The organism is Paraglaciecola sp., assembly GCF_039943935.1.
Taxonomy (GTDB): Bacteria; Pseudomonadota; Gammaproteobacteria; order Enterobacterales; family Alteromonadaceae; genus Paraglaciecola.
The window spans coordinates 173,015-230,685 of record NZ_JBDUZQ010000010.1 but is presented as its reverse complement, the minus strand read 5'-3'; the positions used below and the strand labels follow the sequence as shown (position 1 = coordinate 230,685).

Annotated in this window: 43 protein-coding genes and 1 pseudogene (2 of these 44 running past the window's edge); 21 read left to right on the top strand and 23 right to left on the bottom strand. The window is 39.2% G+C overall.

Annotation, left to right across the window (positions count from 1 at the left end):
- A protein-coding gene (locus ABJD71_RS06810) for a TonB-dependent receptor (RefSeq protein WP_348166487.1) crosses the window boundary here: on the bottom strand, nucleotides 1-2,128 show its 5' portion. Its footprint begins 674 nt before the window's first position; only the first 2,128 of its 2,802 coding nucleotides appear in the window; its start codon is at nucleotides 2,126-2,128; the stop codon falls past the left edge of the window.
- A 429-nt stretch (nucleotides 2,129-2,557) separates the two neighbouring features.
- On the opposite strand from ABJD71_RS06810, the gene pulA reads away from it, so the two are divergent.
- The 4 genes from pulA to ABJD71_RS06790 all read left to right on the top strand — a co-directional run bounded on the left by pulA (nucleotide 2,558) and on the right by ABJD71_RS06790 (nucleotide 10,912).
- The gene (gene pulA / locus ABJD71_RS06805) at nucleotides 2,558-5,320 is read left to right on the top strand and encodes a pullulanase-type alpha-1,6-glucosidase (RefSeq protein WP_348166484.1); all 2,763 of its coding nucleotides are present in this window, start codon (nucleotides 2,558-2,560) and stop codon (nucleotides 5,318-5,320) included.
- Nucleotides 5,317-7,197 (top strand): glycoside hydrolase family 13 protein, encoded by a 1,881-nt coding sequence (locus ABJD71_RS06800; protein ID WP_348166481.1) that lies wholly within the window; start codon nucleotides 5,317-5,319, stop codon nucleotides 7,195-7,197. Before pulA ends, ABJD71_RS06800 begins: the two co-directional genes overlap by 4 nt.
- 127 nt (nucleotides 7,198-7,324) lie before the next feature.
- Nucleotides 7,325-9,340 carry a glycoside hydrolase family 97 protein gene (locus ABJD71_RS06795; RefSeq protein ID WP_348166568.1) on the top strand — a complete coding sequence of 672 codons (2,016 nt, stop codon included), beginning with the start codon at nucleotides 7,325-7,327 and terminating at the stop codon, nucleotides 9,338-9,340.
- Nucleotides 9,341-9,385: 45 nt separating this feature from the next.
- Nucleotides 9,386-10,912, top strand: a complete 1,527-nt coding sequence (locus tag ABJD71_RS06790; RefSeq protein ID WP_348166478.1) for an MFS transporter — start codon at nucleotides 9,386-9,388, stop codon at nucleotides 10,910-10,912.
- An 11-nt stretch (nucleotides 10,913-10,923) separates the two neighbouring features.
- Here ABJD71_RS06790 and ABJD71_RS06785 read toward each other — a convergent pair whose 3' ends face one another.
- The 5 genes from ABJD71_RS06785 to ABJD71_RS06765 all read right to left on the bottom strand — a co-directional run bounded on the left by ABJD71_RS06785 (nucleotide 10,924) and on the right by ABJD71_RS06765 (nucleotide 17,062).
- Nucleotides 10,924-11,946, bottom strand: a complete 1,023-nt coding sequence (locus ABJD71_RS06785) for a LacI family DNA-binding transcriptional regulator (RefSeq protein ID WP_348110549.1) — start codon at nucleotides 11,944-11,946, stop codon at nucleotides 10,924-10,926.
- A gap of 117 nt (nucleotides 11,947-12,063) precedes the next feature.
- Nucleotides 12,064-12,447, bottom strand: a complete 384-nt coding sequence (locus ABJD71_RS06780; protein WP_348166475.1) for a hypothetical protein — start codon at nucleotides 12,445-12,447, stop codon at nucleotides 12,064-12,066.
- A 4-nt stretch (nucleotides 12,448-12,451) separates the two neighbouring features.
- The gene (locus tag ABJD71_RS06775; protein ID WP_348166472.1) at nucleotides 12,452-14,065 is read right to left on the bottom strand and encodes a S41 family peptidase; all 1,614 of its coding nucleotides are present in this window, start codon (nucleotides 14,063-14,065) and stop codon (nucleotides 12,452-12,454) included.
- A 37-nt stretch (nucleotides 14,066-14,102) separates the two neighbouring features.
- Complete coding sequence (locus tag ABJD71_RS06770; protein WP_348166469.1) at nucleotides 14,103-14,708, bottom strand: paraquat-inducible protein A; 606 nt, start codon at nucleotides 14,706-14,708, stop codon at nucleotides 14,103-14,105.
- A 209-nt stretch (nucleotides 14,709-14,917) separates the two neighbouring features.
- On the bottom strand, nucleotides 14,918-17,062 hold the full coding sequence (locus tag ABJD71_RS06765) for a M3 family metallopeptidase (RefSeq protein ID WP_348166466.1): 2,145 nt from the start codon (nucleotides 17,060-17,062) through the stop codon (nucleotides 14,918-14,920).
- 245 nt (nucleotides 17,063-17,307) lie between these two features.
- On the opposite strand from ABJD71_RS06765, the gene ABJD71_RS06760 reads away from it, so the two are divergent.
- Nucleotides 17,308-17,877, top strand: a complete 570-nt coding sequence (locus tag ABJD71_RS06760; protein ID WP_348166464.1) for a hypothetical protein — start codon at nucleotides 17,308-17,310, stop codon at nucleotides 17,875-17,877.
- 17 nt (nucleotides 17,878-17,894) lie between these two features.
- Here the strand turns inward: ABJD71_RS06760 and ABJD71_RS06755 are convergent, their stop codons facing one another.
- Both ABJD71_RS06755 and purU read right to left on the bottom strand, forming a co-directional pair.
- The gene (locus ABJD71_RS06755) at nucleotides 17,895-18,497 is read right to left on the bottom strand and encodes a histidine phosphatase family protein (protein ID WP_348166461.1); all 603 of its coding nucleotides are present in this window, start codon (nucleotides 18,495-18,497) and stop codon (nucleotides 17,895-17,897) included.
- 3 nt (nucleotides 18,498-18,500) lie between these two features.
- A complete protein-coding gene (purU, locus tag ABJD71_RS06750; RefSeq protein WP_348166458.1) occupies nucleotides 18,501-19,355 on the bottom strand; it encodes a formyltetrahydrofolate deformylase in 855 nt (284 codons plus the stop codon).
- Between the two features lie 174 nt (nucleotides 19,356-19,529).
- Between purU and hrpB the strand changes: the two genes are divergently transcribed.
- From hrpB to mrcB, 3 genes are all read left to right on the top strand, one after another.
- Nucleotides 19,530-21,995: an ATP-dependent helicase HrpB gene (gene hrpB / locus ABJD71_RS06745; protein ID WP_348166455.1), complete on the top strand. Its 2,466-nt coding sequence runs from the start codon at nucleotides 19,530-19,532 to the stop codon at nucleotides 21,993-21,995.
- A 74-nt stretch (nucleotides 21,996-22,069) separates the two neighbouring features.
- Entirely contained in the window at nucleotides 22,070-24,703 is a 2,634-nt protein-coding gene (locus ABJD71_RS06740) for a M12 family metallo-peptidase (RefSeq protein ID WP_348166452.1), read from the top strand.
- A gap of 159 nt (nucleotides 24,704-24,862) precedes the next feature.
- Nucleotides 24,863-27,220: a penicillin-binding protein 1B gene (gene mrcB / locus ABJD71_RS06735; RefSeq protein WP_348166449.1), complete on the top strand. Its 2,358-nt coding sequence runs from the start codon at nucleotides 24,863-24,865 to the stop codon at nucleotides 27,218-27,220.
- An 82-nt stretch (nucleotides 27,221-27,302) separates the two neighbouring features.
- On the opposite strand, the gene ABJD71_RS06730 is transcribed toward mrcB, so the two are convergent.
- Nucleotides 27,303-28,121, bottom strand: a complete 819-nt coding sequence (locus ABJD71_RS06730; RefSeq protein ID WP_348166446.1) for a hypothetical protein — start codon at nucleotides 28,119-28,121, stop codon at nucleotides 27,303-27,305.
- Between the two features lie 138 nt (nucleotides 28,122-28,259).
- Nucleotides 28,260-29,459 (bottom strand): tyrosine--tRNA ligase, encoded by a 1,200-nt coding sequence (tyrS, locus tag ABJD71_RS06725; protein WP_348166443.1) that lies wholly within the window; start codon nucleotides 29,457-29,459, stop codon nucleotides 28,260-28,262.
- Nucleotides 29,460-29,668: 209 nt separating this feature from the next.
- On the opposite strand from tyrS, the gene ABJD71_RS06720 reads away from it, so the two are divergent.
- Nucleotides 29,669-30,967 (top strand): peptidoglycan DD-metalloendopeptidase family protein, encoded by a 1,299-nt coding sequence (locus tag ABJD71_RS06720; RefSeq protein WP_348166440.1) that lies wholly within the window; start codon nucleotides 29,669-29,671, stop codon nucleotides 30,965-30,967.
- A gap of 66 nt (nucleotides 30,968-31,033) precedes the next feature.
- Here ABJD71_RS06720 and ABJD71_RS06715 read toward each other — a convergent pair whose 3' ends face one another.
- Together ABJD71_RS06715 and ABJD71_RS06710 are read right to left on the bottom strand one after the other, a co-directional pair.
- On the bottom strand, nucleotides 31,034-32,149 hold the full coding sequence (locus ABJD71_RS06715) for a succinylglutamate desuccinylase/aspartoacylase family protein (RefSeq protein ID WP_348166437.1): 1,116 nt from the start codon (nucleotides 32,147-32,149) through the stop codon (nucleotides 31,034-31,036).
- 49 nt (nucleotides 32,150-32,198) lie between these two features.
- Nucleotides 32,199-33,440 carry an EAL domain-containing protein gene (locus ABJD71_RS06710; protein WP_348166435.1) on the bottom strand — a complete coding sequence of 414 codons (1,242 nt, stop codon included), beginning with the start codon at nucleotides 33,438-33,440 and terminating at the stop codon, nucleotides 32,199-32,201.
- 397 nt (nucleotides 33,441-33,837) lie between these two features.
- Between ABJD71_RS06710 and rpoH the strand changes: the two genes are divergently transcribed.
- A complete protein-coding gene (gene rpoH / locus ABJD71_RS06705) occupies nucleotides 33,838-34,692 on the top strand; it encodes an RNA polymerase sigma factor RpoH (RefSeq protein ID WP_348166432.1) in 855 nt (284 codons plus the stop codon).
- A 66-nt stretch (nucleotides 34,693-34,758) separates the two neighbouring features.
- On the opposite strand, the gene ABJD71_RS06700 is transcribed toward rpoH, so the two are convergent.
- From ABJD71_RS06700 to pip, 3 genes are all read right to left on the bottom strand, one after another.
- Nucleotides 34,759-35,679, bottom strand: coding sequence for a bifunctional GNAT family N-acetyltransferase/hotdog fold thioesterase (locus ABJD71_RS06700; RefSeq protein ID WP_348166429.1), 921 nt, complete (start codon nucleotides 35,677-35,679; stop codon nucleotides 34,759-34,761).
- Nucleotides 35,680-35,792: 113 nt separating this feature from the next.
- The gene (gene dtd / locus ABJD71_RS06695; RefSeq protein ID WP_348166426.1) at nucleotides 35,793-36,230 is read right to left on the bottom strand and encodes a D-aminoacyl-tRNA deacylase; all 438 of its coding nucleotides are present in this window, start codon (nucleotides 36,228-36,230) and stop codon (nucleotides 35,793-35,795) included.
- A complete protein-coding gene (gene pip, locus ABJD71_RS06690) occupies nucleotides 36,227-37,192 on the bottom strand; it encodes a prolyl aminopeptidase (protein ID WP_348166423.1) in 966 nt (321 codons plus the stop codon). The genes dtd and pip overlap by 4 nt, the downstream gene beginning before the upstream one ends.
- A 92-nt stretch (nucleotides 37,193-37,284) precedes the next feature.
- On the opposite strand from pip, the gene ABJD71_RS06685 reads away from it, so the two are divergent.
- The gene (locus tag ABJD71_RS06685; protein WP_133470690.1) at nucleotides 37,285-37,512 is read left to right on the top strand and encodes a hypothetical protein; all 228 of its coding nucleotides are present in this window, start codon (nucleotides 37,285-37,287) and stop codon (nucleotides 37,510-37,512) included.
- Nucleotides 37,513-37,514: 2 nt separating this feature from the next.
- Entirely contained in the window at nucleotides 37,515-38,162 is a 648-nt protein-coding gene (locus ABJD71_RS06680) for a DUF2959 domain-containing protein (protein WP_348166420.1), read from the top strand.
- Between the two features lie 8 nt (nucleotides 38,163-38,170).
- On the opposite strand, the gene ABJD71_RS06675 is transcribed toward ABJD71_RS06680, so the two are convergent.
- Nucleotides 38,171-39,073: a virulence factor BrkB family protein gene (locus tag ABJD71_RS06675; protein ID WP_348166417.1), complete on the bottom strand. Its 903-nt coding sequence runs from the start codon at nucleotides 39,071-39,073 to the stop codon at nucleotides 38,171-38,173.
- Between the two features lie 30 nt (nucleotides 39,074-39,103).
- A pseudogene (gene metF, locus ABJD71_RS06670) lies at nucleotides 39,104-39,989 on the bottom strand (methylenetetrahydrofolate reductase).
- Between the two features lie 148 nt (nucleotides 39,990-40,137).
- Between metF and metJ the strand changes: the two are divergent.
- On the top strand, nucleotides 40,138-40,470 hold the full coding sequence (gene metJ, locus ABJD71_RS06665; RefSeq protein WP_348166414.1) for a met regulon transcriptional regulator MetJ: 333 nt from the start codon (nucleotides 40,138-40,140) through the stop codon (nucleotides 40,468-40,470).
- A 132-nt stretch (nucleotides 40,471-40,602) separates the two neighbouring features.
- On the opposite strand, the gene ABJD71_RS06660 is transcribed toward metJ, so the two are convergent.
- The 3 genes from ABJD71_RS06660 to ABJD71_RS06650 all read right to left on the bottom strand — a co-directional run bounded on the left by ABJD71_RS06660 (nucleotide 40,603) and on the right by ABJD71_RS06650 (nucleotide 42,375).
- Complete coding sequence (locus tag ABJD71_RS06660; protein ID WP_348166411.1) at nucleotides 40,603-41,283, bottom strand: glutathione S-transferase; 681 nt, start codon at nucleotides 41,281-41,283, stop codon at nucleotides 40,603-40,605.
- Nucleotides 41,284-41,416: 133 nt separating this feature from the next.
- Nucleotides 41,417-42,001 carry an HD domain-containing protein gene (locus tag ABJD71_RS06655; RefSeq protein WP_348166408.1) on the bottom strand — a complete coding sequence of 195 codons (585 nt, stop codon included), beginning with the start codon at nucleotides 41,999-42,001 and terminating at the stop codon, nucleotides 41,417-41,419.
- A 47-nt stretch (nucleotides 42,002-42,048) separates the two neighbouring features.
- Nucleotides 42,049-42,375 (bottom strand): cytochrome c, encoded by a 327-nt coding sequence (locus ABJD71_RS06650; RefSeq protein ID WP_348166405.1) that lies wholly within the window; start codon nucleotides 42,373-42,375, stop codon nucleotides 42,049-42,051.
- Between the two features lie 356 nt (nucleotides 42,376-42,731).
- Between ABJD71_RS06650 and ABJD71_RS06645 the strand changes: the two genes are divergently transcribed.
- The 7 genes from ABJD71_RS06645 to ABJD71_RS06615 all read left to right on the top strand — a co-directional run bounded on the left by ABJD71_RS06645 (nucleotide 42,732) and on the right by ABJD71_RS06615 (nucleotide 52,055).
- The gene (locus ABJD71_RS06645) at nucleotides 42,732-45,578 is read left to right on the top strand and encodes an EAL domain-containing protein (protein ID WP_348166402.1); all 2,847 of its coding nucleotides are present in this window, start codon (nucleotides 42,732-42,734) and stop codon (nucleotides 45,576-45,578) included.
- A 250-nt stretch (nucleotides 45,579-45,828) separates the two neighbouring features.
- Entirely contained in the window at nucleotides 45,829-46,452 is a 624-nt protein-coding gene (gene ribA / locus ABJD71_RS06640; RefSeq protein WP_348166399.1) for a GTP cyclohydrolase II, read from the top strand.
- Between the two features lie 133 nt (nucleotides 46,453-46,585).
- Nucleotides 46,586-47,956: a DUF3300 domain-containing protein gene (locus ABJD71_RS06635; protein WP_348166396.1), complete on the top strand. Its 1,371-nt coding sequence runs from the start codon at nucleotides 46,586-46,588 to the stop codon at nucleotides 47,954-47,956.
- 73 nt (nucleotides 47,957-48,029) lie between these two features.
- Complete coding sequence (locus ABJD71_RS06630; protein ID WP_348166394.1) at nucleotides 48,030-48,491, top strand: GNAT family N-acetyltransferase; 462 nt, start codon at nucleotides 48,030-48,032, stop codon at nucleotides 48,489-48,491.
- A 74-nt stretch (nucleotides 48,492-48,565) separates the two neighbouring features.
- The gene (locus ABJD71_RS06625; RefSeq protein WP_348166391.1) at nucleotides 48,566-49,570 is read left to right on the top strand and encodes an aspartate carbamoyltransferase; all 1,005 of its coding nucleotides are present in this window, start codon (nucleotides 48,566-48,568) and stop codon (nucleotides 49,568-49,570) included.
- Nucleotides 49,571-49,621: 51 nt separating this feature from the next.
- The gene (gene hemL / locus ABJD71_RS06620; RefSeq protein ID WP_348166388.1) at nucleotides 49,622-50,917 is read left to right on the top strand and encodes a glutamate-1-semialdehyde 2,1-aminomutase; all 1,296 of its coding nucleotides are present in this window, start codon (nucleotides 49,622-49,624) and stop codon (nucleotides 50,915-50,917) included.
- Nucleotides 50,918-50,978: 61 nt separating this feature from the next.
- Nucleotides 50,979-52,055: an adenylate/guanylate cyclase domain-containing protein gene (locus ABJD71_RS06615; RefSeq protein ID WP_348166385.1), complete on the top strand. Its 1,077-nt coding sequence runs from the start codon at nucleotides 50,979-50,981 to the stop codon at nucleotides 52,053-52,055.
- A 210-nt stretch (nucleotides 52,056-52,265) separates the two neighbouring features.
- Here ABJD71_RS06615 and ABJD71_RS06610 read toward each other — a convergent pair whose 3' ends face one another.
- Nucleotides 52,266-53,189: a Dyp-type peroxidase gene (locus ABJD71_RS06610; protein ID WP_348166382.1), complete on the bottom strand. Its 924-nt coding sequence runs from the start codon at nucleotides 53,187-53,189 to the stop codon at nucleotides 52,266-52,268.
- 342 nt (nucleotides 53,190-53,531) lie between these two features.
- Here ABJD71_RS06610 and ABJD71_RS06605 point away from each other — a divergent pair, with 342 nt between their 5' ends.
- Nucleotides 53,532-54,593 (top strand): mechanosensitive ion channel family protein, encoded by a 1,062-nt coding sequence (locus ABJD71_RS06605; RefSeq protein WP_348166565.1) that lies wholly within the window; start codon nucleotides 53,532-53,534, stop codon nucleotides 54,591-54,593.
- A 20-nt stretch (nucleotides 54,594-54,613) separates the two neighbouring features.
- On the opposite strand, the gene ggt is transcribed toward ABJD71_RS06605, so the two are convergent.
- Nucleotides 54,614-56,305, bottom strand: coding sequence for a gamma-glutamyltransferase (ggt, locus tag ABJD71_RS06600; protein WP_348166562.1), 1,692 nt, complete (start codon nucleotides 56,303-56,305; stop codon nucleotides 54,614-54,616).
- Between the two features lie 211 nt (nucleotides 56,306-56,516).
- On the bottom strand, nucleotides 56,517-57,671 hold the 3' portion of the coding sequence (locus tag ABJD71_RS06595; protein WP_348166379.1) for an ammonium transporter. Its footprint extends 87 nt past the window's final position; 1,155 of the gene's 1,242 nt are visible here — the last part of the coding sequence; its start codon lies beyond the right edge, outside the window — the gene reads right to left on this strand; its stop codon occupies nucleotides 56,517-56,519.

Below are 57,671 nucleotides of genomic sequence, written 5' to 3'. Positions count from 1 at the left end.
AATCGACGCCAATAGCTTCTTTAGGCTCAAGATTTGGGTTACCTCCACTGACGCTCCAATTGTTGCCGTTTTCATCGACAATTTGACTGTAAGAGGCATTAATGGAAGCATTCATTTCATCTAAACGCGCACGAGAAATGGTTTTGGCTGCACCAAACCTAACACTTTGTTCATCATCAATTCTAAACGAAAGGTTCAGGCTGGGTAGCAAGTGGGTATAATCATGGCTAATGTCTGTGGGTTCTGTAACCACCAAACCATCTATTGTGTTAAAGGCATTACCTTGTGAAGATTGGTCTGACTGCACATATCTTAGGCCGATATTACCTGAAATAGGTATATCACCTAATTGAGCATCAATATTTCCTTGCACAAAAGCTGAGGTGACTTGTTCTTGAACAGTCCAAGACTTAGTGGCATGGCTTGAATTGGTTAAACTTTCTGCCAAAAGATTGTAATAACCGTCCTTTATCAATGCATTAGTATCATAGGCTAGCATGTCACCCATGCCGATAAAGTCTAAACTGGCACTACCCAATCTATATTGCTCCGGTACTATCATGGTGCCTGGATTATCAGGATAAGAAAAAGAAGACAGTGTCATAAAATAGCCTTCTGATATTTTGGTTTTTTCACGGTCACGGTAAGACATACCAAAATCAACAGAAGAGATAAAATCGTTATCGACTCCCATTGAAGCAGCAAGCTTAAGGGCCATTAATTCATCATCTATATTAGGCGCATTAATAAAACCATCTTGTAGTTGGTTCTCGTACTCGGTACCTGTTACCCCATACTGATCATTAAGTGCGGAGCTCCAGCCCCAAGAAAGAGGGCCGCCTAATTGGATTAAGTTATAGTCTGAATAATCCAACTCATGGGTGAAGTGTGCTCCTGTATTTCCGCCGTCAAAGGTGTATCCTAAGGTATCAGCTTCACCTCTAGCATCACCACGCCCAGTACCTGAATAGCTTTCTATACTCCAAATATCCCGTTCAACTTTTGAATAACTGGCGTCAAACTCTATGGTTAAGGTGTCTGAGGCAAAGTATTCGGTATTAAATCCTATTGAGTTGAGTTTGGCGTCACGTGTTTCATAGTCATTACGTACAACCACTCTCTGGCCTGTAGTCACGGCACTTGTGACAAAGCCGGACTCAGAATCAATAACCGCACTATCAGCTGAGATGCTTCCTTGACCCCATGCAAAGGGTATTTCAATGCCACGCAGAATTTTTTCATCAGAAAAATCAACATATAAAGCATCAAAAGTCATATGAAGTTGATCATTTGGCTCTGCTTCTATCACTAGGAGTGCTGAGTCTCTTTCTAGTGTTGAAGAGCGTACGTAAGGTTTAGCACCTCCTAAAATGGAGCCTTGTGAACCGTCTTCATACTCAAATGTGGGGTATCCCCACGCATTCCAACGTTTTTCTTGATTCGGTGAGCTCATTGTTGAATAGGCAAACGCTACCCCTAGGGTGTGATCTGCGAATTGATCTATATAAGAAAAAGTTCCTCGAAAACCGTCATCGTTGCCATCGGGGTTGAGCTTGTCAAAACTTGTTTTTTCATATTGTCCATTGAACTGCAGGACACGCTCATCTTTACTAAGGGGATCAACAGTTTGCATATCTATGACACCCGCGATCCCTTCTGCTTCTATTCTTGCACTTGGGGTCTTATAGACAGTAACACCGCTCATTATTTCTGATGGGTACAAATCAAATTCAACACCACGATTGTCACCAATTGAAACTTGTTCTCGGCCATTAAAAGTAGTGCCACTTTCGTCCTCTCCAAAACCACGAATACTGACTCTGCTTGCTCTTCCGTCTAAGCGTTGTGCAGCTAGGCCAGGAAGGCGAGCAATGGACTCTGCGATTGAAGAGTCAGGTAATTTGCCTATATCTTCTGCTGAAATCGACTCAACAACTTCTGCTGCAAAACGTTTTGTACTAATTGATTCTATTATGCTGCCACGAAACCCCTTGACCTGAATGACTTCAACATCTTCGTCACCTTGGTCTACTTCTTCTTGGGAATAAGCTAAAAACGATGTACTCATCGTTATTATGCCTGCTGAAATTAATGCATTTGTTAATTTATTTTGTTTGAAATGTAACATCGTGCTTCTCCGTTGAGCCGGTACCACTTGTTTTTGTTATTGGCTTTGAGTTTCTATATTAAATAATAGCCGTATCATCTTTTATAACCGCCATTAGTGCCACACCCAGTGTGGATGGGCATCAATATAGAGCAGTGAGGCTAATAAAAATATGTTATGCATACGTATTCAATGATTTTTGAATCTTGATATAATTGAGTTTTTTAGTTTTTAAAAGTTAATTTTGTAAGGCTAAATAGGTCTGTTTACACAGCTGCCACGGGTGTTTTTATTATATTTTAGTGATGCAAATGTAGCATTTAAGTTAATAGGTTGTGTTTTTGGTGGGTTCTGAATACGTATGCAATACACGCTGTTTTCTTTTTATTGAGCATCACAACGCGTACATTAGTTGCACCTTAGTTTTTGCAAAATAAGAGAAGTATCTTGGTGAAAAATTTATTTGTAATTTTAGTTTTAGGATTAATAGCGTGTCAGATCCATGCTCAATCCCAGCTTGAAAATACAGCCAAAGATGGTGCAACTCTGAATGAATACTCCATACAAGGTTACGAAGCTCATTGGCTCACATCAGATGTAATAGTGATTAACAATAAATACACCGCGGGTTCACTGTTATTAACCACAAAAAATCAATATAACAAAAGTTTCCCTTTGTTCAAACGTGACATGCCAAAAATGTTGCAAGGGCAATATCCACATTTAGCTCACTTCAATGCATACAGTTTTGAAATACCTGTGCAGCAAATTAAAGCTTTATTAAAACAACCTCTTGTAGTGGTTGAGCGGGATGCAGCAAAGGGCAAAACGCTAGGTACATTTGTACAGATAGGACATATTATCGATGAGGTTTATACTTCAAAAGACCAAGACGCGGATGAGGTTAATGATCTTGGAGCAACATTATTAGACAGTAGTACTCAATTTAAACTTTGGGCTCCAACTGCACAGAATGTTAGCTTACTTTTGTTTGAACGGGATAAACAGCCAGCAAAAACACATAAGATACCTATGCTTGAAGATAATAGATCTGGTGTCTGGCAGGTTACTGTTCCAGAAGACTTATCCAATACTTATTACCGTTATCAAGTTACGGTTTATCACTCCGTTAGTGGTCAAGTTGAAACAATACAAACTACTGACCCTTATTCTCTAAGTCTCTCCATGGATAGTGAGTATTCTCAGGTCATAGACTTACAGCACCCAAATACTTTCCCCTCAGGATGGATTGATCAAAAGGATGTGCCGCTGTTGGCTCCTGAAGATAGTGTATTTTATGAAACTCATATACGGGATTTTAGCGCTCATGATCTGTCATTATCGGACCCCCTATACCGAGGAAAATACGCTGCATTTACAGACAAAAAGAGTGATGGCTTTAAATATCTCCAAGGGCTAGCAAAGGCTGGCGTAAATAGTATTCATTTATTACCAACCTTTGATATAGGGAGTGTGGGAGAGAATACAGATCAGGTGATTGATATTGATGACCCTATTGAAAAAGCTTGCAAAATTGCCAAGCACTTACCTTTTTGTACGACTTTAGCTTCTAAAAAGATGTCAATTCGAGGGTATCTCGAACAGCTATCGGCAGAGGATTCGAGCCGAGAAATACTAATTTCAGCCCTGCGCCCTTTTGATAACTATAATTGGGGATATGATCCGTTTCATTTTACTGTACCTGAAGGGAGTTACGCCCTGCAGCCAGAAGGCGAGTCTAGAATCGTAGAGTTTAGAGCTATGGTACAGCAACTACATAACATGGGCTTTAGAGTGATTATGGACGTAGTTTACAACCATAGCCATCAGGCTGGATTAGGCCCTAAATCTGTACTCGATAAAATTGTCCCTGGCTACTATCACCGACTCGACCCCATTACTGGCCTTATTACTCAATCTAGCTGTTGCGACAATACTGCGACAGAAAGAGTCATGATGGAAAAGTTAATGATCGACTCTTTAGTGGTGTGGGCGAGAGACTATAAAATCGATGGCTTTAGATTTGATTTAATGGCGCACCAACCTAAAGACGCGATGTTAAAGGCTCGAAAAGCTGTGCGTGAAGTGGACCCTGATACTTACTTTTATGGTGAAGGTTGGAATTTTGGAGAAGTGGCTAATAACAAACGTTTTGTTCAAGCCAGTCAATTAAACATGGCGGGTACTGAAATCGGTACTTTTACTGACAGGCTTAGAGACGCAGTGCGCGGAGGGAGTGTTACCGGTTCAGCAACTAACCTTAGAAAAAACCAAGGAATTGGCAATGGCTTAGGCGTGATCCCCAACGAGTTACAAAATGAAGGTTTGGATACTTATTACTTAAAAATGGACCAAATCAGAATTGGCTTAGCAGGTAATTTAGCTAATTTTCCCCTGATGATACACAGTGGGAAGCTTAAATTAGGTCAAGAAATTCCATATGGCGAACAGCCTACAGGTTACGCTTTGGACCCAGCTGACACCATCAATTATGTGTCAAAACATGACAACCAAACATTATGGGATAACAATCAATATCGCGTTGCTTATCACTTATCCCCACAGCAACGTACTTTGATGCAGGTACAAAACTTATCATTCGTTTTGTTGGCTCAAGGTATTCCATTCATTCATATGGGATCAGAAATGCTTAGGTCTAAGGGATTTTTGCGTGATTCTTATGATTATGGTGATTGGTTTAACAAAGTCGACTTTAGCCTCAAGAGTAATAACTATAATATCGGTCTCCCCCCTAAAGAAAAAGATCAAATAAACTGGCCGCTAATTAAAACTTTGCTTAAGCGGAATCAAGGCAGAGATATAGTGAGTCCTGAAAATATTCGTTTTAGTGTTCAAGGCTTTTTGGATTTACTAGAAATACGCATGACCTCTGCTTTGTATCGTTTAACAAATGAAGCAGATGTAATCGAAAAGGTAAAATTTCATAATACTGGTTCAAACCAGCAATTGGGTTTAATTGTGATGAGTATTGCAGGGGATACTAAACACCCTGACCAACTTGTTCTATTTAACACCAGTGAACATCCGCAGACATTTCAATTACCGGAATTTAACCAATATACATTACACCCAGTTCTAGCTAGTTCAGCCAATTTTTCGGCTAAGCAAAGTTATGCAAATAGCGGAATATTCACAGTCGCTCCTCTAACCACAGCAGTATTTATCGAACCCTCTGAAAGGCAAGTACAATGAAACAATCAAACCTATGGCAGCTTAAAATACAGCGTATATGTGCCGTTTTCTTTATTTTAGTTACTACCAATGCATTGGGGAATAATTACCAAATTGACCACTTAGAACCCATGTCATGGTGGTCGGGTATGAAAGGTAAAAAACTACAGTTAATGGTACACGGTAAAAACATCAGTGATCTAAGTGTCATAGTTGAGCATTCGGATATAGCAGTTGTTCAGGTTAATACCTTAGATAACCCCAATTATTTAGTGATAGATTTACAATTAAGTGAGTCTTTGCAAGCTGGGACCTATGCAATTAATTTTGTAAAAAATGGAAAAACTAAAATTCGTTATCCTTATAAGTTTAGTGAGCGTAATAAGGTTTCAGCAGCGAAAACATCCTATGGTCCCCAAGATGTCATTTATTTAATTACACCAGATCGTTTTGCAAATGGTGATCCCAACAATGATCAACTTGCAATGCTCAGTGAGGGTGTGAATCGAGCCAATATTGGTGGTCGTCATGGTGGAGATATTCAAGGAATTATTGATAATTTAGAATATATACGGGATATGGGGTTTACCCAAATTTGGTCTCAACCACTTATTGAAAATAATCAACCCGCTTATTCTTATCATGGTTATTCTGCCACTGATTTCTACCAAATAGATGGAAGGTTTGGTAGTAATCAATTATTTAAAGAGTTGTCGCACCAAGCTCAAGCTTTAGGTATAGGACTGCTAAAAGATGTGGTGCTAAATCACATAGGTGACAAGCATTGGTGGTTAGAGGATCTACCAGCAAAAGATTGGTTGAATTTTCAAGGGCAAGCTTTTACTGGAACCCATCACAAAAGACAAAGTTTGCATGATCCTCATGCTACCGAAAAAGATAAAAGGTTGTTTTCTGATGGTTGGTTTGTTGCCACTATGCCAGATTTAAATCAACGTCATCCAGTGCTAGCAAACTATTTAATTCAAAATACTCTGTGGTGGATAGAATTTGCCAATTTATCTGGGTTAAGAGTAGATACATATTCATATCCAGATAGAGATTTTTTGTCCCTGTGGACCAAAAGAGTGACTGAAGAATTTCCTAATATCAATATTGTTGGTGAAGAGTGGACCACTAATCCTGCTTTAGTTTCCTATTGGCAGCGGGGTAAAAATACCCATGATGGTTACGTATCCTACTTGCCAACGTTAATGGACTTCCCCACACAAGACGCCCTAGTAAATGGCTTAAAAGATAGTGACAGTTGGAATACAGGTTTAAATAGCATCTACCAGTCTTTAGCCAATGACTTCCAATATCCTGACCCTTATAGTTTGGTGGTATTTGCTGACAACCACGACATGAGTCGTATTTATACTCAGCTTAATAATGATCTAGATTTATTCAAAATTGCCCTGGGCTTTTTGTTTACTACACGTGGTATACCCCAAGTGTATTATGGTACTGAAGTCTTAATGGGTAACACAGGTACAGAAGACCATGGTGTGATTCGTTCTGACTTTCCTGGTGGTTGGCATTCAGATCTTAGCAGTGCTATTACCCAAAAAGGCCTATCCAAGCAGCAAGTCGAAGCACAAAATTATATCAAAAAGTTACTAAATTGGCGTAAAAATGCCACAGCCATTCATAGAGGCAAATTGACCCACTTTGCTCCTAATAAGGGTGTATACGTTTACTTTAGAAGCTTAGAACAGCAGATAGTTATGGTTGTGATAAATAAAAACAATCAGGAGGTTATTCTTAATCCAACTGATTATTCCGAGCTAATTCCAGCTGATAGCCAAGCCAAAGATGTCATCACATCTAAACATTACTCACTGAATTCTGAAATTAAACTTAACTCAAAAAGTATACTTATCTTGAACGTAACTAGCTGAAATTAAATGTTAATTTTCTATTTTAAAATAATAAAAATTATCAAGGTGGCTTTTGAGTTTATGAGTAGATATTAGCTCTGCCAACCACTTTTAGTACAAGGAAACCAAAATGAATAAAATATTTCTGATGTTTATCGCCAGTGTTATTTACGCTCCGGTATTTGCAAAATCTATCACTGGTTCATCACCTGATGGAAAAATTGAAGTCACAATAGCTGATACGCACTCACCTAGTTACAGTATCACTTTGAATAAGCTACCAATATTGACTGAGTCCAAATTGGGCCTGAGGTTTAAGCAGGTTTCTGAATTAGGAGAAGGATTTTCTATTCAAGCTGTAAAACAGGTAGCACACCATAGTACTTGGCAACAGCCTTGGGGGGAGCGAAAACAAGTAGTGGATCATCATAACGAGATATTGGTTACATTTGTTGCTAATCAGGATGCTAAACGTTTGTTTGCTGTACGATTTCGAGTATTCAATGATGGAGTAGGCTTTAGGTATGAAGTACCTAAACAGCCAGGGTTAGATAGTCACATCGATATCACTAATGAGTTAACTGAGTTTGCCATAGCGGATACAAAAGATTCTACAGCTTGGTGGATCCCATCAAGAGGTTGGAACCGTTATGAATACATTTATCAAACCAGTGCCTTGAGTTCAGTGGATCGCGTACACACCCCTTTCACCTTTAAACTTGGGAATGGTGCCCATGTGAGTATTCATGAAGCGGCACTGGTCGATTACGCCAGTATGACATTACAACAAATGCGAGGTGGGGTACTAAAAGCTGATTTAACACCATGGTCTGATGGGGTTTTAGTTAAGAAGACTGCAGATTTTACTACGCCTTGGCGCACCGTTCAGATAAGTGAAGATGCAATTGGGCTGCTTAACTCTGATTTAATTCTAAACCTCAATGAGCCAACTACATTTGCAGATACTTCATGGATTGAACCGGGAAAATATGTGGGTATTTGGTGGGGCATGCATATTGCCGAAAATACTTGGGGTAGCGGTGAAAAACATGGGGCGACTACGGCAGAAACTAAGCGATACATGGACTTTGCTGCTGAATATGGCTTTGATGGTGTTTTAGTAGAGGGTTGGAATATAGGTTGGGACGGCGACTGGTATAACAATGGAGATGTTTTCAACTTTACTCAAGCCTATGATGACTTTGATATCAAAGAAATTACGCAGCATGGTTTGGCAAAGGGCGTGCGTTTAATTGGTCATCATGAAACCTCTGGTAATGTGACTAACTATCGAAATCAAATGGATGATGCATTTGCACTGTATCAAAAACACGGAGTACGCCAAGTAAAAACCGGTTACGTTGCAGATGGCGGTAATATTAAGCAGATAGACGATCAGGGTATTGTTCGTAAAGAATGGCATGATGGTCAGTTTATGGTGAATGAGTATCTACACAATGTTAAACAAGCTGCAAAATATCAAATAAGTATCAATACCCATGAGCCAATTAAAGATACAGGCTTACGTCGTACCTATCCTAACTGGATATCTAGAGAAGGCGCTCGAGGTCAAGAATATAATGCTTGGGGCTCTCCGCCTAACCCTCCTGAACATTTACCTATTCTTGCTTTCACTCGGATGCTATCTGGGCCCATGGATTTTACCCCTGGTACCTTCGATATGGGTTTTAAGGGCTTAGGAGCAGATACCGACCGGCCACAAACAACCTTGGCAAAACAACTTGCTATGTATGTGGTGATATATAGCCCCATTCAAATGGCGTCAGATTTACCGAGAAACTATGAGAAAAATTTAGAAGCATTTCAGTTTATTCAAGATGTACCCGTTGACTGGCACGAAAGTAAAGCCATCGCAGGTGAAGTAGGTGAATACGTGGCTTTTGCAAGACAAGAACGAGGTGGTGAAGATTGGTTTGTTGGTGCATTGACCAATGAAGACCCTAGGAAGTTGAGCCTTGCTTTAGATTTTCTAGACAAGAATAAAACCTATGAAGCGCAGATTTATCGTGACGGAGATTCAGCCAATTGGATTAATAATCCCTATGACATCCTCATTGAAAAAAAGCACGTTCAAGCCTCAGATACCTTAAAAATACCTATGGCTAGTAGTGGTGGTTTTGCTATTCGATTCAAAGCACTTTAAGACAGCTTGTTGTATCAAGATAAACTAAAATAAGGTTCTGAAATTATGCATACAGCTAGCATACAAGCACAAGTTAAACCCGAGTTAAATTTCTGGCAAATATGGAATATGTGCTTTGGTTTTATGGGGATTCAGTTTGGCTTTGCGTTACAAAATGCCAATGTCAGTCGTATTTTTCAAACCTTAGGTGCCGATTACGGCAATATGGCCATATTGTGGGTAGCGGCCCCTATTACTGGGTTAATTGTCCAGCCAATCATAGGTTATATGAGTGATAAAACGTGGGGAAGATTAGGTCGCAGACGGCCATATTTTTTATGGGGCGCGATTGTTGCCAGTTTATCTCTTTTTATTATGCCAAACTCTCCAACTCTTTGGATGGCGGCTGGTATGTTATGGATAATGGATGCCTCTATCAATGTATCCATGGAGCCTTTTAGAGCCTTTGTCGGTGATATGTTGCCTAAAAAGCAACGAGCTTCTGGGTATGCTATGCAAAGCTTCTTTATCGGCGTTGGCTCGGTAGTGGCATCTTCATTGCCTTGGATGATGAGTAACTGGTTAAATATTGATAATACCGCTGCCGCTGGGGAATTACCCGACTCTGTGAAGTTTGCGTTCTACGCTGGTGGTTTAGTATTTTTAGCGGCAGTATTGTGGACTGTATATACCACTAAAGAGTACTCACCTAAGGAACTATCTGAATTTGAAAAATTTGAAGCGTTACATCACTCTAAAGAGCTAGAGCCTAGGCAAGTAAAAACAGCCAAGCGATATTATCAAGCTGGGTTATTCTGGTTGGGGTTTGGCTTAATATTAAGTTATTTGTTGTACCACTATTTAGAGCAATTGGATAAGAGTTTAGCCATATTGACTCTGGGTATGGTGGTTTTTGGAGTCTGCCAATTAATCGCTGGTGGATTATCTAGTCAAAGCAAAACTAAAAATGGCTTTTCGCAGATCATGGCTGACCTGTATTCGATGCCTGCTGTGATGAGACAACTAGCCGCTGTGCAATTTTTTTCTTGGTTTCCTTTTTTTGCAATGTGGACTTACACGACCGCGGCGATTACCAGCCACCATTATAATGCGACAGATACGAGTTCTTTGGCATTTAATCAAGGAGCGGACTGGGTGGGGGTGTTGTTTTCAACTTATAATTTAACAGCCGTATTTGCAGCAATTTGTATCCCAATAGTCGTTAGGTATTCTAATTTACGTATTGCGCATATGATTAATTTACTACTAGGGGGCTGTGGATTTATATCATTCATTTTAATTGATAATCCTGTTTGGTTGATCGCTTCTATGATTGCCGTGGGGTTTGCATGGGCCTCTATTTTATCAATACCTTACGCCATTTTATCCAATGCATTACCTGTTAAGAAAATGGGTCTTTACATGGGAATCTTCAATTTTTTCATTGTGTTGCCACAAATTCTAGCCGCTAGTATTTTAGGAATTTTGATAAGTAAAGTGTTTGACGGCCAACCTATTTATTCATTGGTTGTGGGTGGAGCGAGTATGTTGCTAGCGGCAGTGTTAGTCCTCAGGGTGAAGACTAATAATTAAGGTTAATTATGTTAAGAGTAGCCGCAGGATTTACGCACTATAAGAGAGGTTGGAATTAAAATACTATTCGGTTGTTCTCCATTAATTAACGCAACAATATTATCAACCAAGATTTCTCCGGCAAGCTTAGTATCTTGTTTAGCGGTTGTGAGGGGAGGCACCACAAAATTTGCAGTTGCTATATCGTCAAATCCGGCAATTGCAATATCTTCTGGTATTCTAAAGCCTCGCTTTTTAAGGGCTCGCATGGCACCTATGGCTATTAAATCGCTGGCGCAAAAAATTGCGTCAAAGGGGATACCTTTATCAATTAGTTGATTAGCAGCCTCATATCCCGAGTCTTCAACGGATATCGCATCTACTTGTAACCCGTTAATTATCGATAATCTATGGTCTAACAGTGCTTGGCAATGTCCTTTGTATCGAGCTAAAAACTCAGGGTAATGATTAGATGCGTCCCCCAGAAAGGCAAAGTTTTTACGCCCGAGTTTGATTATATGTTCTGTGACTTCATAGCCACCATGAAAATTATCACAACCCACTGAAACCATATGTTCGCCGTCTGTTTCAGCTCCCCAACAAATGAAATGAGTATTGTATTCATTTAATTTACTGAGCTTTTCCTGATAATCGACAAAGTCACCATAACCTAAAAGTATTAGACCATCTGCTTTACGACTATCTTCAAAGTCAGCATGCCAATCGTCACTCAATTGTTGAAATGAAATAAGTAAGTCATACCCTTTACGAGCTGAGGCTCTTGTAATACTCCCCAACATAGATAGAAAGAATGGATTGATTGCAGAGTCATCATCGGTTGGATCTTCAAATAACAATAGAGCAATTGTATCTGTATGTTGAGTCCGCAGATTACTGGCGTTCTTATCTACTTTGTAATTTAGTTCTTGAGCTATCTTTTGAACTTTTAGACGTGTTTTTTCATTTACTAATGGACTGTTTCGCAATGCTCGAGACACAGTAGATTGAGATACGTTGGCCTGAAATGCAATATCAAAAGAGGTAGATTTGGACATTAAAAACACTGTAAAAATAAAAGTAGTTAGATTTTACGTGACGTTTTTAAGTATGTATATGAATAAAAAGTAAGCTGGGAGATTGTACTATTTCTAATCAGTCCAGCTGACTTGACATTATGGGTTTGTGATACATTTTACATTTTCTACAAAACGGGTTTGGCCAGTTTGATTGTGTCTAATCATACATTGGCCATTGTTGAGAAATAAAGTAAAGGAATCTATTGCAGCTATTTCACGGCCATTTAGTACATTATTAGAGTTTGGAGCTGATTGTTGGCGTTCTACAGTCAAGCGACTCTTTTTACTGAATACTGTATCTGCTAATTTTATAGGGCGGCCTTTTAACATTTCTCCAATTAAAACTTCCATTGCTTGACGGGACTCCATACTTGGTTGCTCTAATAGCGCTTCTGATAATAGGTCTGTGTCTTTGGTCACACAGCCCATTAACATCCAGGTTATACCGCTTACTACTATTATCAACGTATTTGGCTTCATGTTATTAAATGCCAGTATCGGGCTCTTGAATAGGCTCGGTGATTAATTTATTTTCAAATATAATAGAGTCAATAACAGCATTTGATGACTTAATCGCAATACCAGTATTTTCAATTGCTCTCAATCGGCTAGTGGCAAGCTGAGTTGATACTGGACATTCGCTCGTTTCTGAGTAATTTAAAGCCGCAGCTAATAGGCTTTCAGACTCATCTCCTAAAAGCTTGCTAAAGTCGTCTGGTACGTTACAGCCAGGAAGTTCATCGTCAAAAAATGGTGTTGCAGTGGGCTTGAAACCATCAGAATATTCTCCAAATTCTTTAGCATTGACTCCTTGAAACTGAATAGTGAAATAAGTGGTACTGCAGTTATCTTGTGGGTAAAATCCATAAGGTTTACCACATGTGGTATCGCCAATTAATACTACTTCGACATCAATTCCTCTCAGCCCATTAATGACCGCTTCACTTGCTGAACATGTGCTTCCCGTTGTTAATACAAATACCCTTGTTAAATCTAGCGATGGCAAGGTCTCATTTGTGAATTGAAAAGTATCCCAGTCAATTTCTCGTGTGTAAAAAGGGGTATCTTGAACGGTGTCACCCGTTACAGGGTTGGTAGTGCCAGATTTATCGTTGAACTGTGTGGTTTCAAATATTTGGTTATTAGTTTGTGAAGCGCCCGCTATCATGTAGGCGAGTTGTGAAGCCATTGCTAATAGGCCACCTCCATTGTAGCGCATATCAAGAACTAACTCATTAACATTGCTATTTGCAAACTCCTGAAAACCATCGATTAAGCCTTGCTGTCCTGAACTAATAAATGAATTGAACTGAAGATAACCAATATTTCCCATTGGTGAATCAATTACCTTTACATTTTGCACCGGCTGTAATTCAACGTTAGCTGAGGTTAAATCAACGCTATAGGGTTCACCATTTAAAGTAGTAAAAACAAAATTGTAAGTTTCACCAGCACCTGATGGAAATAAAGCCGCATTTATATCGTCTACTTCCGCTTCTGTGCTTGCGTTTATAAAGTCTATATTATCGATCATTTCTAGTTCATCACCTCTAACAACCCCTTTTAATGCTGCGGGTGAATTAGGTTCTGTGTATCGTACGATGAGTCTTCTAGGGCTACTGGTCGCTGCAAATTCCCAGCTAATACCGTACCCTGATGATACGCCACTTTGGGTTCTTAAGTTGTACTCTTCTGTTGATTGAGAGAAGTGAAAGTTATCTTTAAACGAACCTGATGCGGTTAACTGCTCGGTTCTTAATTGAGTAAAGTATGCATCTACTGTGAATAATGAAGGGTCATTGTCATCCACTTCGTTATACCAGAGATATGTTTGATTAGTCCAAGAGCGTAACCACATTTTCTCATGCATAGATGTACCTAATACATCTGCAAAGGTATCCCCATTGCTGTCTGGGGCTGTTCTTGGAGATTCACATAGGTCTTTATATTCAGAGTCATCAAGAAATTGACCGGTTACCCAAGTTGGCTCATTTGTATCTGATGTTGCAGTTGAATTACTCCCCCCACAAGAGACAAGGGCAATACTGGTGTTAATTGCAATAAAAAAAAGCCGCAAATTTTTAAGTTTATTAATCACGTTCAAACCTCGAATTGAATATTCTTAGGCTAGCTAGCTAGCTAGTTATGTTTGTTAAATCCCTTTCTTGTAAATTCTTTGTAGTCTGCTTGCAAGCAGATAAACTCAACTGGGTAGCTAATAATGACATTAAGCAGTAGCCAGTAAAATAGTAGAAGCCTTCGCCAATTGCCGATAAAGTTTGGCTGCTTATCTCTAAAGCAATTTTAAATCCAAACACAGTAAATTGTTCATTTGTTGTTGTGTCTGCATGATTAGTCGACATAATCGCTAAAAATATAGCCACCACAAATACATCTGCCATTGACCACTTGCCTATTGCTCCAACAAAACTTAGCAGTTGCCCTTCTAGCTTTGTATTTTTAACAAAATAAGCAATGCTAACTAAAAGTGTTTTTAAAAGAGGGATACATACTGAAAAAGCAAAGATTAGTAACGCAACCAATAGGCGATCGTCTTTCCATAATTCTTCTATGGTGGCGATGATCGATAGTTCTTTGTTTATTAAAGAAGAGCTTAAGTCAGATGCACCAAGGTTTACCATCATTTCCATATCGAATGAAAACATAGTTAACAATACTCCAGGAAAAAATAGCCCAAGTGCAGCAAGGTTTAGGGTAAACCCAAGATGTTTTCTAATCAAACCGAATTCTCGCAAGTACTTTTAAGAAGATATCCTACACTGAAATAAAAATAATTTGCATCAGTATTGTACCTTTAACAGTTAGCTATATTGGTACAGGTAGTGTGAGGTGTAAATAGGGTGAATAAGTTGTATGAAAAATAAATGGCGAACCTGTAATTACAGAGTTCGCCATTTTTACGTTATTTAGAATCTCAATTCTGACTCGATTATTTGGTTACCGGAAAACCGCGGTCACGCATCAAAGCCTCAACTTTAGCATCTCTGCCCCTAAACAAACGATAAGCTTCTTCTGGCGCTATTGCGTTTCGAATTGAGAATAAGTATTTAACTAGTTTGTCGCTGACTTCTTTATCGTAAAATCCGCCTGGCGCTTCAGCAAAGGCTTCGGCCGCATCGGAAGTTAATACTTCTGCCCACATATAACCGTAGTAACCAGAAGAATATCCTTCACTAGAAAATACATGGCCGAATTGCGTACTACGGTGACGCATTACCACTTCTTCTGGCATTCCTAATTTATTAAGTTGCTCTTTTTCAAATGCTTGAGGCTCAATGGTTACAGGATCTGTGGTGTGATATAGCAAGTCCATTATGGCTGATGCCATATACTCAGTGGTTTTAAAGCCTTCGTTAAAAGTGGCGGCTTTCTTGATTTTTGCAACCAACTCGGAAGGGATTGGTTTACCTGTTTTGTAATGTACTAAGTAGTTATTGATAACTTCATCGGTGGTTAGCCAACGTTCTAACAACTGAGATTGAAATTCAGTGTAGTCACGCACGCCAGAGTGCGAAGTAGGGTAAGCAACAGTTGCCGACAAAAAATGCAGTGCATGACCAAACTCATGGAAGTAGGTTTCTGCATCATCCCAGGATATCAGTGTTGGTTCACCCTCTGAGCCTTTTACAAAGTTAGAATTATTTGATGACAATACCGTTTTCTTACCATCAAAAATAGTATGACTTCTGTAAGTGGTGGCCCAGGCGCCAGAGCGTTTACCTGGTCTACCAAATGGGTCTAAATACCACAAACCAATATGGTCACCTGTTGTTTTGTCTTTTACTTCCCAAACTTGAACGTCAGGGTGGAATACAGGCACTGAATTTTCAGGCACCGGAGTAAATTCAAAATTAAACAGTCTTCCGGCTACATAAAACATGGCGTCACGTAGTTTGTCTAATTGTAAGTATTGTTTAACTTCATCTGAATCTAAGGCGTATTTGGCTTTACGTACTTTTTCCGCGTAATAGCGATAATCCCAAGGTGCGATCTTGATATTTGCATCTTCTGCATCTGCGATAGCTTGCATGTCAGCGACTTCTTCATCAACTCGGGCAATGGCTGCAGGCCAAACTTTTTGCATTAATGCCATAGCATTCTCTGGGTTCTTAGCCATGCGATCTTCTAAGCGCCACTGTGAGTAATTATCGTAACCAAGCAGAGCAACACGCTCATCTCTAAGGGTAATAATTTTTTTGATCAGTTCATTGTTGTCAAACTCATCGCCATTGTTGCCACGGCTATAATATGTGCGCCATACCTTTTCTCTTAATGCCCGCTCGTCAGAATAGGTTAAAAATGGATCCATAGATGAACGAGAATTAGTAATAGCATATTGACCTTCTTTACCACGGTTTGTGGCGGCACTTGCGGCTGCAGAAATTAATGATTCTGATAATCCTGATAGCTGCTCTTTAGATAAATAAAGAACGTATTTCTCTTCATCGGCTAGCACGTTGTTTGCAAATTGGGTTTGTAACCCTGCCAATTCCTGATTAATAGCGGCATAACGTAATTTAGCTTCTCCTTCTAATGTCGCTCCATTTCTGGCAAAACTATTATAGGTTAGTAACGTAACTCTTTGCTCTTCTGAAGTAAGTGTTTTTAATTCGTCGCTTTCAAATACCGCTTTTACTCGTGTAAATAATGCCTCATTACCAGTAATTTTAGACCGGAATGCTGATAGTGTCGGCACCATTTCTTTTTGTATTTCACGAAACTCCGGGCTGTTCAAATTTGAACTCCAAATCCCCCAATACCTAAATACACGGCTTAACTCAGAGCCTGCTTTTTCTAGGGGAATTATAGTGTTTGCAAAGGTTGCGGGTGCTGGATTATCAACAATGACATCTATCTCAGCTAGGTTCAGCGCCATACCTTCCTCGAGAGCGAGCTTAAGATAAGATAAATCCATTTTATCAAAAGCAGGTACGCCGCCATAAGGGCCCGTGAATTCTGCAAGTAAGGGATTGTCGTTTTTTTTGGGTGCTTCTTTTTCTGTGTTTTTTACATCACACGCACTGAGCGCAATTAATATTGCAGCACATGCTAGTTTAGTTAGAGGTTTATTCATTATTCTCTGCCGTTTTGAAATTTATAATTACACCACTCTCATTATATCAATAATAAAAAGATGACGTTTTGTTAGGCTTTCAGTGTAAGTAAACTCACACCAAACTACTAGTTAATCAAGCTTAGTTAAATGTAATTGAGCGGCTTTAGGTGTGATTATTTGTACTTAACATAGGCAAAATATACTGTAATTAAGTTTAGTTAACTTAAAGTGTTTAAAAGTTAAACATTAATTTGGGAGCTACCATGAAAACAGCATTGTTTTGTATCTTTGTGCTAACACCTAAATTGTGTTTTGCAAATATTGAAATGCTTGAACCTACCATTGAGTGGTTATCAAGTTTTAACTCAGCAAGCATAGAGTTTGGAGTCGATAAGTCAGCTATAGAATTTGTAGGGTGTAACCAAGTTACGTATTCTGCATCGCTTAACCAAGCAATCACTAAAAGTACATCTCTCGAGATGGGCTTAGGCTATGCCAAAGGTCGCCACTCTTGGGGAGTGTTTAATCAAAGAGTATCTGTCAAAGAGCTGTCTATCATTCCAAGATATCAAGTTACTCATGATGTTAGTTTTGGCGCCGGAGTGATATTACAAACCTCTACTGAATTCATAACCGCTGAAGGAGTACAGTTCGATTTTCCTAAAAACTCTGAATGGTTGCTTAATGCAAGAATGGAGGGCATGCTAAGTACTCACTATTGGGAAGTCGCTCTCGCTAGTCAAACATGGGATGGGGAGCAAACCTTTAGTTCAGTATTCGACAAAAAATTCACTAACAACAAGGTAGAGTTGCAATATAAGGGATATTTTTAAGCCTCATATGTAAACTGTTATACCACGCCACCAGATGATGTTTGAGTAGATAAATGACTTACATCGCACAGACTCAATATCGTTTTTTCACTGCTCATATCTACCTTAGTTACACACGTATTTTGATAGTCTGATAAATAGGATAAACCAGGTTTTACATTTAAGTGAGTATTTACAATTTCTCGCAAAACTAAACCATGTGTCATGACTAATATGTCCCCAGAGTGCTCTTCAGAGAACTTGACTACAAAAGCCCAAGCTTTAGCTACGCGATTGACAAATTGCTGCTTGGTTTCACCATTTGGAGGTGCATAACCTTCTGCGAAAAAATCATCTTCAACGTCGTCATACGCCTTGCCGCGAATGTCACCAAAGCTTCGCTCCTGTAGTAGTGATTCGTAGGTAGCTTTTTGGGCTCGTTGCCTTAGTAATGGTTCAATAGTTTGTTTAGTACGTAAGTAATCACTACTTAGTATTGCTTCTAATGGGACGTCCTTATAGGCGGCTGCAAATTCTTGCGCTTGTTGATGTCCAAGAGTCGATAGGGGCGTATCTGGCGTTTGTAAAACTCTATTACGGTTACCGTCAGTTTCACCATGTCGTACAAGATATATAGCCATACTTTAAGCAAATACCACAGTTTTGTTATGGTGAATAATAACCCGATCCTCTAAGTGGTAACGAACACCATTAGCTAAGGCCGTCTTTTCACAATTCTTACCTTTTCGCACCATATCTGCCGCAGTATCACTATGGCTAATACGCATCACTTCTTGTTCAATAATGGGACCTTCATCAAGATCGCTTGTCACATAATGGCAGGTTGCCCCGATGAGTTTTACTCCTCTGTTGTAGGCTTGCTGGTAAGGCTTTGCTCCAGCAAAAGAAGGTAAAAAGCTGTGATGAATATTAATAGCTTTACCCGCCAATTTTTTACACAGGTGGTCTGGTATGATTTGCATAAATCGAGCAAGCACAGTCAAGTCAGCTTGATAAGCTTCAATTAAGCTTTCCACTTCTGTAAACGCTGCTTCTTTGGGTTGATTTTTGAAATCTACCCAGTGAAAAGGGATGTTGTGCCAGTCAGCAAATTGTTTCATTTGCGGGTGATTAGCAATAATACAAGGGATATCACATTGTAACTCTCCGCTATGCCAGCGGTGCAAAATGTCCATTAAGCAATGTGATTCATGGCTGGCTAACAACACAACTTTTTGTTTTTTATCTGAGTCTACAATTTTCCAATTCATGCAGAATTTCTCAGCGATAGGCGCAAACGCTTGTTTGACACTATCTATACTCATATTAATAGAGTCAGCTTTGATCTCATGGCGCATGAAGAATCGACTTGTTTGTTGGTCGGTGTGATGATTTGCTTCAACGATAGTGGCATTTTGCTGCGCTAAAAATTGACTTACTGTTGCCACTAATCCCACTTGATCTGGGCAATCAATGACTAATCTAAATGTTTGTTTCATAGTTCTTAAAACCTCAACTTTCTTTGCTTGCTATTCTCGCCTGCTATCACTAAGAGGGTAAAGAACAAAAACTGCTATATGAGAATAAATTTGGCGTCAGGTCTAAGTTATGTTTGATATCATCTATTCTAGCTGTAGTGTTTGTCCTTATACTTATAATCAAAGAGATGTCGCTTGTTACCTGTAGAACATATTTTCCCTGCCTTACATCAGCAACTAGTAACAGGGGATGCCATTGTAGTAGCGCCTCCTGGTGCAGGTAAGTCCACCTGCTTACCTTTGTCTTTACTTGAGCTTGAGCAATTTAAAGAAAAAAAAATCATCTTGCTACAACCAAGGCGTATTGCTGTAAGAAGTATCGCTGCGTATCTCTCAAACCAGTTGGGCGAAGCGGTTGGGCAAACTGTAGGATACCGCATTCGAGGTGATGTGAAGGTCTCTTCGAGTACTCGCCTTGAAATTGTCACTGAAGGTATTTTAACGCGCTTGTTACAAAGCCAACCAGAGTTGCCAGATATTGGTTTGGTTATATTTGATGAATTTCATGAGCGTAGTGTGCATGCTGATTTTTCGTTGGCTTTGTGTATCGAGGTGCAGCACGCATTAAGAGATGATTTACGACTCTTAGTGATGTCGGCTACCCTTGATGTGGCGGCCTTGAGTAAATTGTTGCCAGAGGCCAAGTTGCTAGAGTCTCAAGGGAAAAGCTATCCTGTAGACCTAGTCTATCGAGCTGATCATAATAAGCTGCCTTTGTTTGAAAAAATAAGCCGCCTAGTAATTGAGGTTACTCCTGAGCATGAGTTTGATTGTTTGGTATTTTTGCCTAGCGTGGCCGATATTAATAAAGCGGCTGCAAAACTAAGGGGGTATTTTGGCGCTGAAATAGAGGTATTAACCTTATACTCTGAGTTACCTAAACAAGAGCAGCAAAAGGCTCTGCAGCCGCACCCCGATAGTAAACGTAAAGTCATACTCGCCACTAATATCGCTGAAACCAGTTTGACTATAGAAGGTATTCAGGTGGTGGTTGATAGCGGTGTTGAGAAAAAAGCTATATTCCAGATTAGTCGTGGCATTACTCACCTACAAGACCAAAACATATCACAAGCATCGGCCACACAAAGGGCCGGTAGGGCAGGCCGCTTAACTGCTGGAACCTGTTATCGATTATGGAGTAGAGAGTTTCACGATAGGTTACCAAAGCAATCTACGCCAGATATTTTGATAACTGATATGAGCCAGTTCATTTTAGAAAGTGCGATTTGGGGGAGTACGATTCAAGAGTTAAGTCTTATCGATCAACCAAGTGGCGCTCAAATAAAACAGGGTAACGACTTATTGCAGCAGTTAGGGGCGCTCGATACAAAGTTCCGAGTGACGGGATTAGGTCGAGATATTCATAAATTAGGTTGTCATGCTGGAGTGGGTAACATGTTACTCAAGAGTTCAGAAATAAGCGTTTCTCACCATAGCTTAGCTTGCGTTCTAGCTGCACTTTTAGAGAGTAAAGATCCGCTCAGAGGTGAGACCAGCACTCAAGTTAGTCAGCGTATTGAATTTATACAAAGCAACCGCACACATGCAATATGGCAAACTATTAATTATTGGCATAAACGGCTAGCTTGCCTAGTTGATAGCACTTGGCCCATTCATGATATTGGTTTATTGCTTAGTTTTGCCTTCCCTCAATGGATTGGTTTTCAAACCAGTGATAACCGTTACTTGCTGGCTAATGGCGCAGGTGTGCAATTAAGAGATGATGACTTATTAACCAGCCATAAATGGATAATACTGGGCAGTATGTTTAGTACTGATAAAACGTTCGGCGATGCTAATGTTGCTCTGGCGGAAGGTATTTCATTTGAGAAAATCAAAAAACACCATGACAAGCTTATAAACTGGAGTGCCAATGTTACCTGGAACGAAGAGCGAGGGAGTATAGTGGCTGAAAAAGTTCAAACTTTAGGAGCCATTACCATTGCTAAACAAGCATTGCCAAAGCCTTCTCCGTCTGAGGTTTCAGCCATTTGGGAGGAGGTTATTCAATCAAAAGGGATAATGAATCTCCCCTTTGACGACAATACTTTGCAATTAATAGAGAGGGTAAAGCTCGCTAAAAAGGTGGCACCAAATGTTAATTGGCCAGATTTTACTGATAAAGGATTAAGTCTGACCCTTCAGTCCTGGTTATTACCTTATATTTCAGATGTCTTTACATGGCATCACCTTTGTAAAATTAACTTTAGTGAAATGTTATCATCTGTGATGACATGGAAAACGTTAAATGCTCTTAAACAACTCATGCCAGAAAAATACAAAGTACCAAGTGGAAGTCATATCCCACTCAATTACCTGGATAATGGCCAAGTGAGAATGTCGGTGCGTATGCAAGAAGTGTATGGTTTAGTAGACACCCCTCGTATTGGAGAGGGAAAGATTTTGTTGCATCTTGAACTCCTATCGCCCGCAGGTCGCCCATTACAAACAACACAAGACTTGGCAGGGTTTTGGCAAGGAAGCTACAGGGAGGTACAAAAGGAAATGAAAGGTAGGTACCAAAAACACTTTTGGCCCGATGACCCAGGTAACGCACAGGCGACTACCCGAACAAAAAAGAAAATGAATAATTCAAATTAAATACGTTTTATCTCATTCGAAGCTTAAAGGGCCTCGATACCGGATTCTATGTATAACGTAAGAGGCCGAGTTCAATGCATATTTTTATGAAGTGTTACCATAGTATCAATCACTATTTTTATCATTTATTTTTTCTATTCGTCACTAGTTTACTGGTAAGCCTTAGTACAAATGCCTCAGTATTTGATGACGACAGTATTTCTATTAGTGATATGCAAGTGATTGAGTTTGGCGACTCTATTGTTCGGGAGGGAGAGCAGTTAGCATTGTCGATTAATGTATATGGACAGAATTACACTTTTTTATTGTCTGAAAATATATCCTTAAACCGTCAGTCTATTTATCGTAAAAACGCCACTGAGGTGGTGCCATACTCGGGCAGTATTGACGGTATAAATGGTTCATGGGTGAGATTAACTAAAGTCGCTGGTAACTATATAGGTGCATTTTATGATGGTAATGAACTGTTTTTAATTGATGATGCTGTTAAAGCAAGTGAAATGACAAGCAGTGCAACCTCTTCTAGCCAAGGTTCGGTTGCTTTTGCGGCTTCATCTGTGAGTAACATTGGTCACTGTGACATGGATTTAAGTAAAAATAATGGTGCATTTGATTACTCAGAAATCATGAGTCCAGTTAATAAAGTTGAACTGGCGAATACCACCTTACCCAGCAGAGAAATAGAAATAACTATAGTTGCTGATACAGAGTATGTTGCAAGTAGTGGATCAGATGTTGAAGGTAGTATCATTGCTCAAATGAATGTGGTTGATGGAATTTTTAGTGACCAGTTAGGGTTAAGTATGGTTGTCACTGATATTGTTATGCTGTCGTCTAATGGAACGCTTACCTCCAATAATGCTAGTACTTTAATTGGGAACTTTAGATCATATGTGGCGAATGAACTTGGTAATAAAGGCCTTACACATTTGTTTACCGGCAAAGAGTTAGAAGGCAGTACTGTCGGTATTGCTTATGTAGGCGGGGTATGCGGTAGCTTTGGTGTTGGGGTTACCCAAGCAGGAAACATGAGCAGTATTGCTTCTTTGATAGCAGCCCATGAGTTTGGGCATAATTTTAGTGCCCCTCATGATAACGAAAATGGTTCTGCTTGCGCAGCTGCACCGGGCACTTATTTAATGAATCCCACTATTAACGGTAACGACCAATTCTCAGATTGCAGTTTAAGTATCATTCAACCTATTGTGGATGGTGCAAGCTGCATTGTAGATGTCACTCCTGTAACCAATACTCCTCCAGCTATTACCTCTAGAGCGAGCACTGCTGCTACAACCAATATTGCTTATGATTATGATAGCGATGGCCAAGTAGAGTCTGCTGGTAGTGAGACTATTACTTATCAATTAGATTTCGGGCCAGTAGGCATGACTGTGGACATTAATGGTTTAGTGACTTGGACGCCTATTAGTGATCAAGAAGGGATACATTCAGTACAAATTACCGCAAGCAATCCATATGGTACTGATTCACAAAGTTTTGATATTGAAGTCGTTGCTCCAGCGGATGCTTCGGTAATCAATTTCAATGAATTTTCTTTGACTGCTTATGGAGGAAATCAAGACGTAACCGGAACGGTGTCTGTAACAGAGGGCGGTGCCACTTTGTTTATGCAAGGCAATAAATGGCAAAAAATTGATATGCCTTACATTGTAACGCAAGATACAATTTTAGAATTTGATTTTAAAAGCTCCGCAGAAGGTGAGATACATGGTATTGGGTTTGATAATAATATTAGTTTAAATGAAAACAAAATTTTCAGGGTGTACGGTAGCCAAGATTACGGTAATGATGAATATCAATACAGTGGTAGTGGGGATATTGAGCACTTTGTGATACCTGTTGGCGGCTATTATACTGGCTCAATGACTAACCTCTTTTTTGCTATGGACCATGACATAGGTAGTCCAACTGGCAACAGTTATTTTAGTCACATTCAAGTATATGAAGCTGGGGAAACCCCCGTTATTGTCGCGCCTAGTATTACCTCAAGTCCAAATCTTAGCGCAACTATCAATACCCCTTACGCATATGACGATGACAACAGGTTGAGTGCCGATGGTACCGCGATTATTTCTTACGAACTGTTAAATGGGCCTATCGGTATGTCTATCAGCCAAGAAGGCTTGATAGTATGGACACCAGATGAAACCCAAGGGGGCGAGCAGGTTATAGAAATTAGAGCATCTAACGCTGCTGGTATGGATACTCAAAGCTTTGTGGTGACGGTACTAGTTGCCACTGATGAATCAGTTCTTAACTTCAATGATTATTCAATTTTAAGTTATGGAGGCAGCCAAGATGTAAAAGGTACTGCTTCTGTAGAAGATGCTGGAGCAACACTTAAGCTTGAAGGTAATACTTGGAAGCGAATCGACCTAGATATACTTTTAACTTCAGATACTGTGTTGGCCTTTGATTTTAAAAGTACCTCTAAAGGAGAGTTACATGGCTTTGGCTTTGATAGTAATTTAAAGCTTACAGAAAATAGAGTATTTACGTTATTTGGCACGCAAGATTATGGTTATACAAATTACCTTTATACTGGTGACGGTGAATTTCAGCATTTCGAAATTCCTGTAGGAGCTTTTTATAAGGGCAGTTTTAGTCACCTTTTCTTTATGATGGATCACGATGTAAACAACCCTAACGGCAATAGTTACTTTAAAAATGTGCAATTGATCGATTAGCGGCTCTATGATTCTGAGCCTGTTACTAGCGTTGAAGGTTTGTAACAGGCTTTTTTATTCGTCATTTACAGGGTGAATTAAAGCAGCAATTTTTTATTAATTTGGATAAGCTAGCCTCCAATATTTGTTTTCACTAATACAAGACCTTTTTCGTAGCAAATGACTAAAACCTCACGAGCAAAGCCTAGAAAAACGAGTAAACCTAAAAAAACAGCCGTTTCTATATGGCGAAAACTTAACCCATTTATATGGTTCTTCCGCCACTGGGGTAAATTGGTACTAATATTTGTGCTCGTAATCGGTACATATGGAGTGTATTTAGACGCGCAAATTAGGCACACTTTTGCGGGTAATAAATGGCAGGTCCCCGCGCAAATATATGCTCGCCCCATGCACCTAGCATTGAAGCAAGAAATTAGCATTAAAGAAATTGAAGAAGAATTAATATTACTTGGCTATCGCAGGGTAACAAGGGCAGATAGCTCTGGTGAGTATCAGGTTTTAGGGCAAAAAATTCGAATTCAAAGGCGTATGTTTGAGTTCCCTCACGGGCCCGAGTCTATACGTAATATAGAAGTTACACTCAGTAACGAGCGCATTAGCAAAATTCAAAACTTAGATAGTCGTTCTGCCATTAGCGACTTTTATCTCGAGCCTTGGTTAGTTACTCGTTTAGTTAGTAGTGGTCGTGAAGACCGAATGTTAGTGCAAATTGATAATGTCCCTCCTATTCTCATGCAGGCGCTGGTGGCTGTTGAAGATAAGGATTTCTACAAGCATTTTGGTGTGGCTCCCTTGTCAATAATGCGGGCTTTGCTGGCTAATATTTCCGCAGGTCGCACAGTACAAGGAGGTAGTACCCTAACTCAACAACTGGTTAAAAATTTGTTTTTAACCCGCGAGCAAACTATTACCCGAAAGGTTAAAGAAGCCCTTATGGCGGTAATTATCGATGCTCGTTATAGCAAAGACGTGATCCTTGAAGCGTATTTAAATGAGGTGTTTTTGGGGCAAAATGGTGATACGGGCGTGTATGGGTTTGGACTAGCAAGTTACTTTTACTTCGACCGGCCATTAAACGAATTAAGTGTTGATGAAGTGGCAATTTTAGTGGGGATGATAAAAGGCCCGTCTTATTACAACCCCCGTAAAAACCCTGAGAGAGTTGCAGAAAGACGAAATGTTGTATTAAGACTGATGTTAGACGACAACCTCTTGTCTCCAAATGAATATCGATCTGCGGTAAATCTACCCATTACACTGGCATCAGGTGCAAGCCAAAAGAAAGACAAACATCCCGCATTTATGGACCAAGTACGCAGAGAGTTAAGGGATGTGTTGGATAATCCTGATATTCGCCAATCTGGTTTGAAAGTTTTCACAACGTTGGACTCAAATGCCCAAGTTAAAGCAGAGTTGGCGGTTGCTGAAGGGGTTGCCAAACAAGAAAAACGCATAGGTATAAATAATTTTGAAGCCGCTATGGTGGTATCAGATATCGATACAGGTGAAATACGCTCAATTGTTGGGGGGCGCAACACGGATTATGCGGGTTTTAACCGTGCCTTAGATGCCAAGCGCGCTATCGGTTCTTTGATTAAACCGGTCATTTATTTGACTGCTTTGGAGCTGCCTGAAACTTATAACTTAGCAACACATATAGCAGACGAGCCTATAAAGTTAAAAAGTACTCTTGGTAAAGTGTGGGAGCCACAGAATTATGATAAAAAGTTTCGAGGACAGGTTCCCTTGGTGGCAGCGCTTAGTGGCTCCTTAAACGTACCAACAGTGATTTTGGGGATGGAATTAGGCTTGGGTACTATCGCCGATACTATATGGCGATTAGGCGTAGAAGAAGAATTAGAACTCTATCCTGCTTTAACATTAGGGGCTGTTAATTTTTCACCTATACAAGTCAACCAAATGTACCAGACAATGGCTAATAATGGACAATATATACCACTGCACTCTATTACTTCTATAATGTCTCCCAACAACGATTTACTTTGGAATTTCGAAATAACACCCGAACAGAGAGTTGATGAAAAAGCGACCTACTTATTAAACTATGCCTTACATAAAGTGACCCTTGAGGGCACCGCTAAGTCGATTCGAGCCAACTTCCCTAATGTTAATATGGCAGGAAAAACCGGCACAACAGATGATTATCGAGATAGCTGGTTTAGTGGGTTCGATAAAAATATGTTGGTCACCAGTTGGATTGGTAAAGATAACAACGAACCGGTTAATCTAAGTGGTTCAAGTGGCGCTATGCAATTGTTTATTGCTTATCAAAAACAACAGGAACCGAAGTCCTTAGTGAGGCGCTTTCCTAAGGGCTTAGGTATTGCACACTTTGATAAAGAAACGGGAAACTTAAGTCGAGCAGGGTGTACAGATACCTTTAGCGTGCCAGCCATTACAGAGGCATTACCAGCTATCCCTAAAAAGTGTACAGGTGAATCAAGAGTGCCCGACAAGCCTAAAACCCTTTGGGAAAAACTCTTCGGAAAATAACTGACAATTAAGTTGGGCTTGAGTTCGGTTATGTAGCATCAAGTAGGGGACAACAACTAATAACTGTGAGCCACCACTTAAGTTATTTGTCTTGTACAACGATAGATTTAGTCAAAGCAGATTGACTGTTTTGAGTGCCAGATTGCCTAAAATCTTGAGTTTTGTTGAGGCGTTTTTGAATGTAGTTATTTATTGGTGGCGGTTTTGAACACTCTATATTGCCTCCAAGAAATCCGAGTAACACAGCTGTGGTCTTTTTGGTCGTTCCACCACAATCAGCTCTGACTTTTAGGCTTTCTTGGAGTTTTTCATCTTCTGTCATAAATGGATCTTTCTCTTCGGTATTAATGAAGGGAGAGTTTTTAGATTCTTGATAATTTCGTGAGGCTTGCTCTGCCATTCGCTGATGTTGTTGCTGCTGAAAACTTCCTAGGTGCCTTCTCGCCATGCTAGTAACAGGTTTACTAATTGTGGCTTTAGTTGAATCATTTTTTACTGGGGCAGTCTCCGCTGTTGGCACATTAGTCGTTTCGCTTTTTTCAGGCTTAGTTGCAGGCTCGACTTCTGCTTGAGGTGTTTCAATAACCGGTTCAGACTCGGGAGCTGCGGGCGGAGGCACTTTTGCCTCTACAATTTTTTCAACATCTCTGGAGTTAACTTTTAGTTGAGAGTCTGCGTTAACTGACGGTTTTTCTGCTGATATAGGTAGTGGCTCATCAACAGTGGGCTCTTCAACTTTAGCGATTGGTGCTATATCAAATATTACCCTAGCCTTGATAGGCTGTAATTCGTTTACTGCGGGTAGTGGGTTAGAAGAAAACGTCGTTGACCGTGCGATAATAATAATTAAGAGCGCATGGGCTAGTATAGAAAAGATTAAAAAGCGGTTTTTCTTCAACACGACAGGTGTTTAACTTCCTTGAAGTAAAAATGGAGCCATAGCCTATAGTAGAGTCTCGTAACAGTGGTTAAGTTCAATTACTTTAGTAAGATTTCCTAGCAACAATTTGCTACTAGGAAAAATTGAGTTTGTTGATGACTAGATAAAAGTAATGCGAGCAAATTTACGTTTACCTACCTGCAATATAACTTCATCAGCAGCGATAAACCTGTGCTTGGGGTCTGTCACTTTTTCACTATCCATTTTTACTGCGCCTTGTTTAATCATACGCATAGCTTCAGAGGTAGAGCTAACTAATTGCGCATCTTTGAGGGTATTAGCAATAGCTAAGCCTTCGGCACCTAGTTCAAATTCAAATTTTGGCATTTCATCCGGAATGGCATTCTTTTGAAAGCGCTGAATAAATTCATTATGGGCAACTGCTGCCGCTTCATCGTTATGAAAACGAGTAATAATCTCTTTTGCCAAGTCAATTTTAACATCTCTTGGATTGGTTCCATCAGCGACTTGTTGTTTAAGAGCATCAATTTCTGGTTTAGGTCTAAAGCTCAGTAAATCGTAGTAGCGCCACATTAATACGTCTGAAATTGACATGATTTTTCCAAACATCTCGCCAGGTGCATCGGTAATGCCAATATAATTCCCTAAGGACTTAGACATTTTCTGCACACCATCTAACCCTTCTAAAAGAGGCATCATCAATACAGTTTGTGGTCTTTGGCCTTCCGATTTTTGTAATTCGCGTCCCATCAATAGGTTAAACCTCTGATCGGTACCGCCTAACTCAACATCTGATTGTAAAGCGACAGAATCCCAACCTTGCACTAATGGGTATAAAAACTCATGTATGGCAATAGGTTGGCCGCCAGCATAACGCTTTTTAAAGTCATCTCGCTCAAGCATTCGAGCAACTGTTTGGTTGGCTGCAAGTTTAATCATGCCTGCTGCACCTAATTGCTCCATCCACTCTGAGTTAAAGCGTATAGTCGTTTTTGCAGGATCTAGAATTTTGAAAACTTGTTCTTTATAAGTTTCAGCATTCGCCAATACATCTTCTTTAGTAAGTGGTTTGCGGGTAACATTTTTGCCTGTTGGGTCACCTATCATGCCAGTGAAATCACCAATCAAAAATATTATCTCATGGCCTAATTGCTGAAAGGTACGAAGCTTGTTTATTAAAACTGTATGACCTAAATGTAAATCAGGTGCGGTAGGATCAAATCCTGCTTTAATTTTTAACGGCTTGCCTTCTTTTAATTTTGTACTCAGTTCGTCTTCTAATAATATTTCTTCTGCGCCTCGCTTGATTTCAGCCATCGCATTCTGCCAATCTGACATTTTTGTAACCTTGTAAAGTAATCGAGTATTTGTCTAATGCTTGGTATTTTACTAGTCAAGCCATAGCAATGAAAGGGCAATAGGTATTATTGCAAATAACATCTTTGTATTAGAGATATTCTACAATCGAGTAAAATCGAGACTAACGCTGGAAAATTCGACGTAATCCAGATATTCTGTTATCAAGCTTAATTTGAATTTTTTTCTCTGTGATCGCTAAGTCCTTTAAAAATATACCAAAACCCCATAAATGGATGATTTCTTCTGTTGCTGCCTTTTTGTGTCTTTTGTTTCTATTTCCATCCGATCCTGTCAGCGCATATAAAAATACAGCATCCACTTTAGAGATAGGTAAGCGTTACGATCTTGCTGTTAATTTTGATAGTTTGCCTATTAATGAATTCTCAGGACTTGATGAGTTACATGAAGTTCGTTCGTTTACGGTGAAAAAAGGTGACAATCTTGCCATTATATTTAAGAGAGCAGGGTTTACTCCTCAAGACACTTACCATGTCAGTAAAGCCGGAGATGATGCAAAAAAACTGTTAAAAATGAAGCCTGGACAAACACTAGATTTAGAAATTGATAAATCAGGTAAGCTTGTCTCATTAAAATACCCGTATTCAACGACTGACACTTTAATTATAGAACATGATGTAAATAATGATTTTGTGAGTAAAGTGCAAAGTAAAAAAGTAGACACAAGATTAAATTATGCTCAAGGTGAGATCGTTAGTAGTTTCTGGAATGCAGGCCGTGAAGCGAGTTTAAGTGATAATCAAATTATGAGCTTGGCTGGTATTTTTGGCTGGGACATAGATTTTGCTTTAGGTATCAGAGCGGGTGACCAGTTTTATGTGACTTTTGAAGAGCATTACATAGATGGTGAGTTTATTGAGAATGGCAATATCGTTGCAGCTCAATTTGTTAATCAAGGCGAATCCTATACTGCAGTGAGATATACCGATGGAAATTATTACACAGCGGAAGGGCGCAGTATGCGCAAGAGCTTTTTACGGGCACCGGTAAACTTTAGGTATATTAGCTCTAATTTTAACCCCAAACGTTTTCATCCTATCCAAAAACGTGTAAGACCTCATAATGGTACCGACTATAGAGCAAGTACTGGCACTCCTGTTGTTGCTTCAGGTGATGGAAAGGTCACGCATTCAGCCTATAATAAGTACAATGGAAATTATGTTTTTATTCAACATCCAAATGGAATCGTCACCAAGTATTTGCACTTCTCAAAGCGAAAGGTGAAAAAAGGGCAGAGAGTAAAACAAGGACAAGTTATTGGTCTAGTTGGCTCAACTGGCATGTCACAAGCTCCGCATTTACATTATGAATTTTTGGTTGCTGGGGTACATAGAAACCCTCGTACAGTTAGCTTGCCCAAAGCTGAGCCTATTGCAGCAAAAGAAAAGTCTAAGTTTATGACATTAGCTAATCAAGTTATGACTCAGTTAGACAATAACAAGCGTATTATGCTGTCTATGAACTATTAAATAGGGTTTTTGGAGAGTAAGTTATTGTTTAGCGAGATGATGGCTTTTTGGTATTAAGACTGACAGTTATAATTCAAAGTATTCAGTAAAGCATTTATAAAGTTGAGTTCCGCTCAATACTGAAGCCGAAGGAAAGTGTAAAATAGGAATCAAATCGCAAGGGGCCAAAATATTATGGGTTGCTTGGTCGTTGTCTAAATTATCTACGTTTAAAATCTTAGCCAATACTTGGCCTTTTGTTATCTCTTCTCCCGGCTGAGCCACATACTCCACTATTCCCCCTTCTTGTGTATAGAGTATTTTGTAGTCTTTTAAATATACGGCTTTGCGAATAATAGCCTCAGGGGTGCTGGTATCAGCAGGTAGGCACTTTTTAGCGGTTAAGAAAGCCATAATACTTTTGGCGTCATATTCGCCTTCTGTAAAATTCACCACCTCTTGGCTTCCCATCTCTAGGGTAAACGCTTCGACTTTAAAATTTATCGCTTGTTGACGTTTGGCACTGACTAAATCTGATAATAACCACCAAGGGCAAAAAGTGGCTTCATCTAATGCTCCTGAGAACACTTGAGGGATTAAAATGACGTGTGGGATATTAAATAGTCTTGCAGACTCCTTGGCATATTCAGGCACGTAAATATGTCGAGTGGCTACGGGGCCATTATGTAAATCTAATACAAAATCGGCGTCAAAGGCGAGTTGTTGAAGCTTGAGGTTAAGTCGTTGCGCTAAACCAATGCCCCATGTTTCATTAAGTCTCTTTTGTAATTGTTCTTTTATTTGGGAACGAAATCTTTCTTTAATAGACGGGATTGATTCATTGTCATTAATAGTGGCCGCAAACTCCTGTATCAATGCTTTATCGTAGAAGTACCCTCTATTCCAATTGGTGCCATTTACCGGGTCAAAACGGCCTAAGGTATACTCTCCCGCCTTAATATTGGTCCCAACTGGATTGCAATTTGGGACTAATATTATTTCGCCATTTAATGGTATATGTTTGAGGAATTGAATAAGTTGATAAATTACCACATTACCTTGAACTTCCGCGCCATGTATTGAGCTTTGAATGTAAACTTTTGGGCCTGGCTGTACGCCGATAAAGCGGTACAAAGGGACATTCATATTACGGCCAGAAGCATTCTGAGCAACAACAATATGTTCTTTTATCAATTTATTCATGGGTGATAGCTGCTTTGTAGTACTTAAACAAATAGATGGTAAGTAAAAGCTAAGGTTTTGACGCAGGGAAGTGAGGAGAAATTGAGCTACGCACACCATTTCCCCATAGAATAGCTTCGTTAAAAAGGCTATGTAATAGCTTTTGGTCTATTTCGAGAATTTTTGAAATACGAATGACTTTTAACCAGTTTCCACTTTCGAATGCTTTAACTAACAACAAATAAAGGGATAGATCATTTTGATTGCCACATAGAGCTTCTTTAACCTCATCTACTAGAGGCAATTTATTGACCAATGATTTCATATCTTGGTCTAGCAGTGCATCTATGAGTGAAAATAAGCCTACTAAGAATGCTGTTGGAGGGTTACTACCAATATTTTTTTCAATTCCCACTAAATCACAAAATTTAGCGCGAACTAATGATAAATGAATAAGCTCAGTAGGTTTGTCGTCGGATAGATTGGTTAAGGCTAATAGAGCGATGAATTTCTTGATTTCTACTTCACCCATATAATTTAAAGCATGGCGTAACGAAGTGATTTTATAACGCTTATTTATCATAGGGTTATTGATAAATCTAAGTAGCATATAGGACAAACCTACATCGTGCTCTACTACACTATTAATACTTTCAATGTCGAATGACTCGCTAGAACTTGCCCCCATTAATTCGACTAAAGTTAGTTTCGAAGTGGGGAGATGCCCTTGTGATACTGACTCGGGACGTGCGAAAAAGTAGCCTTGAAAATAATCAAACCCAATATCTTTATAAATATTAAAGCTATCTTGGGTTTCCACATTGTCAGCAATGAGTTGTACGTTTTTATCTCTTAATTGAGCTACATTACTAGATAATTTATCGTAATCACCTTGATGAGTGTTTACCTTAACCATATCTACAAGATTTAAGTGTGCATGTGACTTATCGCCTAATTGATATCCATATAAAGCAATTTTATAGCCTAAATTCTTTACGTGTTTACATAGGCTCTGCAAACTATCCGTGTCATGGCTATTTGCAGCTAATTCTACTACCACGTTTTCTGGGGTTAGTGATGATGGCAAGCCATTTAAGAGTGTTTCGGACTGGAAATTTATAAAGGATTTTTTATTGCATGAAATGTCATCTAAATCGAGAGTTTGGTATCTTTTTGCAATAAGTTCATTAGTTGATTCATCTCTTTCTAAATGGGGGTAATAATTATTTTTACCGTCCCTAAACAAAAGCTCATAGGCGAAAACACTTTTTTCTTTATCAAGTATTGGTTGTCGAGCTACAAAGGCAAACATGTCGTTCCTATTTGTTTTTATTTTTTATATGAAGCATAGTTGATACTTCAGTAGTAAAAGATTGATCATGATCATTTTACAAGTAAAAAAATAATTAATACAGTAGCCATTGGTCTTAACGAGAGTATATTTGATCTCAATTATGCTGTGTTTCGTAGGCTACATTATTAGACTTACCAAGTTAATTTTAGACGTTTTTATTCTTTAATGGGCAGAATTATTGCATTGGCAGCTGATTAGTTACTTTATTGTTTCTACTACATTGGAATTTTTTACGAATTTAACGGTCTATTTACGCGAGCCCCGAAATTAATGATGTAAATGACTATGATTTGAGTCGCAGGGGGCATTTATTTTTGATAAAATCGCGAGCTATTGTGCAATTGGAGGTCACTATATGAGTACAGATTTACGGGCACTGACATTAACTGTCCCTCAAACAGGTAGTATTGAAACTTACGTTCAGGCGGTAAGTGGCATTAATATGCTATCGGCTGAGGATGAACGTAGTCTTGCAGAGCGTTTACAAGAAGATGGCGATTTACAAGCGGCAAGAAAGCTAATTATGTCCCATTTGCGTTTTGTTGTGCATATAGCTAAATCTTATTCCGGATACGGGTTACCTCAGGCTGACTTAATTCAAGAAGGTAACATTGGCTTGATGAAAGCGGTAAAACGCTTTGATCCGACTGTTGGTGTTAGGTTGGTATCTTTTGCTGTGCATTGGATTAAGGCTGAAATTCATGAATTTGTATTACGCAACTGGCGTATAGTTAAAGTTGCCACTACAAAAGCACAGCGAAAACTTTTCTTTAACCTGCGTAAAAATAAAAAACGGTTAGGCTGGTTTACTCATGCTGAAGTACAAAAGGTGGCTGAAGAGTTAGGTGTGAGCACTAAAGAAGTGTTGCAAATGGAAGCGCGTATGAGCAGCCAAGATCAAGCTTTTGATTTATCTGCTGATGACGATGAAAGTGGTAGTTTTGCTCCAGTTCAATTTTTAGAAGATAAGTCTGCTGACGTAGAAACTGACGTCATTAACGCTGACTGGGATTCTAATGCATCAGGTAGATTGTATGCCGCGATTAAAACTCTAGATGACCGTAGTCAACATATTATTCAAACTCGTTGGTTATCTGATGATAAAACTACACTGCAAGATTTAGCGGATAAATACCAAGTATCAGCAGAGCGTGTTCGTCAAATTGAAAAGAACGCAATGAAAAAATTACAAAATGCTATGGCAGCGTAAGCAAAGTTTTTAATAATATTAAAAAGCCCTAAGCGATTAGGGCTTTTTTTTGCTTATATTTCTAACTTATTCTGAAGTGATAGATTTAGTCAATACAGGTAAAATCCAAAAGTCTCCGGTAAACTCTGCTACCGCATTGTCTCCGTCTAAAATTGCTACGCTTAATTGTATATGGCATTTTTTCTTTTTAAGTAAAATGTCAAACTTTCCAGATAAGGACTCTATATTGCAAATGGCTCTAGGTTGCATAGTGATGGGTTTATGATAGTGAATATTGCCATCTCCTAAAACAATTTCACCTTCTAATCCTTTCTCTTTTAGCTGCAAAAAAATCATCCCCCAACCTGTTAAGGTAGCTAAAGAAAAAATACTTCCCGCAAACATGGTGCCGTGTAGGTTTATATTCTTATTTAGCGATGCTCGACTTTCTAATGTACGACCAGTGTATTGGTGCAGCTTGATCCCCATTTGTTCGCTAATAGGAATAGTGTCGTGCCAAGTTTCTTGAAGCAATTTACACCACTTGGGGTGTAAGGTGAGTATATTGGGGTCAACCAGACGCTTGACCATTTGTTGTCTCTGCTGCTCTCCTAGCTCTTTTGAGGGCTCACTTTCAATCTCAAATCCCATACTTTGAAAAAAAGGAATAGAAAGCGCCGTGCTATTTGTAACTATACGAACTGCACCTTCAACTCTTGCTACAGACTCTAAAGAGGAAACGAGCATACTTGCTAGACCTTTACCTTGGTAGGCTTTTTCAACAGCCACATGCCTTACCTGTGCTTCCTCTGCTGTATTCATATGCACACGGCCAATAGCAATAACCTCTCTTTGACTATTGCGAATTAACCTATGTTCACTGACTTGTTCGTATTCGTCTTTTTCAGAGCCTTTTGGGAAGTTCCAAGGAGCACGCAACATTTTCCAACGAAAGGTAAAATACTCTTCGTAGTCCTGTTCGCTAGTTAGTTCTTCAATTTTATACATTTAAGGTGTCCGAGGTTGAGTACCTAAATTTAAGTACTTCATACTAAATGTCAGTAAAGAAGCATCCTTTAAGCCAGTAGAGTATTAAAGCGTAAAAGCTTGCAAGCGGCAAACTATACTTGTAATTGAAATGTTACAGGGCCATCGTTTACCAGTGAAACCTGCATATCAGCGCCAAACTTACCGGTTTCACATTTAACATTACTCTGCCTGCATTTTTTCACAAAATAATTGTAATACTCGAGACCTTTTTCCGGCGTTGCCCCCTTTGAAAAGCTGGGCCGATTACCACTTTTGGTGTCTGCGACTAAGGTAAACTGGGACACAATGAGCAACTCGCCCTTTACCTGTTGAATATTGAGATTCATTTTATCGTTTTCATCAGAAAAAATTCGATAATTCAAAACTTTTTGGCTGAGTTTATCGGCTTTTGTTTGATCGTCGTTTTTTTCAACGCCTAACAAAACCAAGCTACCAGGGCCTATTTCACCTACTACTTCGCAGTTTACTTCAACTTTAGCATGCTTAACTCGCTGAATTAAGGCAATCATGATTGCTCCTTATAGAATTTGAATACATCTCTGGTTGCTCGACATAAAGCTTGTGAGGTGTTTTTCTCCCCTGCGCTATGACCCGCTTCAGGAATAATTGAAAGTTTACTGTTATCTAATACCTGATGTAATGAGTAAGCGGACTCTACTTTGCAAACAGTATCGTAGCGACCATGTATGATGTTTATGGGTAGATCTTTAATTTTAGCTGCATTATCTAATATGTGATTTTCAGGAATGAAGCATTGATGCTTTATATAATGACACTCTAATAAGGCTAAGCTAATTGCCCGATGTACATCAGGTATTAACTGGTCTTCGTTAATTTGGTTATGTAATTTACTGATGCGGACTTCCCACAAAAACCAAGCTTTGATGGCAGCCATCTTGTGAACTTCGTTATCGCAGGTGAAAATATCATAATAAGCATCAACTATAGATTGGTTGGCAAGCTTTGGTTTAATGGGTTTTAAAAATTCGTTGTAATATTCTGGGAATAATTGTGCTGCTCCGCCTTTTTGGTCTAAGTACCAACTATAGTCTTCTTTTCGAGCTAAAAATATCCCTCGTAAAATCAGACTGATGATGGCATTAGGCTGCTCAATTGCAACAAGCAAAGCCAAGGTTGACCCCCAGGAACCACCGAATAGTACCCATTTATCTATCTTTAAATAGCTTTGAATTGTTAGGACATCCTGCACCAATAACTGGCTGGTGTTATGTTCTAAATTACCAAATGGTAAGGATTTACCACACCCTCTTTGATCAAAACCTATAATTCTGTAATGTTCAGGATCGAAAAATTGACGATAAGCTGAAGATATTCCGGCTCCTGGTCCACCATGTAAAAATAAAACGGGGATGCCGTCTGGGTTGCCTGTTTGTTCAAGGTATAACTGGTGCCCATCAGATACATTAAACATTTCAGTTTTGTAGGGGGAAATTGCTGGAAAAAGTTGCATTGTCTTACATATCTCATTTGTTAATTGCCTAGCTTTGCTTTAATTTACTACTTAATTGATAGAATCGTTATTATTTTTATAGGAGTTTTAAAATGGCGGGACAAGGTTCGGGCGGTAATGTTATCGCAGCAATTTGTAATGTGTTTATCGCAGGCTTAGGGCAGTTGGTACAAGGTAGAATATTAGCTGCCATTGTTTTCTTTTTACTGGTTTGGGTTAACTATGCACTAGCGGCAACTGGTATTTTGTTTTTTATGGCAGTGTTTGGGTTTATCTTTCATGTTTGGGCAATTATAGACGCCGCGAAATATAAAGGGTGATTATGAAAAAGTTACTTATAGTTCAAGTGATATTGATCTTGGCGGCATGTCAAACTGCGCAAAAAGCTTATTATTCAGCTTGGGAAACTGTTGGAGTAGAGAAGCGAGATATTCTTGTTGACCGTGTTGAAGATGCTAAAGAGTCTCAAGAAGACGCACAACAACAGTTTAGCTCTGCATTAGATGAATTCAGCCAGTTAATTAATTTTGATGGTGGAGAGTTTCAGAGTGTTTATGAACAGTTAAAAGACCAATATGAAGCCAGTGAAGACTCTGCAGAAGCGGTTACCAACCGAATAGATAAAGTTGAAAGTGTTGCAGAAGCATTGTTCGATGAGTGGCAGGAAGAGCTAGAAGCATATACTAATACTACGCTTAAGCGTGACAGCCAAATGAAGCTTAAAGAAACTCAGCGTAACTATAAGTCTTTAGTGAGTGCAATGCGTAAAGCTGAAAGCAAAATGGCTCCTGTTTTGTCTGCATTGAAAGACAATGTTTTGTATCTAAAACATAACTTAAACGCCAGCGCGATTGGAGCTTTGCAAGGTGAGTTTAGTGGGATAAAGAAAGAGATTAATCAATTAGTATCAGAAATGAACACTGCCATTTCTGAATCTAATAAATTTATTTCTAGTATTCAAGGAGAGTAATAACCTTATTATGATGAGGGAACTGACGTTTCCTCATCATTTTCAGTAAATTTATTCTCAGACTCCTCATCTAAAAATATCTCTAAGACTCTTGTAAATTCAGCCCCTACTAAAACCACAATCCAAGATAGATACACCCATAAAAATAGAATTGGGATCACAGCTAATGCGCCATAAATCACCTGATATGATGGAAAGCTAGTGATATAAAACGCAAATCCCTTTTTACTTAGCTCAAATAAACTAGCCGCCACAAACGCCCCAGCCAGAGCGTGTTTAGCTTCAATTTTTTTGTTCGGTACCAACATATACAAAATAAAAAAAGCACTAATAGACATCAAAAACGGCACAAATTTTAATAAGAAGGTTGTGAACCCAAAGGTGTATTCTTCTGCATAATTAGCTAAACCCACTAAATACGAGCTCACGGCAACACTCGCTCCCATCAGCAGTGGACCTAGAGTTAATACCATCCAATAAATAGCGAGAGTGAAAACTAATGGCCTGTCACTTTTAGCTTGCCAAATGCGATTAAGGGTCTTGTCAATGTTAGAAATCAACATTAATGCCACTACCATCAAAGATAAAATTCCAATGGCTCCCATGCCAGAAGCATTGCTAATGAATTCTGTCATATAAGTGCTTACTTGGCTTCCTGCTGAAGGTATAAAACTTTCAAAAATCAGTTCTTCTATTTCCCCTCTTGTATCTGCAAAAGCAGGGAATGCAGATAAAATGGTAAAAAATACCATAATGAAAGGCACTAAAGATAACAGTGATACATAAGCAAGGTGCCCTGCTGAGACTGTAATATTGTCTTGTTTTACATGGTTAACAAATAGAGATAAAAATGCCTTAGACTGCTTGAATAAGGCAAGAAGGTTTATCTTTGAAATTAATATACTAGGCATGAGTTTGCTAATTGTTAAATGAGTTAATTGCTAGTCTGCTCTAACGCCCAACATATGGCAAATAACATAGCTCAACTCACTGCGGTTCAAGGTATAGAAATGAAAGTTTCTGCTCCCTTCTTTAGCTAATAACCTCACCATATCCATAGCTATACTCGCGCCCATAAGATTACGGGTAGTTTGGTCGTCTTTATCTAAACCACCATACATTTTGTGTAACCATTGAGGAACGTGCACATTAGTAAACCCTGCAAAACGCTGTAACGTTTGATAATTTGTCACGGGTAAAATGCCTGGCACTATATCTAAGTCAATGCCGCCGCCGCCGCGCGGTCACGAAAACGTAGAAACACTTCTGGTCAAAAAAGAACTGACTGATAGCTTCTGTGGCTCCCGCATCAGCTTTACGTTTCAGGTTTAGTAAATCAAATTGAGCATTAGGGGCTTCTGGGTGTTTCTCAGGCTAAGCCGCAACCGCAATATCAAAATCGGCCACATCTTTTAGCAATGTCACTAAATCAGATGCATAAGATTGAGGTTTAGCTATGCCTTCTGGTAAGTCACCTCTAAGGGCGACAATTTTTCGAATGCCGCTGTCCCAATAATCCTTGGCTATTTGAATTAGTTCTTCTCGCGAGACATCAACACAGGTTAAGTGAGGGACTGATTTAATACCGGTTTCTGCTTGAATACGTTTGACGACATCATGAGTTCTGTCACGTTAACCACTATTTGCGCCATAGGTAACTGACATATAGGCAGGCTTTAAAGGGGCCAAACGTTCAACAGACTTCCACAGGGTTTGCTCCATAGATTCAGTTTTAGGAGGAAAGAATTCAAACGACACACTTATGTCTTTTACTTCTGATAATGATTGATTTAATGCATCTATGCCGCGTGCGTAAGATACAGTGATATTCTCCAAAATATTTAGCCGTCTAGACGTCTAAAATGAGCTTTGTATGTAAAGCCATCAAGATGTTTAGCAGTCTATCGTTGACCTTTTCTACGTAATGTTTAGAATTTCCCCGTATAAGAAAGATAAAACTTGGTAAATTTTAGTAATGACAGACTCAACAAAGTGGAATGGAGAGTATATTCACCCTTACGCTGAACATGGTAAAAAAAGTGAATTAGTTAAAAAGGTCACGGTTTCTATTCCTCTCAAAGTATTAAAAGTATTAACTGATGAGCGTACAAGGCGGCAGGTTAACAATTTACGTCATGCAACCAATTCTGAGTTGTTGTGTGAAGCTTTTGTGCATGCTTTTACTGGTCAACCTTTACCGGACGATGAAGACCTTGAAAAAGATAATGCCCAGCGTATTCCAAAAGAAGCTAGACGCTTAATGCAAGAAATGGGGTTGGATGTAGAGAGTGATATAGAGGAGGATTAATGTGAAAACGTTGTAAAATGCCTTTTTGATTATTTGCTATATTCACAATGTATGGGGTATATCCTTGCGTAGCCATAACAAGAATGGTTTACGTGGAGTAATTTAGATACTCAAAACCCGCGTAGCGACTCTTTAAGCGTAAGCATATTTCCCTCCTTTGGCCAGCGCTTGTTGGTAACCTTCGCGAGCATGAATCGCTTCCACAAAGCGTGTCACGTTTGGTAAATCACTAGCTGCTCCTCTGGCGACGGCTGCTTCTAGTGGAAAACTCATCTGAATATCTGCACCTGTCAGCTGTTCTCCAGCAAACCATGTACTGCGCTCTAAATGTTGCTCGATAAACTGCATGTTGTTTTGAATAATAGGGCCGTAATACGCAGCCATAAGTTTGTCTACTATTTTGTAAGCTATTATTTTTACAAACCAAGGTTTGGCTTTTTCTTTGGTTTTATCTAATACCAATTTCGCTACCAGAGGCGGCATTAGTGTACCCTCAGCGAAATGTAACCAATACACATATTGTCTATGTAATTCTGTGCCTAGCTCTAGCTGGATTAGCTCAGCTGAACTTGCTTGATTTGCGTAGGTGTTGATCAAATATTCAATAATCGCTCCTGATTCAGCTACTCTAACTTCACCATCGGTAATGATGGGAGATTTGCCTAAGGGGTGGATTTTTTTTAACGAGCTTGGGCCTAGGTTTGTTTCACTATCTCTCTGATAGGATTCTATTTTGTATTCAAGGGATAGTTCTTCGAGTAACCATAGGATTCGCTGTGAGCGGGAGTTATTTAGATGGTGTAAAATGATCATATTAATTTCCAGTTTAGCCAAGTCTTAGATATCAATGATTATGTATACGTACAAAAATAGAGTAGAACCACTTATCTATGAAAATTGTTATCTATTATTGGGGTTGATATGCAGTGCTAAGTGTCTATTGGAGTTATTTGGGTCTCACTCCAGCCAGCGAACCTTTTTCTATTACTTGTGTTTTAATCCACTGCCAAAGGGCTGGATTAGCACCTTCAATCGCACTATTTTTTGCTAGTATTTGCTCTATTGTCACATCATGATCAAGCCAACTCTGGCAACCATTGTGAATATTTTGAATTACTGGCATGAGCCTATCGATGGCTTTAGCAAACTTAGCTTCAGGCGTTTCAGCATGTTCGAATTCAATCCATAATTCTAAGTAGGCGTGGTTTTGCTTTTCTGGCAATAGGGCAAAAATTCGCTTGGCCGCTTCTAGCTCATTTTCATAGTCATCATGATTTGCATCATAAGCGAATTTGTCACCTGTATCGATTTCTACAATATCGTGTAATAACAACATGGTGATGACGGTGAGGGCATCGGTTTTTTGCTCAGCATAGGGTAGCAATGTCAAAGCAAGTAAAGCTATTTGCCAACTATGCTCTGCGCTATTTTCATAACGATTAACCCCAACGGGCTTAATTTTTCTGTCGACGTTTTTTAATTGTTCTACTTCAACAATGAAGTGGGTAATTTTTTGAAAGTCATCTGTCATAGTAGGCTCATTGTGTTTTTAATCGTATGATTTTAATTGTTCGGGTGCTATTCCCCCGATGGGTCTAAACTCGCAAAGTATGCTGAAAGGTTATCTATATCTGTATCGCTTAGGTCTGCCACCATAGGTGTCATTATCATATTCTTACGTACACCATTTCGAAATGCTTTTAGCTGTAACACTAAGTACTGTTCTTTTTGGCCAGCTAAATTGGGATACGTTGGAATTTGTGATATGCCGTTAATTCCATGGCAAGCTGAACATACAGTGGCTTTCGATCTTCCTGCGGTAATATCAGCTGCAAATGTACTGTAACATACTGAACTTAAAGTAGAAAATCCGAGAATGAATATTAGGGTTCGTAAATTTTTCATGGCTGCCCTTTGATGTTTAACTTTGGGTGGATGAAGCTTCATATTGTTGTGAAAAATAATTGCATCCACCCTAAGATTTTTCTCATATCACAGAACTTACTGCACCAGTTTGTTAAGTCAAGCTTAGGCAGCGGATAAAGGCTCATTTAAAGGTTGTGAGCTAAGCATTAGCAGGTTATCTAGAATTTGATCATGAAGGTATTAATCAAACAACCATATGAGGATATGCCTGTTTATGGTAAATATAGTCAATTGACCCCTTGGAGGGGATTTATTTAATATTTCTATTGGTAGTTAAATTTACCCATTAAGCGTTCGCAGCAATAATAAAACCTACAAGGTGCTAGAAGATAGATATGAAGAAAAGGTTGTTAAATCAATTAGCTATTAGTTGTGTTGTGGCTCTCTTTTTGTTAGTCAGTAGCGTTCAATCTGAAGAAGTATTTTTTGACGATGAAGTTAATAACATTGATCTTCTCAATAAAATAATGTGGTTACAGACAGACAAATACTTGCAGTTATCTGATGTGCAAAATCTTGAGAATTGGCGGCTTAATGCTATGCCAAATAAACTGAAAGAAGATAAAAGCTTATGGGGGTCTATCGATTTATACCGTTCAATTTCAAGTGATGAGCCTTTTGTTTTTAAAATTGGTAACCCTTTACTTGATTACGTCGACGTATATTTATTGGATTCTAAAAATCGAATATTAAGTTCCTACTTAATGGGGGCAAAACGGGAGTTCTCTAAACGACCCTTTGAACATAGATTGTTTATGGTGCCTATTGACCCCCGTCAGTCTGTTATCAAAGTTTTCTTCAAAATACGTGACGATGGACCTATTGTATTTCCAGTAACGTTAAATAAACAGTCTAACTTAATTGTTAATGAGCAACATTTATTGTTAGCGACTGGGTTTGTTTGTGGTGGCTTAGTATTATTGGGAGGGTATTTTTTCGCGACCTACATATTTTTACGTAGCCCTGTACGGTATTGGTTTGCGGTATCTAATGCTCTTTTCTTTTTGTTCTTTTTGAACATCAAAGGCATGTTGGGGCAATTTACAAGCTTCACAACTTATATCTCAAATATAAACGCTGCATTATTTGGCGTTCTTTTAATTACTATTGCTAAAGTAACTTTCTCCATCTTAGAAGCAGTACCTACAATTTGGCGCCATTCTTTTTATGCTCTTGGGTTTGTGACCGTCGCCATGGCATTTTCTGCCGATACCAATAGCCAAATTATTTTTGCAGTGTTGATGTCTGCTCTATCTTGTCTAATCATTTTTATCATGGCTTTTATTTATAACAAAAGTGATAAGAAAGTCGCTAATTTAGCTTGTTTAGGAGGGCTTTCGCTTATTGCAATTAGCGGCTTTACTCGTGTTAGTTTGTACCTAGCAACCGTGCCAATATTTGAATCAGTTTCATTTATTTTTACCGTATTTATCATGCTAGGTATGGTGTTAATTGCGTTGTCGATAGAAGGGCACGAACGAGTATTAATAAAGCGGCATCATTTAAAACAAGAAACAGCTATAACCGATTTACATCATTATTATGATTTCTTTCAAAATTCCGCAGAAGGCTTGTTTACCTCTAAAGTGGATGGGGAACTTGTATCTGTTAATCCTGCAATGTGCAGTCTATTTGGTTATAAGAACACTAACGAAATGCTGCTACGGATGAACAAGGCTGATGAGTTTTATGCCGATTCTTCAGACCGTGAGCTAGTCTTGGGTGAAATTCATAAAAGTGGAAAAGTGATAGGTAAAGAAATTAGAGGTATTCGTAAAGATGGTAGTGAGTTTTGGTTTTCAATTTCAGGGCAAATAAAAGAGCAAAATGATGTACGTTATTTGTTTGGTTCTATTTTCGATGTTACTGCACGAAAACAGTCAAATATGAGCCTTAAATATTTAGCCACACATGATTCCTTAACTGGAGTCTTTAATCGTCGTGAATTTGATGCTCGATTAGATAGCGAGTTATGCCAGGCTAAAAGTCAAAATACGGACCTAACGTTACTCTATTTAGATTTGGAGCAGATCAAGCAGGTAAACGATACCTGTGGCCATAAAGCAGGCGATTTACTAATAAAACAACTGTCTTTAAAGTTAGATTCGGTGGTTTCAGGTAAAGGCATGTTGGCAAGAATTGGGGGAGATGAATTTGCAGTGTTATTAGTTGGTGATGAAGCTTCTATGGCTTACCTAATAGCGAATGAACTACTAAATGTAGTGAAAGAATTTCGGTTTACTTGGGAAAACAGAGTATTCACTCTAGGAGTGAGTGTTGGGCAGGCAACTTGGCAGCCAAATATTAGCACTCCTGAGCAACTAATGAGTATGGCAGATTCCGCGTGTTACCTTGCAAAGAAAGGAGGGGGAAACAAAATTCACACCTACTCTTCGGATGATCAAGGTATGCAAAGGTACGATAAGCAGTTGTCTTGGGTGTCGAGAATAAATGAGGCATTACAAACAGAACAGTTCGAATTGTATTACCAGCACTACTTACCTTTAGGTAAAAAGAGCACTGGCCATCAATATGAACTATTACTGAGAATGCCCCAGTTAGATGGAGACATTATTCTTCCAGAAACGTTTCTGCCCGCGGCTGAGCGATACAACTTGTCGGCTAAAATAGACCGTTGGGTAATTGAGTATTATTTTAAATGGTTAACGAAACATCCTGAACACCTTGAAGAGTTAACCCAAGTAAGTATTAATTTAAGTGGTCATTCAATAGGTGATAAGGAATTAAAGTTATTTATTTTAAGTGCTTTTGAAAAGCATAATATTCCTTACCATAAAATAAGCTTTGAAATAACCGAAAATACCGCCATAGTTGCGATGGAAGAAACCTTGGAATTTATTAATACATTTCAAAAGTTAGGCTGCTTATTTGCCTTGGATGATTTTGGCAGTGGCATAACGTCTTACAATTATTTGAAAGGTCTACCTATTGACCAAGTAAAAATTAATGGCAGTCTTGTAAAAAATATTTTAGTGGACCCAATTGATTTGGCTATGGTGAATTCTATTCACGACATTACTAAAGCAATGGGGATGGAAACTGTTGCAAAATTTGTTGAATCCACTGAGGTTATGGTGGCACTAGGTAAAGCTGGGATAGACTTTGCTCAAGGTTATGGGATTACTAAACCTATGCCTCTTCTAGACTTTCAGAAATACTAATCGTAATAGGGACTTTCATAACTAATACTAGCATCACGAAAGTAAAGGACTTGTAAACAAAGCAAAAGTGCCCATATAGTTGATACTTTTATGCTTGTTATTGACTGATCTATATTGAATAAAATTGGGTAGATCTCATAGAAGTTTAAGTACTGGTTGATATCCACATAGCTTAGCCTTTTTGGGTAAGTATTCTAAGGTATTCGCACCCAGAAAATTTTTACCTTATTTGAAATATATATAGAAAAATATGACGATTAGTGCCGAAAAGTATCAATATGTAAGTTCTGCCAAATTACCTACTCGCTGGGGCCAATTTACAATTCATGGATTTGAAGAGCTTGACTCTGGCCAAGAGCATGTTGCCTTGTCGTATGGTGAATGGTCGGCTGAGGAAGTCATTCCTATGCGTATTCATTCAGAGTGTTTAACTGGCGATGCTTTATTTAGCACTCGATGTGACTGTGGCGCTCAGCTTGAAAAAGGTTTACAAAATATAGTGAACAACGGCAAAGGAGTAATCTTGTATTTACGCCAAGAAGGACGAGGAATTGGTTTGCTCAATAAAATCAAAGCCTACCAATTGCAGGATAATGGCATGGACACAGTAGAAGCCAATGAGCACCTGGGGTTTGACGCAGATTTAAGAGACTACAGCATTTGTCGACTAATGCTGGATACCCTAAAAGTTCAAAATGTTAAATTAATGACTAATAACCCTAAAAAGCGCGCAGCGCTTGCTCTCATGGGGATCAATGTGGCGGAACGTGTACCGATTGATCATGGTGTTACAGATGACAATAGGCATTATATTCAAACTAAAACTGAGAAACTGGGCCACCAATTTACGCCAGAGCAATATATCAAACGTTAAGGCTTTTTTTTGCGATCTTATTAAATTTCAGTTTGTATTCAGTCACTGTTAAGTTTACGCCCTGTATAACTACTCCTACGATTTGTTCTGCAATTATTTGTTGAACACTTAAAAGTCATAAGAGGAAAAGGTTATGGGAAATAAGAACAAGTACCTGCTGATATATTTATGTATTTTATGCGTGGTTGTTGGGAGTCTAGTGCAGTTGGCACAAGCTAAAGAGCAAAATTCATCGCTCACTCAAGAATCAGATTCCATCTTAGCTCAAGCTGAGATCGATCAAATGTTGGCTCCGATTGCCTTATATCCCGACACTTTGTTATCTCACATTTTGGTTGCATCTACCTACCCCTTGGAAGTGGTTCAAGCGGCTAGATGGCGTAAAGCTAATCCTAGTTTAGATGCTGAACAAGTCCTAGATGACCCAGCAACTCAAGGTTGGGACCCGAGTGTACAGGCGCTCGTTCCATTTAATGATTTATTACAAACTTTGAGTGATGATTTAAAGTGGTTGCAGGAATTAGGTGAAGCATTCTTATTTAATGAAGAGCAAGTGTTATCTAGTATTCAAGCTCTACGCCAAAAAGCTTACGCCTTAGGTACGCTAAAGGATAGCGAGTACCTGAATGTTGAGCTGCAAGATAGTGAAGTCATTATTGAACCCGTGCAAAAAGAGGTGGTTTATGTACCTTACTATGATACCCGCGTTGTATATGGCAGCTGGTGGTGGCACCATCGTCAACCGCATAGATGGCATAGGCCTCTTCATAGCGTCTTGGTTTCAGGTTTCTATTGGAGTCTTGGCTTTCACATTCGTCCTAGCTTTTATTTTGGTGGATTCTTTTGGCCTAAACGCCATGTGTTTGCTGACTATAATTACCGTCGTGACTCAACAAAACATTGGTCAAACCATAAAACTAAGACTCACAAAGTAAAAATTAAAGAATCACAACGTTGGGCTCATAATAGTAAACATAGACGAGGTGTGCAGTATCATAAAAGTGGTCAAAAAGTTGTGTATGTCAATAGTAGTAAAAATGGCCGTTTGGCGATTGTAAAAGATAACAAAGGCGGCAGTAAGCACAATAAAAAGCGAGTCATCAAGTACGATAACCATTCTCAGAAGCTAAACAGCAAGCGCGTGAAAACAGCTTTGCAGACTAAAAATACGCAACAAGGTAAAAGTAAAAAATATGCAAAAAGTAAGCATGAAACACACCAGAAGCAGCTAAACGTTAATTCAAATTATGGTAAGCAACATACCAATGTCAATAAACAGACTTTAACTGACAAAAAGAAATCAAAGTCTCAACAGCATGCGAATAAAAAGGCGAATAAAGTAGATAAATCACAATATCAAGCTGCAAACTATAATCGCCAAAAGCAGGTTAAATCGACTAAACAAAGCTATAAAACTAGTCGCTCTAACTCGAATAGGCAGAACTATAAAGCGCAAAACAAATCGGGTAAAACGAACCGTAATAGCCAGAACCGTCATCAGTAAAAACATTAATATTAAAGCTTAGTTTCTCAGGTTATTATCATTCTAATTGATTGATAATAATCTGGGGTTTATTGTGAAGATTCAAGTTGATGATTTAACTCATCCTAAAATAAAGCAGTTATTACAAAAGCACTTGGAGGACATGTTTGCTACCTCCCCTGAAGAAAGTGTACATGCTTTAGATTTATCTGGATTGCGTCAGTCTAATGTAACTTTTTGGAGTGGGTGGAAGGGAGATGAATTACTTGGTTGTGGTGCGTTGAAAGTGTTAACTGCCACTCATGGCGAGATTAAATCAATGCGAACTGCTGAACATCATAGCCGCAAAGGTGTAGCCACTAAAATGTTGCAACATATTATTCAACATGCCCAAAGTATCGGACTTAATCAATTAAGTTTGGAGACAGGTACCCAAGATTTTTTTAAGCCAGCTTGTCAGCTGTACACTAACAGTGGCTTTAAAAATTGTGGTCCTTTTGCTGATTACCCTCTTGATCCAAACAGTCGGTTTATGACCCTGTTTATTGTAAATTAGAGTTTTAGAGCTAGGGGCTAAGCTGTTATTTTGATAAAATAATCTTTATTTCCCGAGTTTGAGTTATAGGTCTTATGAATTTTAAAGGTGGTCACATCCTGTCGGTAAATCAATTTGACCGAGAGGCCATTGAGCAGGTTTTTACTGTCGCACATCAAATGTTGCCCTATGCAAAAAGACAAAAACGAACCACCGTTTTAGACGGTGCTATTTTGGGTAACTTGTTTTTTGAGCCTAGTACTCGAACTAGAGTTAGCTTTGGTACCGCATTCAACTTATTAGGTGGTGAAGTTCGTGAAACAACCGGCTTGAGCAATTCTGCTTTGGCAAAAGGTGAATCTTTATATGATACAGCTCGCGTATTAAGTGGTTATTCAGATATCATTGCTATGCGCCACCCAGATACAGGCTCGGTTGCTGAATTTGCACAGGGAAGTCGTATTCCAGTGATAAATGGTGGTGATGGTGCAAATGAACATCCTACTCAGGCTTTGTTAGACTTGTATACTATTCAGAAAGAGTTGCAGGATCATGGTTGCGGTATTGATGGCATGCACATCGCCATGATTGGTGATTTGAAGTACGGACGAACAGTTCATTCTCTTTCTAAATTGTTATGCCTGTTTAAAAATGTACGTTTTACGTTAATTTCACCCAAAGAGCTGTCAATGCCAGCAGCCATTATTGATGCAATAGAGAATGCTGGGCATCAGTATAAAGTTACTGAGCAGTTTGAGGGTAGCCTAGATGCTGATATTTGCTATCAAACTCGCATTCAAGAAGAACGCTTCCCATCGCAACAAGAAGCGAATCAATACCGAGGTAAATTTCGTTTAAATCAACAAATTTATACTAAACACTTTCAATCAAAAACCGTAATCATGCACCCACTCCCTCGAGATTCACGAGCAGAGGCCAATGAGTTAGATAATGATCTTAATTTAAACCCTAACTTAGCTATTTTTCGACAAACCGATAATGGTGTACTAGTACGAATGGCCTTATTTGCTCTAACATTGGGAGTTGAGAATATCGTTACTCAGTTTGATCGTGACGTGCATTGGCATGTAAACCCCTAATATTTGAATTAACACAAGCTAATCAATTTTATACAATTTTAAGAAGACATTATGAAGAAATCAGAAAGCTTATTTACTCGCGCCAAAGAGCATATCCCTGGTGGAGTAAACTCTCCCGTTAGAGCGTTTAAAGCTGTGGGTGGTACTCCACCTTTTATCAGTAAAGCCGATGGCCCTTACCTATATGATGCCGACGGCAAGCGTTATATTGATTATGTGCAGTCATGGGGACCAATGGTTTTAGGTCACAATAATCCTAAAATTCGTCAAGCGGTAATTAATGCTGCGCAGGATGGCCTGAGTTTTGGTGCGCCCACAGAAATCGAAGTTCAGATGGCTGAAAAGGTCTCTAAATTAGTGCCATCTATGGAGATGCTTCGTATGGTGAACTCTGGTACCGAGGCGACTATGAGTGCCATTAGGTTAGCTAGAGGTTATACTAATCGAGATAAAATCCTTAAGTTTGAAGGGTGTTACCACGGGCATGCCGATGCCTTGTTGGTAAAGGCGGGATCAGGAGCATTAACTTTAGGCGTACCTAGTTCACCAGGTATTCCAACAGACTTCGCTAAGCACACCTTGACCATGGAATATAATAATTTGGATTCGGTAGCCGCAGCGTTTGAAGAATACCCTGAAGATATTGCCTGCATTATTGTTGAGCCCGTCGCTGGTAATATGAACTGTATTCCACCTGTGGACGGATTTTTAGAGGGTTTAAGGGATTTCTGTGACAAATATGGTGCAGTGCTTATTTTAGATGAAGTGATGACTGGGTTCCGTGTTGCCAGAGGCGGTGCTCAAGAAAAATATAATATTAAACCTGACTTAACCTGTTTAGGTAAAGTGATTGGCGGCGGTATGCCAGTGGGAGCGTTTGGCGGTAAAACTGAAATAATGAAGTGTATCGCACCTGATGGGCCAGTTTATCAAGCGGGGACGTTATCTGGAAACCCAGTGGCTATGGCGGCAGGAATGGCATCTTTGACTGAAATAGAGCAAGATGGCCTTTATGAAAAGTTAACTGCAACTACTAAAACCTTGGCAGAGGGTTTTAAATCCTTAGCGAACAAATATGGTATTCCAATGTCTGTTAACTACGCGGGTAGCATGTTTGGGTTGTTTTTTACAGATGTTGAAAGAGTGACAAATTATCAACAAGCTATTAGTTGTAATACCGAACAATTCAACTTGTTTTACCATGGCATGTTAGATAAAGGGGTTTATCTAGCGCCAGCATCGTACGAAGCTGGTTTTGTATCAGCTATGCATGATTATGATGTAATAGAAGAGACGTTAGCTATAGCTGACCAAGTGTTTGCAATGGTTGCACAGAAGTGCAGATAAAATGAATGCAGGTATGTAGTTTGAGATATTTACAGCATCAAATAGAAGTGAACGTTATCTAGTGTTAGCGCAATTTTTACAGCCAATACCAATAGCATTACTTGTGATTATTGCTATTTACACAATAGTGCTGTTGGTATTGCTCAAAAGAACATTACAAGATAAAGCACCAGAAATCTCAAACTTACCCTCTGTTAACGACACCTCTGATGTTGCTAGTAGTAATTATGTAGATAAAGCTGATGAGGCAATGCGGCTTAATCAAACATTTCGTAAATTTGTCCCTAAACAATTTGTTGATCATTTTGCTAAACATGGTTCTGATGCCCTTGAGCTTGGCCGTGCAGATGAAGATGAACTAGCGATACTGTTTTCAGATATCAGAGGCTTCACAGGCTTATCTGAAAACATGACCCCTCAGGAGTTAATGAACTTTTTAAACTCTTATTTTTTGCGAATGAATGACCCCATTCATCAAAATCATGGTTTTATTGATAAGTTTATTGGTGATGCTGTGATGGCGTTATTTGATAGGCCAAGTGGGACCAACACTGATAAAGCTCGAGATGCAATTCGTGCCGCCTTAGGGCTACGTAAAGCGATTCTTTTATACAACGAACACAGATCTAATTGCCATTATCCTGCAGTGAATATTGGTATTGGGGTGCATTTTGGCCCAGTAATTATTGGTACGGTTGGCTCTGAAGACAGAATGGATACCACTGTCATCGGTGATGCTGTGAACATTGCTTTTAGGCTTGAAGCCTTAGCTCCTAAGTACTTTACGGATATCGTGGTGAGTGAGGAAACACTAAAACAGGCTAATGCTGAAGGGGTGTTTACGTACAGAATGTTAGATTGGATAAGAGTCAAAGGAAGACAAACACCTATTGAAATTTATGAAGTGATTGACCACCAAGCTGAGGAAGTAAAACAATTAAAGGTTGCCAATGCTGAGCTCATTAAGCTTGGTATAACTTACCGCAAGTTGCAGAAATGGGATCAGGCACAGCAATATTTTAAAAGGGCTATGGAAGTTAGCCCTAGTGATACACTAGCAAAGCATCATCTATTTCAGTGTGACGTATTAATGAATTCAGATTTATCAAAAGATTGGGATGGCTCTATTCTGCTCTAGTTCAAGGTTTTATGATTGTTACCACCGAGTCACTTTATCTGCTGAACTCAGGCGCTTTAGGGAGTCGATAAATACTATAGATGATGAGTCTTACAAAAGATGTAGCTGCAAATTCTAGCTTTATAGTTTGCTAGTATTCTAAGCAGAGATAATTTGACTTGCCCCCCACGTAAACATTTTCCAGAATATTCATGTTAAGCCATCTTTTGGTTACTCATTAGCCTGCTGTTTAATAAAGTTGATTGATGGAGCGAAAAACGCACCGCCAGTTTCTGCGCTGGTAAAATCTAATAACTTGTCATAAACACCGTTTTCATCACCAAAAATCATACTCTTAAGCATTTTTGCAAAGGGCAAAGGGCTTTTCGCGCAAGATACAAAATACAAACCTTGAATCGTCATGTCGCCGTAAGGCATGCTCTGTCGCAACATTTCAATGCTGTTACCTTGTTCATCTTTTAAAGACGTACGTTTAGTGTGAGAAAATGGAGCCTTATCAACGCCTTTAAATTCAACATTGTTTGTTTTGGTTCGCCCGAAAGTTTCTTCTTGTGCCGACACTGATAGTTGTTTCCACTTTTCCATACTATGACGATAGCGCTGAATGTGGATATAGCTTCCTCCTGCAAAATCAGGGTCTTGATCGCCAACTAAAGCCACATTAAATTTATGCATTCCTTTTGGGTTTTCGGTGCCATCAACAAAGCCAGTTAAATCTCTACCGTCAAGGTAACGGAACCCTTTTACTTCTTCGTACAGGTCCACGTTAGGTTGAAGAAGTTGTATCACCTCCGTACCTATGGCGTGGCAAATATCCATTCTGTCAGCTTTTATTTGAATAAATAAATCCCCTGGAGAGGCGGGGGCATTTCTGTCATCACAACTCATTCTAGGGAAAGGTGATAGTTCTTGAGGAATCGACCTAGGGTAAAGCTCGTACCAATAGTCGGTACCAATAGCTACGATGCCAGAGACCATAGCTTCGTAATATTCTTCGTCATAATGAGAAAACAAAGCTAGTACTTGAGCAATTTTCTTACGCATAGTTGGTGCGTCGTCATCAATAACGTTGAAAGTTAAAAATAGAGCGTGCAAGTTAGGCTCTGCACAAATACCTTTTTGGGCTTGGGTCATTAATATATTCTTATGTGAATAAGCACACATACCCTTAAAAGTGTTGTTATGTGGCTATGATTGTAGCTATATAGTAATCGTCTGGTGAGGGCATTGAAATAGCTTGAAATAGAATTGTTGTCTTATCTTTTATAAATTCGACGTTAGTAAAACATTACAAACCATAAACGAGCATTGCTCATGCAGTTATGGTGCATGTTTGTTTTTAAAAGCACATATAAACCATTAAAACCTATAAGAGCTTTGTTGGTGTATTATTTGCAGAAAAATACGCAAGACATTTTTAAAGGGTATGCATTTATGCAAGAAACTATTGAGTTTATAAAAGAGCTTATTGATGTAATGCCCATCTGGTTATCTTCAATTGTAACTTTTGTTGGCGTATTTACATGCCTTTGGTTGTGTAAGCGTATTATCTTTTTCTATTTACGCTTTTTAACGAACAAGTCTAAATTTGCGTTTGATACTATTCTATTAGACGCCGCAGTCAGAGCGACCAGTGTGTTAATTTTTGCGATATCATTGAAGATAGCTGAATTTGTTTTAAGCTATTTAGTTTCATTTTCTGAAAGTAAAAGCGATTTAGTAAATACTTCTAGCCAAGTGTTATTAATTTTGGCATTGATTTTATTTATCGATAAATTTTCTCGTTTAAGTCTTAGCCAGTATGAAAGTGCTTCATCTTTTATGAAGACTAGTGGAAGTTTAATACGTGGCACTACTCGTGTTGTTGTCTACTGTATTGGCATTTTAGTAATTCTTAGTACACTAGGTGTTTCTATCACGCCTATTGTAGCTTCATTAGGTATTGGCTCTCTCGCTGTAGCTTTAGCATTGCAACCCACATTAGAAAATTTCTTTTCTGGCATCCAAATGATTGCAGATAAACCTATTCGTGTGGGGGATTTTGTAGAGTTAGATTCCGGTGAACAAGGGTTTGTAGAGAAAATTGGTTGGCGGTCTACCTGGATTAAAATGCTGCCTAACAATATTGTAATTATGCCTAATAGTGTTTTAGCTCAATCCAAATTAATCAATTATTACTACCCTGAAAAACAGTTATCTGTTCCTGTAGATGTTGGTGTGCATTATGATTCTGACCTAGAGCACGTAGAGAAAGTTACGCTAGAGGTGGCGCGAGAGATTTTACACTCCCATAAATGGGGGATCCCTGAATATGAAACATTCGTGGTATTTCACACTTTTGATAACTCAAGTATTAACTTTACCGTGATGCTAAGAGCACAAGAGTATTTTAATCGATTCTTTATCAAATCAGCTTTTATAAAGGCATTGCATAAAAGATTTAAGGATGAAGGTATTGTTATACCTTATCCAATTAGTGCGATTAACTTAAGTCAAGAAAGCGCGAGCAAAGGTCTAACAAGCCATAGCGACACTTAGTGTCGCTATATTTTAATTTTTTAGTAGCCTGCAGCATGTCCGTCTTTACGGCTCTCAGATGCGCCATAATAAACACCTGTTTCGAGGTCCCGCATTATGGCCTGATAGCCACCGTAATTACCAACGCTGTCTTGTAATACATGACCTTTTTGAATCAAGCTGCGCCTTACAAGTGGTGCAAAACCAGATTCTAAATGTACCTTTCCACCATCGCTCATTTCCTCACCTGTCGGTTGGCTTGAGCCTGAATGGAGCATTCTTGGTGCGTCGCCCGCTTCTTGCAGGTTCATGCCAAAGTCTATGAGATTGGTGATGATTTGTGCATGCATTTGAGGCTGAGTTCCGCCTCCCATTACGCCAAAACTTAACCAAGGTTGACCATTGCGAGTGACAAAGGCCGGAATAATGGTATGGAAAGGCCGTTTGTTAGGGGCATAGACATTTTTGTGGCCGGGTTCTAAACTAAATAGTTCTCCTCTGTCTTGCAATACAAAGCCTAGCCCAGTAGGAGTCATACCCGAGCCCATACCACGATAGTTGCTCTGAATGAGTGACACCATATTGCCCTCTTTGTCAGCTGTTGTGAGGTAAATAGTGTCACCGTCATTTAAGCCTGCATCGTAACGTTTTGCGGCTTTATTGTTATCAATTAACAGGCTACGTTTTTGTGCATACTCTTTAGAAATTAGCTGTGTAATGGGAATATCACTAAAAGTGGGATCTGCATAGAATTTTGCTCTATCTTCAAAAGCCAGTTTCTTCGCCTCAACAAACGTATGTATATATTGCTGTGAGCCAAAACCCATTTCTTGGATATCGTAGTTTTCTAAAATATTAAGTATCTGTAGTGCTGCTATGCCTTGTCCATTTGGAGGTAGTTCCCAGACATCGTAGCCTTTGTAGTTGGCTGAAACAGGTTCAACCCACTCTGAAGTGTGGCTGGCCAAATCATCATAACTTAAAAAGCCTCCCTGTTGTTCCATGTAAGCAGCAATTGACTGTGCAATGTCACCTTTGTAAAAAGCTTCACGCCCTCCAGTGGCTATTTTTTCATAGGTTACCGCTAAGTCTTTGTTGGTAAATATTTGGCCTTTCACAGGTGCTTTGCCATTTGGCATATAAGTCTCTTTAAAACCGAGAAATTTTCCAAGTTTGGGAACACTCAATTGCATGTAATGTGCGATTAATTCACTAACAGGAAAGCCATTCTTCGCATATTCGATACTTGGAGATAGTAGGGCGGTCATAGGTAAACTGCCAAATTTTTCATGTAATTCAAACCAACCGTCTACCGCGCCTGGAACAGAAACAGGTAATGGCCCATAGGATGGTATTCTGTCTAACCCTTGAAGCTCGAAATGTTCTAGAGTCAAAGATTTAGGGGAGCGACCAGAAGCATTTAATCCATAAAGCTTGCCCTCCCTTGCATTCCATACTATTGCGAATAAATCACCACCTATGCCACTGCCAGTTGGCTCTACTAGTCCTAGCATAGCATTGGCTGCTATAGCTGCATCTATGGCATTACCGCCTGTTTTTAGAATATCTAAAGCGACCTGTGTTGCCAGAGGCTGGCTAGTTGCCACCATACCATTTGTAGCGATTACCTCTGAGCGAGATGCGAATGGCTGGCCTGTCACCCTGTCATAAGACCACACGGGTAACACAAAGAGTAAGAACAGAAAGGAAGGAATAAGATTGGTGAAATTCATCATGTAAACTCATTGATATTTATAGACTCAGGATACAGTTATTTTACAACTCTGTATCCTAAGGGGCTGTTTAAATTTAATTTAAGGCAGAAAAAAGCCCCGCAATTGCGGGGCTATGGCCTTCCTGGCTTAGAGGTCCAAGACTTAGCTTGGCATCTCTTTAAGGGGAGTTTTAATTGTTATTATCCCATTCTTCTAAAGCTTTTTGATATTAACGACCAGATGTAAAGTCAGGGTAAGCTTCTAGGCCACACTCACTAATGTCTACGCCTTCAAACTCTTCTTCTTCGCTGACACGGATTCCGATAACAGCTTTGATAATTGCCCAAGTAATTAAACTTGTTACAAAAACCCAAACGAAGATAGTAACAGCACCTAATAATTGACCGCTGAATGTTGCTGCATCAGGGTTAGTTACTGGTACTAGTAAAAGACCTAATAAACCAACAACACCGTGCACAGATATTGCGCCTACTGGATCATCAATTTTTAACTTGTCTAAAGCTAAAATACTAAATACAACTAAAATCCCACCCATTGCACCAAACAAAGTTGCTTGAAGTGGAGTCGGAGTAGATGGCTCTGCCGTAATCGCAACTAAACCAGCTAATGCCCCGTTAAGTGCCATAGTAAGGTCAGCTTTCTTGAATAAGATGCGAGCTAGTAATAAAGCAGCAACTAAACCACCTGCGGCGGCCGCGTTAGTATTCATGAATACAACGGCTACAGAGTTTGCACTTTCAACAGTAGCTGTAGCTAATACAGAACCACCGTTGAAGCCAAACCAACCCATCCAAAGAATGAATGTGCCTAAAGTAGCTAACGGTAAGTTAGAACCAGGAATCGCGTTTGCTTTACCATCAACATATTTACCCTTACGAGCACCTAGTAACAAAACACCAGCAAGCGCTGCTGCGGCACCAGCCATGTGTACGATACCAGAACCAGCAAAATCAGAGAATCCGTTATCACCTAGGGTATACATTCCGAATACAGATGCGCCACCCCAAGTCCAAGAGCCTTCCATTGGGTAAATGAAACCTGTAAGTACAACTGTAAATGCTAAGAAAGCCCAAAGCTTCATGCGCTCAGCAACAGCACCTGAAACAATAGACATTGCAGTTGCAACGAAAACTACTTGGAAGAAGAAGTCAGCTGATGGCGCATAAGTAGCTGGTTCTGCTTCGCCTGTTGCTCCATCTCCAGTAATACCTTTCAAGAACCAAGAGAAGTCGTCTCCGCCGTACATGATTGAATAACCACATACCATGTACATGATGCAGGCAATAGAATATAGAGCGACGTTTTTAGTTAATATTTCTGTTGTATTTTTAGCTCTTACTAAGCCTGCTTCCAGCATAGTAAA

Excerpts from the sequence above, each read along its gene's own strand:
- ribA (WP_348166399.1), top strand. The coding sequence starts at position 45,829 with ATGACGATTAGTGCCGAAAAGTATCAATATGTAAGTTCTGCCAAATTA.
- ABJD71_RS06760 (WP_348166464.1), top strand. The coding sequence starts at position 17,308 with ATGAAAACAGCATTGTTTTGTATCTTTGTGCTAACACCTAAATTGTGT.
- ABJD71_RS06680 (WP_348166420.1), top strand. The coding sequence starts at position 37,515 with ATGAAAAAGTTACTTATAGTTCAAGTGATATTGATCTTGGCGGCATGT.
- ABJD71_RS06645 (WP_348166402.1), top strand. The coding sequence starts at position 42,732 with ATGAAGAAAAGGTTGTTAAATCAATTAGCTATTAGTTGTGTTGTGGCT.
- hemL (WP_348166388.1), top strand. The coding sequence starts at position 49,622 with ATGAAGAAATCAGAAAGCTTATTTACTCGCGCCAAAGAGCATATCCCT.
- ABJD71_RS06755 (WP_348166461.1), bottom strand. The coding sequence starts at position 18,497 with ATGGCTATATATCTTGTACGACATGGTGAAACTGACGGTAACCGTAAT.
- ABJD71_RS06625 (WP_348166391.1), top strand. The coding sequence starts at position 48,566 with ATGAATTTTAAAGGTGGTCACATCCTGTCGGTAAATCAATTTGACCGA.
- ABJD71_RS06700 (WP_348166429.1), bottom strand. The coding sequence starts at position 35,679 with ATGTATAAAATTGAAGAACTAACTAGCGAACAGGACTACGAAGAGTAT.
- ggt (WP_348166562.1), bottom strand. The coding sequence starts at position 56,305 with ATGAATTTCACCAATCTTATTCCTTCCTTTCTGTTCTTACTCTTTGTG.
- ABJD71_RS06605 (WP_348166565.1), top strand. The coding sequence starts at position 53,532 with ATGCCCATCTGGTTATCTTCAATTGTAACTTTTGTTGGCGTATTTACA.
- mrcB (WP_348166449.1), top strand. The coding sequence starts at position 24,863 with ATGACTAAAACCTCACGAGCAAAGCCTAGAAAAACGAGTAAACCTAAA.
- ABJD71_RS06685 (WP_133470690.1), top strand. The coding sequence starts at position 37,285 with ATGGCGGGACAAGGTTCGGGCGGTAATGTTATCGCAGCAATTTGTAAT.
- ABJD71_RS06650 (WP_348166405.1), bottom strand. The coding sequence starts at position 42,375 with ATGAAAAATTTACGAACCCTAATATTCATTCTCGGATTTTCTACTTTA.
- ABJD71_RS06785 (WP_348110549.1), bottom strand. The coding sequence starts at position 11,946 with ATGTCCAAATCTACCTCTTTTGATATTGCATTTCAGGCCAACGTATCT.
- ABJD71_RS06780 (WP_348166475.1), bottom strand. The coding sequence starts at position 12,447 with ATGAAGCCAAATACGTTGATAATAGTAGTAAGCGGTATAACCTGGATG.
- ABJD71_RS06610 (WP_348166382.1), bottom strand. The coding sequence starts at position 53,189 with ATGACCCAAGCCCAAAAAGGTATTTGTGCAGAGCCTAACTTGCACGCT.
- rpoH (WP_348166432.1), top strand. The coding sequence starts at position 33,838 with ATGAGTACAGATTTACGGGCACTGACATTAACTGTCCCTCAAACAGGT.
- ABJD71_RS06660 (WP_348166411.1), bottom strand. The coding sequence starts at position 41,283 with ATGATCATTTTACACCATCTAAATAACTCCCGCTCACAGCGAATCCTA.
- purU (WP_348166458.1), bottom strand. The coding sequence starts at position 19,355 with ATGAAACAAACATTTAGATTAGTCATTGATTGCCCAGATCAAGTGGGA.
- ABJD71_RS06710 (WP_348166435.1), bottom strand. The coding sequence starts at position 33,440 with ATGTTTGCCTTTGTAGCTCGACAACCAATACTTGATAAAGAAAAAAGT.
- ABJD71_RS06790 (WP_348166478.1), top strand. The coding sequence starts at position 9,386 with ATGCATACAGCTAGCATACAAGCACAAGTTAAACCCGAGTTAAATTTC.
- ABJD71_RS06795 (WP_348166568.1), top strand. The coding sequence starts at position 7,325 with ATGTTTATCGCCAGTGTTATTTACGCTCCGGTATTTGCAAAATCTATC.
- pip (WP_348166423.1), bottom strand. The coding sequence starts at position 37,192 with ATGCAACTTTTTCCAGCAATTTCCCCCTACAAAACTGAAATGTTTAAT.
- metJ (WP_348166414.1), top strand. The coding sequence starts at position 40,138 with ATGACAGACTCAACAAAGTGGAATGGAGAGTATATTCACCCTTACGCT.
- ABJD71_RS06765 (WP_348166466.1), bottom strand. The coding sequence starts at position 17,062 with ATGAATAAACCTCTAACTAAACTAGCATGTGCTGCAATATTAATTGCG.
- ABJD71_RS06675 (WP_348166417.1), bottom strand. The coding sequence starts at position 39,073 with ATGCCTAGTATATTAATTTCAAAGATAAACCTTCTTGCCTTATTCAAG.
- ABJD71_RS06635 (WP_348166396.1), top strand. The coding sequence starts at position 46,586 with ATGGGAAATAAGAACAAGTACCTGCTGATATATTTATGTATTTTATGC.
- ABJD71_RS06740 (WP_348166452.1), top strand. The coding sequence starts at position 22,070 with ATGCATATTTTTATGAAGTGTTACCATAGTATCAATCACTATTTTTAT.
- ABJD71_RS06655 (WP_348166408.1), bottom strand. The coding sequence starts at position 42,001 with ATGACAGATGACTTTCAAAAAATTACCCACTTCATTGTTGAAGTAGAA.
- dtd (WP_348166426.1), bottom strand. The coding sequence starts at position 36,230 with ATGATTGCCTTAATTCAGCGAGTTAAGCATGCTAAAGTTGAAGTAAAC.
- tyrS (WP_348166443.1), bottom strand. The coding sequence starts at position 29,459 with ATGTCAGATTGGCAGAATGCGATGGCTGAAATCAAGCGAGGCGCAGAA.
- ABJD71_RS06800 (WP_348166481.1), top strand. The coding sequence starts at position 5,317 with ATGAAACAATCAAACCTATGGCAGCTTAAAATACAGCGTATATGTGCC.
- ABJD71_RS06715 (WP_348166437.1), bottom strand. The coding sequence starts at position 32,149 with ATGAATAAATTGATAAAAGAACATATTGTTGTTGCTCAGAATGCTTCT.